At 66.8% G+C, this 56421-nt stretch carries 57 protein-coding genes (2 of these 57 cut by a window edge); 16 read left to right on the top strand and 41 right to left on the bottom strand.

Going from position 1 to position 56421, the window contains the following annotated elements:
* Both P8192_RS01285 and P8192_RS01280 read right to left on the bottom strand, forming a co-directional pair.
* Positions 1-1662, bottom strand: partial view of an Ig-like domain-containing protein gene (locus P8192_RS01285; RefSeq protein WP_278157880.1) — the 5' end (the start) only. It extends 4545 nt beyond the left edge of the window; only the first 1662 of its 6207 coding nucleotides appear in the window; the start codon lies at positions 1660-1662; its stop codon lies off the left edge, out of view.
* Positions 1663-1719: 57 nt separating this feature from the next.
* The gene (locus P8192_RS01280) at positions 1720-2685 is read right to left on the bottom strand and encodes a helix-turn-helix domain-containing protein (protein WP_278157879.1); all 966 of its coding nucleotides are present in this window, start codon (positions 2683-2685) and stop codon (positions 1720-1722) included.
* A gap of 182 nt (positions 2686-2867) precedes the next feature.
* Between P8192_RS01280 and P8192_RS01275 the strand changes: the two genes are divergently transcribed.
* From P8192_RS01275 to P8192_RS01250, 6 genes are read left to right on the top strand one after another with little or no spacing between them, the layout of a single operon-like run.
* Complete coding sequence (locus P8192_RS01275) at positions 2868-3311, top strand: carboxymuconolactone decarboxylase family protein (RefSeq protein WP_278157878.1); 444 nt, start codon at positions 2868-2870, stop codon at positions 3309-3311.
* Entirely contained in the window at positions 3308-4183 is an 876-nt protein-coding gene (locus tag P8192_RS01270) for an NAD(P)-dependent oxidoreductase (RefSeq protein ID WP_278157876.1), read from the top strand. Before P8192_RS01275 ends, P8192_RS01270 begins: the two co-directional genes overlap by 4 nt.
* A 24-nt stretch (positions 4184-4207) precedes the next feature.
* A complete protein-coding gene (locus tag P8192_RS01265; protein WP_278157875.1) occupies positions 4208-4711 on the top strand; it encodes a TRAP transporter small permease in 504 nt (167 codons plus the stop codon).
* Entirely contained in the window at positions 4708-5649 is a 942-nt protein-coding gene (locus tag P8192_RS01260; protein ID WP_278157874.1) for a TRAP transporter large permease subunit, read from the top strand. The genes P8192_RS01265 and P8192_RS01260 overlap by 4 nt, the downstream gene beginning before the upstream one ends.
* Complete coding sequence (locus P8192_RS01255) at positions 5559-6191, top strand: TRAP transporter large permease subunit (RefSeq protein ID WP_278157873.1); 633 nt, start codon at positions 5559-5561, stop codon at positions 6189-6191. The genes P8192_RS01260 and P8192_RS01255 overlap by 91 nt, the downstream gene beginning before the upstream one ends.
* A gap of 44 nt (positions 6192-6235) precedes the next feature.
* Complete coding sequence (locus P8192_RS01250) at positions 6236-7378, top strand: TRAP transporter substrate-binding protein (RefSeq protein WP_278157872.1); 1143 nt, start codon at positions 6236-6238, stop codon at positions 7376-7378.
* Here the strand turns inward: P8192_RS01250 and P8192_RS01245 are convergent.
* On the bottom strand, positions 7375-8037 hold the full coding sequence (locus P8192_RS01245; RefSeq protein ID WP_278157871.1) for a hypothetical protein: 663 nt from the start codon (positions 8035-8037) through the stop codon (positions 7375-7377). The two genes, P8192_RS01250 and P8192_RS01245, sit on opposite strands and share 4 nt — an antisense overlap.
* Before the next feature lie 27 nt (positions 8038-8064).
* Between P8192_RS01245 and P8192_RS01240 the strand changes: the two genes are divergently transcribed.
* Positions 8065-8973 carry an A/G-specific adenine glycosylase gene (locus P8192_RS01240; RefSeq protein ID WP_278157870.1) on the top strand — a complete coding sequence of 303 codons (909 nt, stop codon included), beginning with the start codon at positions 8065-8067 and terminating at the stop codon, positions 8971-8973.
* 60 nt (positions 8974-9033) lie between these two features.
* Here P8192_RS01240 and P8192_RS01235 read toward each other — a convergent pair whose 3' ends face one another.
* From P8192_RS01235 to dacB, 25 genes are all read right to left on the bottom strand, one after another.
* Positions 9034-9255: a CsbD family protein gene (locus P8192_RS01235; RefSeq protein WP_270106623.1), complete on the bottom strand. Its 222-nt coding sequence runs from the start codon at positions 9253-9255 to the stop codon at positions 9034-9036.
* 66 nt (positions 9256-9321) lie between these two features.
* Positions 9322-9876 carry an amino-acid N-acetyltransferase gene (locus P8192_RS01230; protein WP_278157869.1) on the bottom strand — a complete coding sequence of 185 codons (555 nt, stop codon included), beginning with the start codon at positions 9874-9876 and terminating at the stop codon, positions 9322-9324.
* Between the two features lie 92 nt (positions 9877-9968).
* Positions 9969-10148 carry an Rv0909 family putative TA system antitoxin gene (locus tag P8192_RS01225; protein ID WP_278157868.1) on the bottom strand — a complete coding sequence of 60 codons (180 nt, stop codon included), beginning with the start codon at positions 10146-10148 and terminating at the stop codon, positions 9969-9971.
* Positions 10149-10265: 117 nt separating this feature from the next.
* A complete protein-coding gene (locus P8192_RS01220) occupies positions 10266-12830 on the bottom strand; it encodes an ATP-dependent Clp protease ATP-binding subunit (protein ID WP_278157867.1) in 2565 nt (854 codons plus the stop codon).
* Between the two features lie 83 nt (positions 12831-12913).
* Entirely contained in the window at positions 12914-13216 is a 303-nt protein-coding gene (locus P8192_RS01215) for a histone-like nucleoid-structuring protein Lsr2 (protein ID WP_278157866.1), read from the bottom strand.
* A gap of 104 nt (positions 13217-13320) precedes the next feature.
* The gene (locus P8192_RS01210) at positions 13321-13509 is read right to left on the bottom strand and encodes a hypothetical protein (protein ID WP_278157865.1); all 189 of its coding nucleotides are present in this window, start codon (positions 13507-13509) and stop codon (positions 13321-13323) included.
* A gap of 11 nt (positions 13510-13520) precedes the next feature.
* A complete protein-coding gene (gene lysS / locus P8192_RS01205; protein WP_278157864.1) occupies positions 13521-15023 on the bottom strand; it encodes a lysine--tRNA ligase in 1503 nt (500 codons plus the stop codon).
* Positions 15024-15074: 51 nt separating this feature from the next.
* Positions 15075-17066 (bottom strand): M13 family metallopeptidase, encoded by a 1992-nt coding sequence (locus P8192_RS01200; RefSeq protein ID WP_278157863.1) that lies wholly within the window; start codon positions 17064-17066, stop codon positions 15075-15077.
* Positions 17067-17301: 235 nt separating this feature from the next.
* A complete protein-coding gene (locus P8192_RS01195) occupies positions 17302-17781 on the bottom strand; it encodes an SRPBCC family protein (protein WP_278157862.1) in 480 nt (159 codons plus the stop codon).
* A gap of 77 nt (positions 17782-17858) precedes the next feature.
* The gene (gene panC, locus P8192_RS01190) at positions 17859-18770 is read right to left on the bottom strand and encodes a pantoate--beta-alanine ligase (protein ID WP_270106632.1); all 912 of its coding nucleotides are present in this window, start codon (positions 18768-18770) and stop codon (positions 17859-17861) included.
* Positions 18771-18847: 77 nt separating this feature from the next.
* On the bottom strand, positions 18848-19534 hold the full coding sequence (locus tag P8192_RS01185; RefSeq protein WP_270106633.1) for a fasciclin domain-containing protein: 687 nt from the start codon (positions 19532-19534) through the stop codon (positions 18848-18850).
* A gap of 129 nt (positions 19535-19663) precedes the next feature.
* Positions 19664-21265, bottom strand: a complete 1602-nt coding sequence (locus P8192_RS01180) for a molybdopterin-dependent oxidoreductase (RefSeq protein WP_278157861.1) — start codon at positions 21263-21265, stop codon at positions 19664-19666.
* 46 nt (positions 21266-21311) lie between these two features.
* Positions 21312-22259, bottom strand: a complete 948-nt coding sequence (locus P8192_RS01175) for a Rossmann-like and DUF2520 domain-containing protein (RefSeq protein ID WP_278157860.1) — start codon at positions 22257-22259, stop codon at positions 21312-21314.
* Complete coding sequence (locus P8192_RS01170) at positions 22256-23833, bottom strand: PH domain-containing protein (RefSeq protein WP_278157859.1); 1578 nt, start codon at positions 23831-23833, stop codon at positions 22256-22258. Before P8192_RS01170 ends, P8192_RS01175 begins: the two co-directional genes overlap by 4 nt.
* Positions 23830-24435, bottom strand: a complete 606-nt coding sequence (locus tag P8192_RS01165; protein ID WP_347403418.1) for a PH domain-containing protein — start codon at positions 24433-24435, stop codon at positions 23830-23832. The genes P8192_RS01170 and P8192_RS01165 overlap by 4 nt, the downstream gene beginning before the upstream one ends.
* An 18-nt stretch (positions 24436-24453) precedes the next feature.
* Positions 24454-24975: a DUF3180 family protein gene (locus P8192_RS01160; RefSeq protein WP_278157858.1), complete on the bottom strand. Its 522-nt coding sequence runs from the start codon at positions 24973-24975 to the stop codon at positions 24454-24456.
* Positions 24972-25523, bottom strand: coding sequence for a 2-amino-4-hydroxy-6-hydroxymethyldihydropteridine diphosphokinase (folK, locus tag P8192_RS01155; protein WP_278157857.1), 552 nt, complete (start codon positions 25521-25523; stop codon positions 24972-24974). Before folK ends, P8192_RS01160 begins: the two co-directional genes overlap by 4 nt.
* A complete protein-coding gene (gene folB / locus P8192_RS01150; protein ID WP_278157856.1) occupies positions 25520-25885 on the bottom strand; it encodes a dihydroneopterin aldolase in 366 nt (121 codons plus the stop codon). The genes folK and folB overlap by 4 nt, the downstream gene beginning before the upstream one ends.
* Positions 25882-26811 (bottom strand): dihydropteroate synthase, encoded by a 930-nt coding sequence (gene folP, locus P8192_RS01145; RefSeq protein ID WP_278157855.1) that lies wholly within the window; start codon positions 26809-26811, stop codon positions 25882-25884. Before folP ends, folB begins: the two co-directional genes overlap by 4 nt.
* A gap of 22 nt (positions 26812-26833) precedes the next feature.
* Positions 26834-27400: a GTP cyclohydrolase I FolE gene (gene folE, locus P8192_RS01140; protein WP_278157854.1), complete on the bottom strand. Its 567-nt coding sequence runs from the start codon at positions 27398-27400 to the stop codon at positions 26834-26836.
* Positions 27400-29466, bottom strand: coding sequence for an ATP-dependent zinc metalloprotease FtsH (gene ftsH, locus P8192_RS01135; protein WP_431521126.1), 2067 nt, complete (start codon positions 29464-29466; stop codon positions 27400-27402). The genes folE and ftsH overlap by 1 nt, the downstream gene beginning before the upstream one ends.
* Positions 29467-29562: 96 nt before the next feature.
* On the bottom strand, positions 29563-30114 hold the full coding sequence (gene hpt / locus P8192_RS01130) for a hypoxanthine phosphoribosyltransferase (RefSeq protein ID WP_270106642.1): 552 nt from the start codon (positions 30112-30114) through the stop codon (positions 29563-29565).
* Positions 30111-31193 carry a tRNA lysidine(34) synthetase TilS gene (tilS, locus tag P8192_RS01125; protein WP_278157853.1) on the bottom strand — a complete coding sequence of 361 codons (1083 nt, stop codon included), beginning with the start codon at positions 31191-31193 and terminating at the stop codon, positions 30111-30113. The genes hpt and tilS overlap by 4 nt, the downstream gene beginning before the upstream one ends.
* Complete coding sequence (locus tag P8192_RS01120) at positions 31183-32301, bottom strand: zinc-dependent metalloprotease (RefSeq protein ID WP_278157852.1); 1119 nt, start codon at positions 32299-32301, stop codon at positions 31183-31185. The genes tilS and P8192_RS01120 overlap by 11 nt, the downstream gene beginning before the upstream one ends.
* 40 nt (positions 32302-32341) lie before the next feature.
* Positions 32342-33889: a D-alanyl-D-alanine carboxypeptidase/D-alanyl-D-alanine endopeptidase gene (gene dacB, locus P8192_RS01115; RefSeq protein ID WP_278157851.1), complete on the bottom strand. Its 1548-nt coding sequence runs from the start codon at positions 33887-33889 to the stop codon at positions 32342-32344.
* Positions 33890-33984: 95 nt separating this feature from the next.
* Between dacB and P8192_RS01110 the strand changes: the two genes are divergently transcribed.
* Positions 33985-34509 carry an inorganic diphosphatase gene (locus P8192_RS01110; protein WP_270106646.1) on the top strand — a complete coding sequence of 175 codons (525 nt, stop codon included), beginning with the start codon at positions 33985-33987 and terminating at the stop codon, positions 34507-34509.
* 29 nt (positions 34510-34538) lie between these two features.
* Here P8192_RS01110 and P8192_RS01105 read toward each other — a convergent pair whose 3' ends face one another.
* From P8192_RS01105 to P8192_RS01085, 5 genes are read right to left on the bottom strand one after another with little or no spacing between them, the layout of a single operon-like run.
* A complete protein-coding gene (locus P8192_RS01105) occupies positions 34539-34997 on the bottom strand; it encodes a hypothetical protein (protein WP_278157850.1) in 459 nt (152 codons plus the stop codon).
* The gene (locus tag P8192_RS01100) at positions 34990-35349 is read right to left on the bottom strand and encodes a hypothetical protein (protein ID WP_278157849.1); all 360 of its coding nucleotides are present in this window, start codon (positions 35347-35349) and stop codon (positions 34990-34992) included. The genes P8192_RS01105 and P8192_RS01100 overlap by 8 nt, the downstream gene beginning before the upstream one ends.
* Positions 35346-36701, bottom strand: coding sequence for a C2 family cysteine protease (locus tag P8192_RS01095; RefSeq protein WP_278157848.1), 1356 nt, complete (start codon positions 36699-36701; stop codon positions 35346-35348). The genes P8192_RS01100 and P8192_RS01095 overlap by 4 nt, the downstream gene beginning before the upstream one ends.
* Before the next feature lie 9 nt (positions 36702-36710).
* Complete coding sequence (locus P8192_RS01090) at positions 36711-37043, bottom strand: hypothetical protein (protein WP_270106650.1); 333 nt, start codon at positions 37041-37043, stop codon at positions 36711-36713.
* A 45-nt stretch (positions 37044-37088) separates the two neighbouring features.
* The gene (locus P8192_RS01085; protein ID WP_278157847.1) at positions 37089-37964 is read right to left on the bottom strand and encodes an HAD family hydrolase; all 876 of its coding nucleotides are present in this window, start codon (positions 37962-37964) and stop codon (positions 37089-37091) included.
* A gap of 221 nt (positions 37965-38185) precedes the next feature.
* On the opposite strand from P8192_RS01085, the gene P8192_RS01080 reads away from it, so the two are divergent.
* Both P8192_RS01080 and P8192_RS01075 read left to right on the top strand, forming a co-directional pair.
* Positions 38186-39274: an isocitrate/isopropylmalate family dehydrogenase gene (locus P8192_RS01080; protein WP_278157846.1), complete on the top strand. Its 1089-nt coding sequence runs from the start codon at positions 38186-38188 to the stop codon at positions 39272-39274.
* Positions 39275-39287: 13 nt separating this feature from the next.
* On the top strand, positions 39288-40370 hold the full coding sequence (locus P8192_RS01075) for an isocitrate/isopropylmalate family dehydrogenase (RefSeq protein ID WP_278159681.1): 1083 nt from the start codon (positions 39288-39290) through the stop codon (positions 40368-40370).
* Between the two features lie 5 nt (positions 40371-40375).
* On the opposite strand, the gene serS is transcribed toward P8192_RS01075, so the two are convergent.
* Both serS and P8192_RS01065 read right to left on the bottom strand, forming a co-directional pair.
* Positions 40376-41662 (bottom strand): serine--tRNA ligase, encoded by a 1287-nt coding sequence (gene serS / locus P8192_RS01070; RefSeq protein ID WP_270106653.1) that lies wholly within the window; start codon positions 41660-41662, stop codon positions 40376-40378.
* Between the two features lie 85 nt (positions 41663-41747).
* On the bottom strand, positions 41748-42029 hold the full coding sequence (locus P8192_RS01065; protein ID WP_270106654.1) for a MerR family transcriptional regulator: 282 nt from the start codon (positions 42027-42029) through the stop codon (positions 41748-41750).
* A 184-nt stretch (positions 42030-42213) separates the two neighbouring features.
* On the opposite strand from P8192_RS01065, the gene P8192_RS01060 reads away from it, so the two are divergent.
* Entirely contained in the window at positions 42214-42648 is a 435-nt protein-coding gene (locus P8192_RS01060) for an Hsp20/alpha crystallin family protein (RefSeq protein WP_278159680.1), read from the top strand.
* A 536-nt stretch (positions 42649-43184) separates the two neighbouring features.
* Entirely contained in the window at positions 43185-44315 is a 1131-nt protein-coding gene (locus tag P8192_RS01055; protein ID WP_278157845.1) for a diacylglycerol/lipid kinase family protein, read from the top strand.
* On the opposite strand, the gene pheA is transcribed toward P8192_RS01055, so the two are convergent.
* The 3 genes from pheA to P8192_RS01040 form a co-directional block, all read right to left on the bottom strand.
* Complete coding sequence (gene pheA / locus P8192_RS01050) at positions 44273-45208, bottom strand: prephenate dehydratase (RefSeq protein WP_278157844.1); 936 nt, start codon at positions 45206-45208, stop codon at positions 44273-44275. The genes P8192_RS01055 and pheA overlap by 43 nt on opposite strands.
* Entirely contained in the window at positions 45205-45534 is a 330-nt protein-coding gene (locus P8192_RS01045; RefSeq protein ID WP_278157843.1) for a rhodanese-like domain-containing protein, read from the bottom strand. The genes pheA and P8192_RS01045 overlap by 4 nt, the downstream gene beginning before the upstream one ends.
* Before the next feature lie 203 nt (positions 45535-45737).
* Entirely contained in the window at positions 45738-46103 is a 366-nt protein-coding gene (locus P8192_RS01040; RefSeq protein WP_278157842.1) for a hypothetical protein, read from the bottom strand.
* Between the two features lie 65 nt (positions 46104-46168).
* On the opposite strand from P8192_RS01040, the gene P8192_RS01035 reads away from it, so the two are divergent.
* Positions 46169-47569 carry an amidase gene (locus P8192_RS01035; RefSeq protein ID WP_278157841.1) on the top strand — a complete coding sequence of 467 codons (1401 nt, stop codon included), beginning with the start codon at positions 46169-46171 and terminating at the stop codon, positions 47567-47569.
* A gap of 32 nt (positions 47570-47601) precedes the next feature.
* Here P8192_RS01035 and P8192_RS01030 read toward each other — a convergent pair whose 3' ends face one another.
* The 3 genes from P8192_RS01030 to P8192_RS01020 form a co-directional block, all read right to left on the bottom strand.
* Complete coding sequence (locus P8192_RS01030) at positions 47602-49734, bottom strand: PIG-L family deacetylase (protein WP_278157840.1); 2133 nt, start codon at positions 49732-49734, stop codon at positions 47602-47604.
* Complete coding sequence (locus P8192_RS01025; protein WP_278157839.1) at positions 49731-50780, bottom strand: acyl-CoA dehydrogenase family protein; 1050 nt, start codon at positions 50778-50780, stop codon at positions 49731-49733. The genes P8192_RS01030 and P8192_RS01025 overlap by 4 nt, the downstream gene beginning before the upstream one ends.
* Before the next feature lie 153 nt (positions 50781-50933).
* Positions 50934-51320 (bottom strand): hypothetical protein, encoded by a 387-nt coding sequence (locus P8192_RS01020; protein WP_278157838.1) that lies wholly within the window; start codon positions 51318-51320, stop codon positions 50934-50936.
* Positions 51321-51355: 35 nt separating this feature from the next.
* Here P8192_RS01020 and pgm point away from each other — a divergent pair, with 35 nt between their 5' ends.
* From pgm to P8192_RS01005, 3 genes are all read left to right on the top strand, one after another.
* Positions 51356-53014 carry a phosphoglucomutase (alpha-D-glucose-1,6-bisphosphate-dependent) gene (pgm, locus tag P8192_RS01015; RefSeq protein ID WP_278157837.1) on the top strand — a complete coding sequence of 553 codons (1659 nt, stop codon included), beginning with the start codon at positions 51356-51358 and terminating at the stop codon, positions 53012-53014.
* A 213-nt stretch (positions 53015-53227) separates the two neighbouring features.
* Positions 53228-53509: a hypothetical protein gene (locus tag P8192_RS01010; RefSeq protein ID WP_278157836.1), complete on the top strand. Its 282-nt coding sequence runs from the start codon at positions 53228-53230 to the stop codon at positions 53507-53509.
* A 649-nt stretch (positions 53510-54158) separates the two neighbouring features.
* A protein-coding gene (locus P8192_RS01005; RefSeq protein WP_278157835.1) for a LamG-like jellyroll fold domain-containing protein crosses the window boundary here: on the top strand, positions 54159-56421 show its 5' portion. 1844 nt of this gene lie beyond the right edge of the window; 2263 of the gene's 4107 nt are visible here — the first part of the coding sequence; its start codon is at positions 54159-54161; its stop codon lies off the right edge, out of view.

The raw sequence follows: 56421 nt of genomic DNA, 5'->3' as shown, positions 1-56421 counted from the left end.
CACCCCTTCGGGCGCCTGCACGTCCTCCAGAAAGAACAGGTCCCCATCGGGGTCTACCCAGTCGGGGAACACGTTGTACTCGGTGCTGGCCCCGGTTTCGACCACCACGGTGGGCACCCGGCGTTGTTCCGGGGCACCGTTGACATCCCAGCCATGTACGTCGATCTGTACCTCGGCGGTGTCTGTGCCGCCGCGCCCGTCCGCGGCCTGATAGGTGAAACTGGAGGAACCGGAGGCACCGTCGGGGGCGTCGTACTGCAGGGCCGCCCCGCCGCGCACCGGGCTGATCGCGGCCGGCCCGTCAATCACGGAGGCGGTAAGCAGGTCCCCGTCCGGGTCGGAGTCGTTCATCAGCACCGGCAGCTGCGTGGACTGCCCCGGACGTACCCCGAACTGGTCAGGTTCGGCGATCGGCGGCTGGTTGTCGCCCTCCCGGTCGGGTTCGGCGATCTCCTGGGACAGCTGGGGGGAGTCTTCCTCTTCCGTCTCGACGTCGAGCTCGGATTCGATCTCGTCCCACTCGGCCACCAGCACCATGTCCTCGTCGGGCAGCCACACGGAACCGTTGCCGGTGTCGTTGAGCACGATGACGTCGCGGTTGACCCGGAACACCGGGGTCTCGGCGTCGGCCAGGGTGTCCACGGTGGTCTCGGTGGAACGGTCCTCGTCCACGCACCAGCGGGAGAACGCCCCGGACCCGGACCAGGCCCCATAGGCGCAGCCGCCCAGCACCGCGGGCGCGGCAGGGGTGCCGGAGGACTGCCCCTCGCCGCCGCGTTCCTGAATGTCTCCCGAGCGCAGGTCCACTTGGTACAATCGCCAGGCGTCGGCCAGCACCACCGAGTCCGCCTCGGGACCGGGCTGCTGTAGCACCACGTCGTCGGCGGGCAGCAGCACCTCGTCGCCGTTCGGCAGGATCAGCATGCCGCGTCCGTGATCGGCGATCACCAGGTTGTCCCCCACCGTGGTGAGGCTGATCTGGGAGGAGAGCTCACCCACCGTCTTGACGTCGACGGTGTAGCCGGTGCCCTCGCGCTGAATGGCGGCGATTTCTTTCGTGCGCGGGGAGACGGCATAGCCCCGCCCCTCGGTGCTCACCACAGCCTGGGCGTCGGGCAGCGTGGGCTCCAGCGCGGTGTCTTCGGTCAGCGAGGTGCGGGTGGCGGTGGCGACGTCGGAGGCCCACACCCGGCCCGCCTCGGCGTCGACCATCAGCGCCTGGTCCCCGCCCTGGACGATCTGCAGATCGGTGTCGGCGGTGGTGGCGGAGGTCAGCGCGGCCATGGCCACATCCACGGTGGCCATCGCCCCGGAGGCGGAGTCGGTGTAGAGAATGTCACGCTCGTGTTGCTGAATGTCGAAGTTCGAGGAGGAGACGCTCAGGGCCGAGTCCAACATCTGGGCCGGATAATTCAGGTGCCCCACGAGCCCCTGCTCGGTGTTGGTCACCCACACTCCGCCCTCGTTGAGGTCCATGCGGGTTTCGGGCACACCGGGGTGCAACACGGCCAGGGTGCCCACGATCAGGGCGACGACGAGGGTGGCAGCGATACCAGCACGACGGCGAATCAGTCGACCGAGCCCTCCGGCGAAGCGTTGGGTTCCACGGCCCACAACGCGCGCGGCATCACGGAACCGGGCACCGCCGGGTCTGCCTGCCATCGGCGCTCCCCTCGATCAGATCTCCTGGGATTATACAGATCCCGGCCGACCTGGGGGTTAATGCTCAAGCGCCGAGCCCTCCACGACCGCGACCTCCTGCCGCATGCTGTGTCGATAGGCACTGGGGCTCATCCCGAAGGCCGACTTGAAGATCCGGCTAAAGTGCGCCGAATCCTGCACTCCCCACCGTGAGGCAATTTGCTGGATCGATAGCTCATGTAGACCAGAGTCCGCGAGATCGAGTCGGCACCGCTCGAGTCGTCTCACCCGAATATACGACGAGACCGTCTCGCCGAATTCTTGGAACGCATACTGCACACTCCGAGTGGAGACGTAGTGCGCACCGGCGATAGTCTCGGAACTGAGCTCGGGGTCATCCAAATGCCGCTCGATGTACAGCTTGTACTCCTCCAGTCGAGCGTACTGCGCCGCGGCCTGATCCGTGTCGGTCTCTTCGATGCCCGTGGTGATCAGGACACCGAGTAGGTTGATGGCGCTGCGCAGGATCCTGCGACCACTGGCACCCTCGAGCTGATCGAGCTCAGCGGCGATGTGCTCCATGAACGGCACCACCAGTCGGCCGATCCCCGTGGTGCCGTCGAGGCGCACCGCCGTCACCCGTCGCAGAATCCGCTGCGGCACATCGATGAACTCATACGGAAACACCATGATCAGCGCCCGCACTGGCTCGGTGAAGGTGAAGGTGTAGGGCCGACTGGTGTCGTAGATGGCCGCGTCCCCGGTCATCAGAGTGGTACTGCGTCCGTCCTGGGCCACCACACCGGATCCGGACAACAGCAGGGAAAGCTTCAGATGGTGCTTGTCTGTGGTGACGATCAGGTTCTCAGTGCGGCTGACTCGGTGGGCTTCAGCCCGAATCTCCGTGAGATTGGCGCCGTCAATCGAGGTGCTGCGGATGCGACCGGTGAAGTGAGGAACGGTGGTGGAGATCGCAATTCTGCCGAACCGGTTGCCCAACAGCTCCTGCCAGGCAGAGAAGGAGTCGGCATTCTTCACTTCCATGACCGCAGTATTCGTGCCGCGAGTCATCGCACCAACCTCCCTTCACTGTGAGCTATTTCATACTAACGTACCGGCCCGCTTGCACCTGTAGACCAAGTTCGTGCGCCTGCGCACAAGAAACCTGCCCCCGCCATCCTCAAGACTGAGGAGACCAACACGCAACGAACGAAATGAGAACCATTGTGATTCGAGACGATCTGTTCGACCGAGGGGTGCAGCAGCGCGAGGCCATGTTCGGTCGAGCCGGTGCCCAGGACCAGGTGGACCACACCACCGAACTAGATGACCGGATGCAGGAGTTCGTCACTCGCACTTGTTTCGGCGACATCTGGCAGCGAGAGGGACTCTCCATCCAGGACCGGAGCAAGATCACGGTCGCGATGATGATCGCCACCGGCAAGGCCCACGAACTACGCATCCACCTCCGCGGTGGGATCAATAACGGGCTGACCGCCCTGGAGCTGCGCGAGATCGCATTGCATTCCATCCTCTACTGCGGGATCCCCGCCGGCGTCGAGGGCATCCGCGCCCTGGAGGAGGTCCTGGCGGAATTCGACAATCACGACCTCAGCGCTCCCGTCGAGTCCCTGACGGACGAACAGAACACAGAAGGGACTATTCGATGACACGCACCGTCGGATTCGTCGGCCTGGGCACCATGGGTGCCCCGATGGCCAGCAACATCATTCGCGACGGCGTCCACGTCCGCCTGCTCGATGCGAACCCGGAGGTGGCACGGGCGCTATCTGCCCAGGTCGGAGGCACCGCCGTCACCGACCTGGAGGGGCTCATCGGATGTGAGGCCATCATTTTCATGCTCCCCACCTCGGCTATCGTCCGCTCAGCCCTGTTCACCGACGACGGCCAGCTACGAGCGCCGCTGACTACCGAGACCCTCCTCATCGACATGAGCTCCTCCGACCCGACCGAAACGCTGGAGACGGGACGGATGCTCCGCGCACACGGGCTGACCCTCGTCGACGCCCCGGTATCTGGTGCCCGCGAGCGCGCCGAGACCGGCACTCTTTCGATCATGCTGGGCGCCCCCGACGACACCACCGCCGAGCGCGCAGAGGTGTTCCTGGCTCCGATGAGCGCCCAGATCTATCGGACCGGGGCGCTGGGCACCGGGCACGCCATGAAGGCACTGAACAACTTCGTTGCTGCGGCCTCCTACACCGCGGCTTCAGAGGCACTCATTGCCGGACAGCGGTTCGGCCTGAATGCGTCCACCATGGTGCAGATCTTCAACGCCTCGACCGGCCAGAGTTTCGTGACCGAACACGTGCTGGAGCCGCACATCGTGCAGGAGCGCTTCGCGACCGGTTTCGCGCTGGGCCTGATGACCAAGGACGTGCGCATCGCCGCGTCGTTGCAGTCAGCCGTGGATCACCACGCCCCGGTCTGCGAGGCGGTCTCCACTTCATTGGGACGGGCGCTGGAGTCCCTGGGCAACGTGGACCACACGAGGGCCTACACCTTCTGGGACGGCGAATAGGGATCGTCGGGAAAGGCGGCAACGATGCAACGCATCATCAATTCTCTCGCCAGCGTCATGGCGATCCTCTCGGCGATGAGCCTCGTGGTTCTTATGATCGCGGTGACCCTGGACGTCACCATCCGATTCACCACGGGCGCCAGCTTGCCGGGCATGGTCGAGGTCGCCGAGTCGAGCCTCGTCGTCGCCGTGTTCTTTGGTATCGCTTGGGCGGGCTTGAACGACGACCACGTCTCGGTAACCCTGGTCACCGACCGCCTCGGACCACGAGCGAACCGCTGGATCACCGTGGCCGTCTGGTCGTTGTCTTCCCTGTTCCTGACCTGGATGACCTACGCGACCAGCCTCCGGGCACTCAACGCCACGGCCAGTCTGGAGGAGCGCTTCGGACTGGTCCGCTGGCCGATGTACCCCTTCCGCTGGGTCGTGGCCGCCGGCGTCGCCGCGTTCCTGCTCGTAGCGGTGCTCAACGTCTGGAAGTCGGTGCGCGACCAGCCGATCGACCCCGCCGAGGGGAGAACCTCATGACACTCACCACCCTCATCATTCTCGTGCTGCTGCTCTTGGCCGTCCTGCTGATCTCCAAGGTGCCGGTGGCGCTCGCCCTGGGCATCAGCGGAACCGTCGGGCTGACCCTGCTCCACGGCTCCGGCCACGCTACCAACGTGCTGGGGGCCGCCCCGTTCAGCCAGGTGTCCAGCTACTCGCTGACCATCATCCCGATGTTCATCCTGATGGGCATGTTCGCCGTGCGGGCCAAGATGGCCGAGCAAGTCTTCGCCATCGCCAACCGGTTCGTCGCCCATCTGCCCGGCGGGCTCGGCGTCGCCACGGTGATGGCCTGCGCCGGATTCTCGGCTGTCTCCGGCTCCTCGATCGGCACGGCCGCCACCATGTCCAAGCTGTCCGTGGCCGAGATGCGCAAACACGGCTATCCGGCGTCGTTCGCCACCGCGCTGGTAGCGGTGGCCGGCACCCTGGGGGCGATGATCCCGCCGAGCACGTTCCTCATCCTCTATGCGGTGCTCGCCCAGGTCTCGATCGCCCGGATGCTCGCCGCCGGGATCATCCCCGGCGTCATCTCCGCCGCTGCTTATATTGCCTACATCATGATCTGGGGGCGCCGAAAGATCGGCTACTCCACCGACAAGGATGATCTGCAGACCGCCCTCGCCCAGGCCTCCGGCGGTGGCGTGGGAGGCGGAGAAGCCCCTCCCGCGGCCACCGTCGGGGGGGGGGGGGGGGGGGGGGGGGGGCCCCCCCCCCCCCCCCCCCCCCCCCCCCCCCCCCCCCCCCCCCCCCCCCCACCCCGCCGTCTCCCACCGCGGACGCAGACCCCTCCCGACTCCCCTGGCGCGGGCTGTTCCGCATTGCCGTGCTGTTCCTCATCGTGTTGGGCGGGATGTACTCGGGGCTGTTCACCTCCACCGAGTCCGCCGCGATCGGCGCCTTGGCCGCCCTGCTGATGCTGGTCGCGGAGAACCGTCGCGAGGGATTCCGCACGCTGATGACGAATTTCCGCCAGGCGCTCTACGACACCAGCACCACCACCGCCATGGTGTTCATGATCATCGTCGGCTCCGCCCTGCTCTCGGCGTTCTTCATCGCGGCGAAGGTGCCGGAGTCAATCACCGAGGGCGTCTCCGGCATCGGGTTGCCGCCCACCCTCACCATGGCGCTGCTACTGCTCTGCCTCATCCCGCTGGGGATGGTCCTGGAGTCGCTGTCCATCCTGGTGATCAGCGTTCCGATCCTGCTGCCGATCGCCCTGGAATTCGGTTTCGACCCGATCTGGCTGGGCATCGTCATCGTGAAGCTGATCGAGATCGGCATGGTCACCCCGCCGGTGGGCATCAACTGCTTCGTCGTCGCCGGGATCTCGAATGTCCGCTCCGAGACGGTGTTCAAGGGGATCCTGCCCTTCTTCTTCATCGACGTCGCGATCACCGCACTGCTCTTCGCGGTGCCCGCCGTCGTGCTCTTCCTTCCGTCCCTGGTCCAAACCTGACGACCTGTCCCTGTTCACCCCTTGATCACCTTTTGGAGGCTCCCATGACCACCCCCACCACCACCGAGAACACCACAGACACCCGGCGCGGCCTGCGCGTCACCGGCGTGCTGGCCGCCAGCGCCCTGGCCCTCACCGCCTGCAGCGGCGTCGTCGACGACGCCGGTGACGGCGAGGCCGTGACCCTGACGCTGGCCACCGCCGCCACGGCCGGAACCCCCAACGCCGCTGTCCAGGACCTCTTCCTGGACCGACTCGAGGAAGCCAGTGACGGCCGCATCGAGATCGATCGCACCGCACCAGAATCGCTGTGCGAGGCGACCGAGATCGTGGAATGCCTGCGCGATGGCCGCGCGGATATTGGCGTCACCGTTCCCGACTACACGCCGCAGTACTTCCCCACCCTGAGCGTCTCCGGCATCCCCTTCCAGGGGCAGAACTCTCAGGCCATCACCCAGACCCTCTATGACATCCACCGCGACTATGAGCCAGCCGTGGCCCGAATGGACGACCAGGGGCTGCACTACGTCTCCGCCTGGCCGGTGGGTCGGCTGCTCTTCGGCGCCCAGGAGCCCATCGAGAGCGCCGAGGACCTGAACGAGCTGCGGATTCGTGCCTCCGGCCCGACCATCCAGCGCATCCTGCAGGATTCCGGGGCGAACATCACCGCCCTTTCGGCCAGTGAGACCTACGAAGCCGTCGAGCGCGGCATCGTCGACTCCGTCGGCGCGGCCGTCGACTTCGCCGTGAACTACCGGCTCATGGAGCTGCTCCCCTACTGGACCGACCCGGGCGTGGGGCAGTACTCGACCTTCGGGATGTGGCTGTCCAAAGACGCCTACGACACGCTCGACCCCGAGCTCCAGACCATCGTGGATGAGGTCGCCCAGGATTTGAATGAAGGCTCCGCGGTGGACGCATTCAACGAAGCCGCTAGCGGGCAGTGCGACGAGCTTGCGGGAGAGTCACGCGTCGAGATGCTCGATGAATGGGACGAGGCCGACCGTGAGGCGTGGGCGGCCGAAGTGGAGGAATCCGGACGCGATGCGTGGATCGCCACCGCGAATGAGCACGGCATGGATGATCCGGAAGCTCTCCTCGAGGAGTACGAGGCGGGGCTGGAGCAGTACCAGGACGCCGACTACGAGGATGCCACGCTGACTTGCGTGCGTAACTTTGCGAACTAGTCGGTCAGGGAGAAGGAGACCGGCTCGGAGCTGATCGCCCCCATAGCCACCGTGATCCGATAGGTTCCCGCGCCCAGCTCGTTCTCGGAGCGTTCGCAGCCGGGCTGGGTGCGGACCTTGTCCCATTCAAAGCGGGAGGTCTCGGTCTGTCCCGGTTCCAGGGTCATCATCTGGTCGGTGCCGTCCACCTGGCAGTCGGTGGTGGCGAAAATCCGGTCCGAGCCGGAGGTCACCGTGAACACCTGCTGGTTGGTGCCGACGTTCGTATCGCACGCCTCGTCGCCGTCGTTGGTGATACTCAGCTCGAAGATGGGGTTTTCGTCGGGACCGTACTCTCGAGCGTCAGCCGAGGCCACTACCGTGAGCTGGTCTTCGGTGCAGGTGCCCTCCAGGTCTCCCGCCTCCGCGCTGCTGGAGTCCGAGGGCGCGGCGGAGGCGCTACCAGCGTCACCTGTCTCCGATGGTGCGGCGCTCTCGGCGCTGGCACTTGGTGAGGCGGTGGGCTCCGGTTCCTCACTGGCGTTACCGGCTCCACGCACCAGCGCCACCACCCAGAACACCAGGGCCACCACGAGGGCGAGCAGCACCAGCGCGGCCACACCCACCACCAGTCGACGGCGGCGGTACACCTCGGGCGGAAGCGGTCTGTGTGTGCTCATGCCTCTAGCTTAACTACAGTGGAGTCCATGCCGCAGACCCCCACCCCCACCGCCGTGGCGGATGCCCACACCCGCATCATCGGCTGGTTCGACGCGCACGCCCGAGACCTGCCGTGGCGCCGCGATGAGTGCACGCCCTGGGGAGTGATGGTCTCCGAGTTCATGCTGCAGCAGACTCCGGTGGCCCGGGTGTTGCCGGTGTGGACCGAGTGGATGCGGCGCTGGCCCACCCCGGCTGACCTCGCCGCGGAACCGTCCCCGGAGATTCTGCGCGCCTGGGGCCGGTTGGGCTATCCGCGCCGGGCCCTGCGCCTGCATGCCGCCGCCCAGACCATCATGGACGAGCACGACGGCGAGGTGCCGAACACTGCCGCCGAGCTGAAAGCGCTGCCCGGGGTGGGCGAGTACACCTCCGCTGCTATCGCTTGCTTTGCGTTCGACCAGCCCGAGGTCGTCGTCGATACGAATATTCGGCGGGTGCACGCCCGCGCGTTTTCTGGTCGGGCGCTGCCGGAAAAATCGCTCACGCGCGCCGAAATGTCTCTGGCTACCGAGCTGATGCCGGCCGATCCGGAGCAGGCGTGCCGGTGGAATGCGGCCACCATGGAGCTCGGCGCCCTGGTCTGCACCGCGCGGTCTCCGCAGTGTCGGGTCTGCCCGGTGTCTGCCTCCTGTGCCTGGCTCGTTGCGGGGTCTCCGGAAGCGCACTATCAGCCGAAGGGCCAGTCGTGGGCGGGCACCGACCGTCAGCTGCGCGGGGCGATCATGGCGCTGCTGCGCTCCCACGACGGCGGCACCGCGCTCACGGCGATCCGTCAGCGCGTCGAGGAATCGTTGAGTCCGGACGACGCGCAGTTCGACCGCTGTGTCAGCTCACTGGTGGCTGACGGGCTCGCCGAGCGCACCGGCGACGAGCTCTCGCTGCCGCGCAGTTAACGACCACGCTGCCCCGGCCAACGTCCGGGGCAGCGTGCAAGGGAGAGGATCCCGTAGAAACTAGTCCTTCTTGAAGGCGTCGTTGACCTTGCCCAGTGCCTCGTTCGCCTTGTCCTGAACGTTGTCTTTGAGGTCCTCGAAGGTGTTCTTCAGGCTGCCCTTGGCCTCGTCGGCCTTGCCCTCGTTCTTCAGGCTGTCGTTGTCGGTGGCTTCGCCGAAGGCCTGCTTGGCCTTGCCTTTGGCTTCTTCGGCAGAGTTGGAGAAACGGTCTCCGGTGCTCATGTGCAGTCCTCTCGGTATCACGGTTAGTGGGTGTCTCCCACGCTAGCGGTCGCCCCGAGACGCACCCTAGAGTTGAGACGCGGCGGACTCTTGACCTTTCGCCGCACGCCGGGCGGCCAGGTCAATAATCATCCGAGTGTTGCCCAGCGTATTGGGTTTCACCCGGGCCAGGTCGAGGAATTCGGCCACACCCTCATCAGCGGAGCGCAGCAGCTCGGAGTACACCTCGGGGTCGACGGCGTCTTGGTTGGCCATCACCGAGAACCCGTGACGGGTGAAGAATGCGGTTTCGAACGTCAGGCAGAACACCCGGGTCACTCCGAGGCGCTCGGCCCGGTCCAGCAGTTCCTCGAGCAGCAGCGAGCCCACCCCGCGCCCGCGGTGCGAGTCCGCTGTGGCCAGGGTGCGCACCTCGGCGATGTCTTCCCACATCACGTGCAGGGCACCGAACCCGGCGGTTTCCCCGGTGTCGGTGTCTTCGGCGATCAGGAATTCCTGGATCGACTCGTAGTAGGCCACCGCTTCCTTCTGGAGCAGTACGCGCTCTTGCGCCAGAGGGGCGACGACGTCGCGTATGTCGGCAACATCTTGGGTGCGTGCGGGGCGCAACTGAACGGGCACGGTGGCTTCTTTCTTGTCGTTAACGAGAAGCCCGCCGGAGTCTCCCCCGGCGGGCTTCGGTGTGTCAGCTCCGAGTCAGGCTCGGAGGGTGATCACTTGTTGTCGTTGTCGCCGCCCAGGAACTTCTCCTGAGCGCCGTCCACGGCGTTGTTGACCTTGTCGGCGTTGCCGCCCAGCTTATCGGAGTGCTGCTCCTGCGCGTTGTCGACAGCGTCGTTGACCTTGTCGCCGTGCTCGTTCTTCAGATCGTTCAGCTTATCTCCCAGGCCCATAGCGGCCTCCTTTCGGTCGGTTACAGCTTCCTCCGTCATAGTAAGACGACACGAGGCGAGGCTGTCCACCGGTGATCGTCGGTCGCCGCGGCTTCGAAGAAAACCGTCAGATTCCGTTCAGCTGGCGTTGGAGCCGGCAGCGGTTTCACTGTCGGTGGCGGCTTCGATCGCTTCGCGTTCCGGGGCGGCTTCGAGCAGGTCGCGCGACTGCGTCACGGTGAACGTCAGCTTCGCGTCCGCACCCTCGCCCTCCGTGGAGACGGCGATGTGGGAACCGGCCGGAATCTCTCCGAACAGGATCTTCTCCGAGAGCTGATCCTCCACCAGCTGCTGCACGGTCCGGCGCAGCGGGCGGGCGCCCATGGCCGGGTCGTAGCCGCGGTCGGCCAGCAGGTTCTTGGCGGCCTGATCGAGGTCGATCTTCAGGTCTTGCTCAGTCAGGCGCACCTGCAACCGGGCGATGAACAGGTCGACGATCGAGATGATCTCGTCCTTCGACAGCTGCGGGAAGACGATGACGTCGTCCACACGGTTGAGGAACTCGGGCCGGAAGTGCTGGCGCAGTTCCTGCTGGACCTTGCCCTTCATCCGGTCGTAGCCGGTCTCGGTGTCGGAAGCGGACTGGAAGCCGGTCATCACGGACTTGGAGATCTCGGAGGTGCCGAGGTTCGTCGTCATGATGATCACGGTGTTCTTGAAGTCCACCACGCGGCCCTGCGAGTCGGTCAGGCGCCCGTCTTCCAGGATCTGCAGCAGCGAGTTGAACAGGTCGGCGTGCGCCTTCTCGACCTCGTCGAAGAGCACGACGGAGAACGGCTTGCGACGGACCTTCTCGGTCAGCTGGCCGCCCTCTTCGTAGCCGACGTAGCCGGGAGGGGCACCGAAGAGCCGGGAGACGGTGTGCTTCTCCTGGAACTCGGACATATCGAGGGTGATCAGCGAGTCTTCATCACCGAACAGGAACTCGGCCAGCGCCTTGGCCAGCTCGGTCTTGCCCACACCGGTGGGGCCGGCGAAGATGAACGAGCCCGAGGGACGGTTCGGATCCTTCAGCCCGGCGCGGGTCCGGCGGATGGCCCGCGACAGCGACTTGATGGCCTCGTCCTGGCCGATCACGCGGCGGTGGAGCTCGGCCTCCATGTTGCGCAGGCGGTCGGTCTCCTCCTCGGTGAGCTTGAACACCGGGATGCCGGTGGACTTGGAGAGCACCTCGGCGATCAGGTCCTCGGTCACCTCGGCAATGCCCTCGGTGGCCTCCTTGCGCCAGGATGCCTCGCGCTCGTTACGCTCCTCGGTGAGCTTCTGCTCCTGGTCGCGCAGTGTGGCGGCACCTTCGAAGTCCTGATTGTCGATGGCGGCTTCCTTCTGGGAGCGCACCTCGGCGATCTTGGACTCGTACTCCTTGATTTCCGGCGGCGTGGACATTCGCTGGATGCGCAGCCGGGCGCCGGCCTCGTCGATGAGGTCCACCGCCTTGTCCGGCAGGAACCGGTCGGAGACGTAACGATCGGCTAGCGTGGCGGCGGCTTTGAGCGCCTCATCGGTGATGGACACCCGGTGGTGCGCTTCGTAGCGGTCACGCAGTCCGCGCAGGATCTCGGTGGTGTCTTCCACGGAGGGCTCGTTTACCTGGATCGGCTGGAAGCGGCGCTCCAGGGCGGCGTCCTTCTCGATGTGCTTGCGGTACTCGTCCAGCGTGGTCGCGCCGATGGTCTGCAGCTCTCCCCGAGCCAGCATGGGCTTCAAGATCGAGGCGGCATCGATCGCGCCCTCAGCGGCACCGGCCCCCACCAGGGTGTGGATCTCGTCGATGAACAGGATGATGTCACCGCGGGTGCGGATCTCCTTGAGTACCTTCTTCAGGCGTTCCTCGAAGTCACCGCGGTAGCGGGAACCGGCCACCAGGGAACCAAGGTCCAAGGTGTAGAGCTGCTTGTCCTTCAGCGTTTCCGGCACGTCCCCGCGCACGATGGACTGGGCAAGACCCTCGACGACGGCGGTTTTACCGACGCCGGGCTCACCGATGAGCACCGGGTTGTTCTTGGTGCGCCGCGAAAGCACCTGCATCACGCGCTCCATCTCGTGCTCGCGCCCGATCACCGGGTCGAGCTTGGATTCGCGGGCAGCGGCGGTCAGGTTGCGACCGAACTGGTCCAGCACGACCGAACCCGAGGGCGCACCCTCGGTCTGGCCACCTGAGGCCACCCCGGCGCCGGCGGTTTCCTTGCCGGAGCCGGATCCGCCCTGGTAGCCGGAGAGTAGCTGGATGACGGTCTGCCGCACGCGGTTCAGGTCGGCGTCGAGCTTGACTAGCACCTGTGCGGCCACGCCCTCGCCCTCACGGATGAGGCCAAGCAGGATGTGCTCGGTGCCAATGTAGTTGTGGCCGAGCTGCAACGCCTCGCGCAGGGACAGCTCCAGCACTTTCTTGGCGCGCGGGGTGAAGGGGATGTGACCGGAGGGGGTCTGCTGCCCCTGGCCGATAATCTCCTGGACCTGCTCGCGCACGGTTCCCAGGGAGATCCCCAGGGACTCCAGCGCCTTGGCGGCCACGCCGTCGCCTTCGTGAATCAGGCCGAGCAGGATGTGCTCGGTCCCGATGTAGCTGTGATTGAGCATGCGCGCCTCTTCTTGGGCGAGCACGACCACCCGCCGGGCACGGTCGGTGAATCTCTCAAACATGGGCACACTCCTTGATGAACGTCGACTTCGATCGTAACGAGAAATCGCGTGCTATCGAGGACTGTTCGCCAGCGGGAGAACGCCTACTTCTTGTGGGCGTTGCGATACGCTTCTTCGATGTCGCGATGCAGGCGACCCCGGCGCGAGACGGTGTAACCATTCTTGACGGCCCACTCGCGGATCTTCGCAGCCTCATTGGTGGGCGCCGGGGCCGGCACGGATTCGGCCTTCTTGATGTAGGGCTTCAGCAGAGCACGCAGCTCACGAGCATTGTCCGAGGACAAATCGATCTGGTAATGCCGACCGTCAAAGGAGAAGGCAATCGTCTCGTCGGCGGTCGATCCATCCAGATCATCAACGAGGATAATCTCGGTTCTACGTGCCATGGTTTTCCCTCCAGGGAATAGAAACGGGCTTTAAACCCATTCTAATCGCATGACGACCATCATAGTCAAAGACTATTCTGTTGAGCCTGAATTTCGTCGCGTATTCAGCTGTCTCCAATATCTTCGCGACGGCGAGACGCCGCCCACAGCTGCGCTTCCTGCTCTTCGGCGCGGGCGCGAGCGGAACGCTCTCCGGCGTCACCACGAAACAGTGACCGCATGGCGAACCAGAAGATCAGCCCCACCCCGATGGAGGGGGCTAACACGGAAAAGTACTCCCAGAAAAGATCCATGGAGTCTCCTTTCAGGCTTCCGGCTTCAGCAGCGGGAAAAGAATAGTTTCACGAATTCCGGCCCCGGTGAAGAGCATGACCAGCCGGTCGATACCCAGGCCGATGCCACCCATCGGCGGGGCGCCGTATTCCAGCGCCCGCAGGAAATCTTCGTCCAGCTGCATGGCTTCGTCGTCGCCGGCCGCAGCGTGGCGGGACTGCTCGGTGAGCCGCTCGCGCTGGATGACAGGGTCGATCAGCTCGGTGAATGCGGTACCGCGTTCCATGCCGCCGATGATGAGATCCCAGGCCTCGATGACGCCGGGACGATCGCGGTGCGGACGGGCCAACGGCTGAGCAGCGGGCGGATAGTTGTAGACGAAGGTGGGGTTCAGCAGGGTGGGCTCGACGATCTCGCCGAACAACTCGATCACCAGCTTCTCGGCACCCCAGTTCTCGTCCACGGAGACGCCGTGCTCGGCGGCGACCGCGCGCAAGGTCTCGACGTCGGTGTCCGGGGTGATCTGCCGCCCCACGGCCTCGGAGAGACCGGGGTAGACCTCCACCCAGGCCCATTCGCCGTCCAGATCGATGGTGCCGGCCTCGGTCTCGATCTGGTGCGGGGCGCCGATAGCGTCGGCGGCGTTGAGGATCATCTCCTGCATGCGCTCCGCCATCACGTACATGTCCGCCCACGCCTCATAGGACTCCAGGGTGGTGAACTCCGGGGAGTGGGTGGAGTCCACGCCCTCATTGCGGAAGACGCGGCCGATCTCGAAGACCCGGTCGATCCCGCCCACCACACAGCGCTTCAGGTACAGCTCGGTGGCGATACGCAGGGTCATCGGCTGGTCGAAAGCGTTCAGGTGGGTTTCGAAGGGCCGGGCCTGAGCGCCGCCGTGGATGAGCTGCAGCATCGGGGTCTCGACCTCGACGTAGTCGTGCGAGTCCAGGGTGGCGCGGATGGAGCGGATGATCGCAGCCCGGGTGTGCACCATCTGCCGGGCCTCGGGGCGCACGATCAGATCGGCGTAGCGCTGGCGGACCCGGGTCTCCTCGTTGAGGTCGGCGTGCAGCACGGGCAGCGGGCGCAGCGCTTTGGAAGCCATCTGCCAGGAGTGGGCCATGATGGACAGCTCGCCGCGGCGCGAGGAGATGACCTCACCGGTGACGGCGATGTGATCGCCCAGGTCAACCAGGTGCTTGAAGGAGGCCAGGGATTCCTCGCCCACGTTCGCCAGGGAGAGCATGATCTGCAGGCGCACCCCGGCGCCATCGTGACCACCCTCTTGCAGGGTGGCGAAGCAGAGTTTGCCGGTGTTGCGCTGGAACACCACGCGCCCGGTGACGGAGACGGTGTCACCAGTTTCCGCACCCGGTTCGAGGTCCGGGTAGGCGTCGCGGACCTGCTGCAGAGAGTGGGTGCGAGCCACCTGCGCGGGGTAGGCTTCGCCGCCCTCGATCAGTTCGGCGCGCTTGGCCTGGCGGACCAGTCGCTGGTCGCGGGAGTTCGGTTCAGAAGTCTGGGTGCTCACAGCGCACCAGTCTACCGATTCTTACCGTCGGCCACCCCCGCGCGTCGGGGACTACCAGATGGTGACGCGGTCCTCGGCGTCGAGCCACATGGCGTCGCCCGGTTCGGTGCCGAACGCCGCGTGGAACGCATCGAGGTTCTTGACCACTTGGTTGCAGCGGAACTCGTTGGGTGAGTGTGGGTCGGAGGCGATGCGGGTAATCATGGTTTCGCGCCGGGTGAGCTGGCGCCAGACGGTGGCCCAGGAGGCGAAGAACTCGCGGTCGACGTCGGAATCCTGCTGCTGGTGTTCCTCCAGGTAGATGGCCAGTGCCTGGTGGGCGATGCCGAGGCCGCCCAGGTCGCCGATGTTTTCACCCAGGGTGAGCTCGCCGTTGACCGGGTGCTCGGGCGCGACATCGGGAGCCAGTGCAGAGTACTGTTCGACCAGCTTGGCGGTCCGGGTAGAAAAGGCTTCGCGGTCTTCGGCGGTCCACCAGTCACGCAGGGAACCGTCGCCGGCGTACTGGGAGCCCTGGTCGTCAAAACCGTGGCCGATCTCGTGACCGATGACCGCACCGATGCCGCCAAAGTTCTGGGCAGGCGAGGCGTCCGGGTCAAAGAACGGGGGCTGCAGGATCGCGGCGGGGAACACGATGGCGTTCTCCAGCGGTGAGTAGTAGGCGTTCACCGTCTGCGGGGACATGTGCCATTCTTCCGGGTCGGGCCCGGTTTCGATCTTGGACAGGTCGCGCTCGAAGGCGAACTCGGAGGCGGCAAACACCGAACCCATCAGGTCCTTCGGGTCCACCTCGAGGCTGAAGTAGTCGATCCACTTCACCGGGTAGCCGACCATCGGGTTGAACAGGGAGAGCTTCTCCAGGGCGCGCTGCCGGGTCTCCTCCCCCATCCACTCCAGCGAGGAGATGGACCGTCGATACGCCTCGAGCAGCGTGGAGACCAGCTCGTCCATGGATGCCTTGTGTTCCTCCGGGAAGTGACGAGCCACGTAGAGCCGGCCGACGTCTTCGCCCACCGCACCGTTGACGAAGCTGACCGCCCGCTTCCAGCGCGGACGCACTTCCTCGGTGCCGGCGATTTTCCGCCCGTAGAACTCGAAGTTCTCGGTGACGAACGCCTCGGTGAGGTACGGGGCTGCGGAGCGGAGCAGCTGCAGCTGCAGCCACCGCTTCCAGGTGGCCAGCGGGGCCTCGGTGAGCAGGCGCTGGATGCCGGAGAGGAAGTCGGGCTGCCAGACGACCACCTCGGCGGACCGGTTCTCGGCGTCGCCAATAATTCCCGACAACCACGAGGTGACCAGGGGGAACAGCTCCACCAGCTCGTCCCGGGTGAGCAGGTTGTAGCGCTTGACGGCGTCGCGGCAGGTCACCACGTCCCAGTGCACGCCGGCGATCTGGGTTTCCAAGTCGACGACGTCGTCCGCGTCGCGCCGGGTCTGCTGGGGGTCGCCGCCGATGCCGGCCAGACCAAACAGATTGGCCACGTGCTGGCGGTAATCGGCGAGGATCTCGGCGAAGGATTCTTCGCGGTAGTAGGACTCGTCGGGCAGGCCGAGGCCGTCCTGAAGCAGGTGGAGCAGCATGCGCTCGGGGTTGCCAGCGTCGTTGAGCGCACCGGTGGCGATGAGCCCGGAGACGCCGGAGCGCTGCAGGGTGGCGGAGAGTTCGAGTAGCTCATCCACGCTGGATACGCCCTCGATCTGGGAGAGCTCGGCGATGATGGGTTCCAGGCCGTGACGCTCGATGCGCTCGGTGTCCATGAACGCGGTGTAAAGGGCGCCGATGCGGGCGGTGGCGCCGTCGTCGTCGTGTCCTGCCGTGAACGCGGAACCATTCTCGGCGAGCTGGCCGCTGACGGTTCCCTCGCTGAGGGCGTCCGCGGCGTCGGAGGCAATGGAGTGGACCGCTTCTTCGGCGGCGTCGCGCAACTCCATGAACGCACCGTAGGCGCCCTGGTCGGCCGGGATCTCGTGTGAATCGAGCCACTCCCCGTTGATGTGACGGTAGAGGTCGTCGCGGGGCGAGGGCTGAGTGGATGCGGACACACGGACTCCTGGGGCGTCGGGGTGGGCGCGGTCGCACGGAAGGCGGGCCCAGTTGCGTAAGGTGTGCTCTCCAACCTACCCGAAGTTCCGGCCCGCCGGCAGGAGGGTGTTGGTGTGGCAACGGGCTCGGGTCCCGGACCCGAAACCACAGATTCATCGCTTTCAGACAAGAACCGGCGTTTTTCCGGCCATTCTGTCTGTAAAGCGATGAATCTGCGTCGTGGGTGGGGGCGCCTTAGCCCAGCAACGCGGCGAGGCGAGCGAGCGAGCCTTCCAGTTGCTCCTCGTCGAAGAGCGGGAACAGATTCTTGGCCAACAGGTCCGGGTCGGTGACGTCACTCCAGTCGTAGGTGAGGCTGACGCGCGTGGAGTTCTGGTCGAGCGGCTCCAGCGTGTAGACCCACTGCCAACCGGGAGGCTGGGTGCCGGCAGGAGCGGTCTTCCAGCCCACCAGCTTGTTCTCGTCATAGGCGACGACGTGGTTGTCGGTCTGGTAGTCGCCACCCATGTGGTCGCCGTTCATATTCATCCGGAAAACGTCGCCCACCTGCTGGATGCGGTCGGTGTGGTCTTCGGAGACGACGGTGCCGGAACCGTCGATTTTCGCGTGGTTGTCCGGCAGAGTCAGGACCTCGAAGATGTCCTTCGCCGGAGCGTCGATGGTGCGGGTTACGGTGATTTTGGTGTCGCCTTGTGCGGTTTGATTTGTGCTCATGGTTCACACGCTAGGGGCAACCCCGGGGGTCGACGCAAGGGGTGATGCCCGGAGAAGTGCGCGGCGGGGCAGCGGGGTCAACCGGCGGGGAGGACCATGTTGTCGATGAGGCGGACCGGCGGCACGACGGCGGCCACCAGGGCGAGCGCGTCGCGACTCAGGGGTGCGCGAAGTTCGGCGGCCGACAGCGGCACGAGCGTGGCCGGGTCCACCACCTCCAGATAGTCCAGCGTGACGGTGGCGTCGTCGTCAATCATTTTGCGCGCCGTGTGCACATCGATCGGCTCCCCGGACACCGCCTGCTCGCGCAGGGTGGACAGCGCGGCGGAGAGGATCAGCGCCTTGTCCATGCCGTGGTCGTCGAGGCGGCGGTTGCGCGAAGACAGGGCGAGGCCGGAGGGGGCGCGAACGAGGTCGACGGGGCGGATCTCGACCGGGATGTTCAGGTCGGCGGCCGTGCGGGTGAGGATGGCCAGCTGCTGGGCGTCCTTGCGGCCGAAATAGCTACGGAGCGTGGCCGGGGCCGGCGGCATCAAGGTGTTCCAGAGTTTGGTGACCACGGTGCAGACGCCATCGAAGTGGCCGGGCCGGGAGGCGCCCTCGAATACGGTGCCCATGGAGCCGGAGGAGACGGTGATCTGCGGGACGTCGCCGAACGCGCGGTAGCCGGGGTACATTTCGGCGGTGTCGGGAGCGAACACGATGACCGGGCGGTCGGGCACGTGCTCGGCGATGAGCGCCACGTCTTCGTTGAGGGTGCGCGGATAGTGGGCGAAATCGTCCGGATCCTCGAACTGCAACGGGTTGACGAACACGGACACGACGACGACGTCGTTCTCCTCGCGCGCCTGGGCCAGCAGGGCGCCGTGGCCGGCATGCAGTGCGCCCATGGTGGGCACCAGGCCGACGCGGGGTGCCAAGTGGGTGAGGTCAGCGGTGGCGGCGGTGATGGCGGCGCGGGCCTCGGCCACGGTACGAGTCAGGATCATGCCAGACAGTCTAAAACGGGGACGCCCCGACCGTGATGGTGACGGTCGGGGCGTCCCCGCTTCGAGCTCGGGCCCGGTCACATTCCGGGCATGAGCACGCCGTCGACCATGTAGACGGTGGCGTTGGCGGTGGTCACGCCGCCGCACACCAGGCCGGCGTCGTCGAACATCATCTCCTCGCCCTCGCCGGTGATGGTGACGGTCTCGCCCTGGACGGTCTCGTGCTCGCCGACGATCTCGTCCGGGCTTAGCTGACCGGGGATCACGTGGTAGGTCAGCACTTCGGTGAGCATGTCGGCGTCCTCGACCACGGCGTTGAGGTCCGCTTCGGGGATGGCCTCGAAGGCGTCATCGATCGGGGCGATCACCGTGAACTCGTCGCCGTTGAGGGTGTCAACCAGGTCGACGTCGGGGTTGAGCTCACCGGAAACGGCGGCGGTCAGGGTGGTTAGCATCGGGTTGTTCGAGGCGGCCACGGCCACCGGATCCTGGGCCATGCCCTCCACGGAGCCGTCACCATCGGGCACCTGCTCCGCGTAGGCCGAACAGCCGGAGCCCACGAGGTTGGCGCCGGCGTCGGCGGACTCCTCGGATTCCTCCATCGAGCCCTCGGTTTCCTCGGCCGACGGGTCCATGGTGGCTTCCATGGTGGTCTCCGGCGACTCCGTCTCCTCCGGGGAGTCGCTGCAGGCGCTCAGGCCGAGCAGGCCGATCGTGGCGATGCCGAGTGCTGCGGAGGCTTTCATTCCGAAACGTGCGTTCATGATCGTTCTCCTTGTTCGGCGGGTCGGCAATGCACCGTGTGGTGAGGGCCGTTTCGCGCTCTGCGATATCCCGCTGTGTACTGATGGTTCGGAGCCGGGGGTGAGCTGGATGACACTTTTTCGGATTTTTTACTCGGCCCGGAATTCGACGCGATGGTGACCGGTGGCGGAGTTGGGAATAGGATCCCGACGCTCGGCGGTCTGGACGGTGCCGTCGCGTCCGATGGCGCGGACAGTGAGCGCGTGTCGACCCGCTTCCACGGGCACGGCGAGGCGCCACTGCCGCCACGTGTCCACGTTGACCTCGGCGCCCAGTTCGGCATCGGTCCAGTCGCCGTCGTCGAGACGCACCTGCACGGAGGCGATGCCCACGCCCTGGGACCAGGCGGAGCCGGCGACGATGATGTCTCCGGCGTCGACGACGTCGAGTCCGCCCGGCACATCGATCCGCGAGGACACCAGGATCGGCGCCCGGGCGTCCCAGCCGCGGCGGGTCCAGTACGCCTCGGCCCGGTCAAAGCGGGTGACCTCGATGCGGGTGACCCATTTGGTGGCGGAGACGAAACCGTAGAGCCCGGGGACGATGAGGCGCACCGGGTAGCCGTGCTCGGCGGTCAGTGGCTCACCGTTCATGCCGATGGCGACCAGGGAGGCACGGTCATCGGTCATCGCCTCGAGCGGGGTGGACGCGGTGAACCCGTCGACGGAGTGCGAGAGCACCATGTCGGCCTCCGGGTGGGGGCGGGCGCGGGCCAGCAGGGTGCGCACCGGTAGCCCGGTCCAGACGCCGGTGCCCAGCAGGTCCCCGCCCACCGGGTTGGACACGCAGGTCAGGGTGATGCGGTGTTCCTCCAGCGGCTCCTCGAGCAGTTCGGCGAAGCTCAGCGTGAAGGGCTCTTCGACCAGTCCGTCCACGCGCAGTTCCCAGGTCTCGGAGTCGACGGCGGGCGGGACCAGGGCGGTGTCGATGCGGTACAGATCGGCCTGGGCGGTGGTGAAGGGCGCGACACCATCGACGCCGACCTCGGCGGCGGCGGGCACGGCAGCTGCGGTGACCACCGGGGTGGGGAGCACGAAGCGGCGGGCGGCATCCACCGCGCCCCGGCCGACGGTGGCCACGGTCTGGCCAACGGCGAGGCCGGCGGTGCCGATCAGGGCGGAGGCGCCGGCGAGGATCAGTACGGTGCGGCGCCGGAGTCCGGGCTCGGGTGGTTCTGTGGGATCTGCGGGTGCGGGCTCAGCGGGTTCGAGGCCGGCGTCGCGGGACTTCCGGGGCTTTCGGGGGATCCCGAGCGCGAGCACAGCGGCGCCGAGGAACACGCCGAGTACCGCGGCGATGAGGTCGCGGGGGCCGGATTCCGGGCGCAGTGCGACGAGTGCCACCAGCCCGGCCCCGATGAGGGCGAAGACGGTCACGGCGGTGCGCCGTCGTCGATGCAGCAGCCCACCAAGCACCCCGCCCAACACCAGCCCGCCCGCGCCCACCGAAAGAATCAGCACGATCTTGTCTGCCTCGCCGAAGAGGTCGATCGCGAGCTTGACCAGGTCGGAGGGCAACAAGCGGATCAGGAGCAGGCCCACCGCGGTCAGCGGCGATGTCGTGCCGCCCAGCACCCGGGTGAGAGCGTCGGCGGCGCCGAAGAGCAGGAGCACGGCGGCCATACCGAGGAGCACTCCGCGGGTGCGGGGCCCGAATCCGACGGTGAATCTGCGTTGCTGGTGCTGTCCCATACTCCTGGTTCGGAGCGGATGGGTCAGCGGATGGGTTAACGGGCGGTCAGCTCAGCAGTTCGCGCAGGCTCCGGTAGGCGGGCTCGGGCAGGACGCCGCGGGCGTGGGCGCGTTCTGCGGTGGCGAGGCTGAGCGCACGGTAGGTGTCCAGCAGGTCCGCGGCGTCCGGGTCGTCGTCGACGAGGGTGGTGAGCACCGCCAGGTGGCGGGCAACGGTGCCGACGTCGCCGCGGGCCACGGGGCCGGTGAGGGCGGCGTCGCCGTCGATAAGCGAATTCTCCAGGGCGGCGTGCATCAGGTTCGACAGCATGCGCTCGGGGGCGGTGACGCCGATGTGCTCGAGCAACTGGCGGGACTGGGCGGTGAGGGTGACCAGGTGGTTCGAGGCGTGTGCCAGGGCCGCATGGTAGGTGGGTCGGTCGGCCTCGGCGATCGGCACGGGTTCCCCGCCCATCTCGACGACGAGCGCCTGGGCGATGGGTAGCACCACCGGGTCGGCGGTGACCCCGAAAGCGCAGTCCTGCAGCCGGGCGAGGTCGAGGCTGAGCCCGGTAAAAGTCATGGCCGGGTGCAGGGCGAGCGGGATGGCGCCGTGGGCGCGGACCGGGTTCATCACGGCGGTGCCGAAGCGCCCGGAGGTGTGCACGAGCAGGTGGCCGGTGACGATGTGCCCGGCGTCGGCGAGCCCGGTGATCAGTTCGGGCAGCACGTCGTCGGGCACCGCGAAGAGCACCATCTCGGAGCGGCGGAGGATCTCGGGGATTTCCAGCACCGGCACCTCGGGCAGCAGGGCCTCGGCGCGCGTGCGGGAGGCCTCGGAGACGGCGTGCACCCCGGTGAGGGCGTGGCCGGCGTTGCGCAGGGCGGCCCCGAGCACCGCGCCCACCCGTCCGGCGCCGATCACCCCGATGCCGAGGCGGCCGGGGCGGGAGTCTGCGTTGGACAGCCGGGGCACAGCGCCCACGTCGCCGGTGGCCGGTTCGTCCACACTCATGCGGACTCCAGGGCGCGGCGGGCTTCTTCGGTGCGCCGATCGAACTGCTGGAGCTCCTCGGGCATCATCCACTGGTTGCGGTCGGCGATGCGACGCGACACCGCGGCAATGTCCGCTTCGTGGAAGAACAGCTGGCTGGCCACGGCGGCGTCCACGTGGTTCAGCCGCATGGTCGCCGGGCCGGCGGGGGTGTGCAGGTGCACATTGACCACGCCGAGACGCCGCTCGATGGGTCCCTGGCTGACCTGGGCGGACTGGATGCGCTCGTGCGACATCAGGCACAGGTACCGGGTGAGCCGGCCGGTGCGGAACAGGACGAGGGTGGGGGTGACGGCGAAGCCCTGACGGCGCCAGGTCAGCGGGTCGAGCACGCGCATCCGCCGCGGGGTGGTCACGAAACCGTGGGCCGAGCCGGTGCCGGTGAGACCGGCCTGAATGAGTTCGCGGGCGTTTGCGGTGCCGGGGTCGGGTGCGATCACGGTGAGCACGCGGAGCACGTCGTCGAAGGTCCCGACTGGCAGCACCACGTCTTTGCCATCAGTGGTCATGCCGTAGCCGGCCACGGTGACGCGCACTCGGTACCAACCGAACGGGCGCCACAGCAGCGACTGGCTGATCAGGATGGACTGCACGCGGCCCGGGGGCACGGTTTGTTGCCGGGTTTCAAGCAACCCGGAGCGCAGGCGCAACCCGTTCGGGGAGGTGGACACCGTGAAGTTGTAGTTGCGCGAGAACGGGGACCAGACCCCGGCCACCGCGGCGACCACGATCGGAATGGCGGCGGCGAACGAGGGCAGCCCGGTGATGACCTCTTCGCCCAGGGAGCGGGCCACGAGGATCCCGGCCACGAGAATGACCACCAGCACCACGATCGTGATGAAGGCCGTGAGCAGGATCGACCAGACCAGGCGGCCGGTGGGCACGGTGAGCATGGTCTGTTCGGGGGCGGGTTCCTCGTGCGCGCCACTGAGCCCGGTCTCGTCGTTCGGTGATGCGATATGGCTCGTCAGGTCCTCGCTGACGGGCCATATCGCATCACTGAACTCGGACCCCGCCGGTTTCTGCACACCGGCGGCGCGCTGCAGAATGTCCACGCGCAACTGTTCGGCCTCGGCCCCGCGAATGAACGCCAGAGTCATCGCGGCAGACCCGCCACCGTCGGCCGCCTCAAAGCTCAGCTCGGCGAGCCCGAAAATCCGGGCGAGCAGGGGACGTTTGATGTCGATGGCCTGCACCCGGTCCAGCCGCACGTGGCGTTGCTGGCGGAAAATCCATCCGGAGTGCACCTGCACCATCTCCTCGGTGATCCGGTACCGGTAGAACCGCCAGGACAGGTAGAACCCGCCCACCATGAGCAGCAGCACCGCCACCACCGCACCCGCGGTGATCAGCAGGGCGGCGGACTGCAGGTCAAGCCCGTCCTCCACCACCACGGAGTAGAACTCGTCGGTGAACTGGGTGCCAATGACGGCGATGATCGCCACCAGGGTGAGCCAGGAGCGCACCACCGGAGAGATGGGGTGCACCCGGTGCCAGTCGCCGTCCGCATGGTTCAGCGTGGTCGCGGGGCTCACAGTCCGGCCAATCGTGCCTGGCCGCGCGCGGTGAGCTGTTCGCGCAGGCGCTCGGCCTCGTCCTGGGGCACGCCGGTGAGCTCGCCGGAGGTGTCGGAGGCGGCGGTGCTGATTTTCAGGGTGCGTAAGCCGAAGCCGCGCTGGAGCGGGCCGTCGGAGACGTCGAGGTACTGCAGCCGCCCGTACGGGATCGCCACCACCTCGCGGAAGAGGATGCCGCGTTTGATAAGGAAGTCGTCTTCGCGTTCGGCGTAGCCCATGGCGCGGACCTGCCGCGGAACGATGCACAGCTCGACGATCCCGAACAGCAGGGAGGCGGCGGGCAGGCCCCAGGCGGTCCAGCCCCAGAGCCCAGGCCAGACGCCGGCGAGCTTGAGGATCAGCGGAATGGCCAGAATCGCGGTCCATACGAGGGTGGAGATCCCGCCGGTAATCAGGCGCAGCGGCACCAGTTTCGGGGAGACCGGCCGCCAATCCACGCGGCTGTCGTCGAGGCCGCGGGCCGTGCCGGCATCGGGGTCGGACCATGCTGGCGGTTCGACGGCCTGCGGCGTGGGCGGAGTCTCCGGGGTGGGAGGAGCCTCGGGGGCCGGCTGATCCATCGTTCTCCTTCGTTGAGGTCAGGCCCGGTGGCGCCCCACCTGCGGGATGCCATCGGGACCGGTGACGGGCCCCGTTCCGGAGCCGCCCTCACCGTCGCCGTCGTCGGCGATCCGGCACCATTGTTCCACAACGCACCCGACCACCAGCAAGGCCAGACCAGTGGCGATCATGGTGACAGCCTCACCCACGGAACCCCAGCCGGTCAGCGGAACCCGGTGCACCACCACGCCCACGTGCCAGCCCATAATCACCGCGGCAGCGTAGGCTCCGGCCTGGGCGAGCACCACGGTTTGGGCGGCCACCAGCGGGTTCATCCGGGCGGCCACGGGGCGGGAACGGTCGCGCCGCACGCGCACCCCCAGCACGAGGAGCATGACGACGACGGCGGCAATCGTGATCACCGAGGTCAGCCCGAGCACCGGGGTAACCCAGCCGCGCTCGGCGGCAACGTAGGAGGCGAGCCAGCCCAGCGCCGCGGTGAGCACCAGAATCAGGGCCAGCAGACCCGGGCGCAGCGTGGGCAGGGCGGGGCGGCTCATGCGCGCGGCTCTTCTGGCTCGTCAACGAGGTGCACGCCGTCGCGATCCGCCGCCCGGTCGGCCAGCTCGGCCACTGAGTCACCGTTGAGGGTGGCGTCTGGATCCAGCCATGCCCAGGGCGCCAGCACGAACGCACGCTCGTGGGCGCGGGGATGCGGCACGGTGAGCCGGTCAGTATCGAGCACCGTGTCGGGCCCGAGCTGTCCTGCCGCGTCTCGGCTCCGGTAGGAGATCAGGTCGACGTCGAGGGTCCGCGGGCCCCACCGCACCTCGCGGGTGCGCGCGGCGTCGGCTTCCAGCGCCTGGGCTACCTCCAGCAATTGCAGCGGGCTCATCTCGGTATCCACGGTGACGATCTGGTTCAAGAAGTCCGGCTGGTCCTCCGGCCCGATCTCGCCTACCACGGGGGCCGTGCGCGCCCGCGGCGATATACCGGTCACCCGAGTTTTCGCGGCGAGGCCGAGCAACGCAGCATCCAGCAGCGCCGCGGAGTCCCCCAGGTTCGACCCCAGGGCCAGCACGGCCAGAGCGCTCGTCCCCACCGTCATCCCCGTTCCCGGTTCACTACGACGGCGACGTCGGCGAAGTCCGCCGGAATGGGCGCCTCGGGTTTGTGCAGCGTCACCTGTACGCGCGATACCCGCGGCTGGGTGGCCAGCACGGCGTCGGCGATGCGCACCGCCACCGTCTCGATCAGCCGTGCGGGCTCCCCGGTGAGGATGCCCAGCGCGATGTCGGCGACCTCGGCGTAGTTCACGGTCTCGGCCACGTCATCGGTGCGGGCTGCCGTGTCCAGCACCGCCTCGGCGAGCTCCAGCTCCAGGTCCACCAGGAACGTCTGTCCCTCGGCCTGTTCCCGCTCGAGCACGCCGTGATAGCCGCGGGCGCGCAGTCCGGTGAGCCGGATCATGAGTGCTGCGGCGCGGTGTTCGGTCCACCCCAGGCGGCAGCCACCTTCACGGCGTCCACGGAGGCGGCGACGTCGTGCACGCGCACCGCCCACACCCCGTGCGCGGCGGCCAGCGCGGACACCGCGGCGGTGGCATGATCACGCTCCACGGGTGCCGGGGCGTGACCGCGGGAATCGGCCAGCAGGGTGCCCAGGAATCGTTTGCGAGAGGCGCCCACCAGCACCGGGAAGCCCAGCGCCACCAGGCGTTCCACCCCGCGCAGCAGCTCCCAGTTCTGTTCGCCGGACTTGGCGAAGCCCAGCCCCGGGTCGAGGATCAGCTGTTCGGGCTGGGCTCCGGCGGCGATGAACTGATCCTTCACCTCAGACAGCTCGTGGATCACCTCGGTGACGACGTCGTCGTAGTCGGCGAGCTCATCCATGGTGTGGGCGTCGCCCCGGTTGTGGGTGATGATGTAATGCGCGCCCGACTCGGCCACCAGCTCGGCCATCTCCGGCTCGAAATTCAGCCCGGACACGTCGTTGATGATCACCTCGCCGTGGTCCAGGGCCGCGCGGGCGGTGGCGGCATGGCGGGTGTCCACGGAGACGACGGCGCCGGCGCGCACCAGGGCCTCGATCACCGGCAAGACCCGGCGCTGCTCTTCGTCCGGGTCCACGGCGTCGCGGCCCGGTGCGGTGGATTCCCCTCCCACGTCGATCAGGTCAGCCCCAGCGTAGTGCAGCTTCAGCCCGTGCTGGATGGCCGCTTCGGCGTCGAAGTGGTTGCCGCCGTCGGAGAACGAATTGTCGGTCACGTTGACCACGCCCATCACCAGGGTGCGGTCGGTGGGCAGGTCGGCGAAGCGGCGTCGGGCGACCTTGCGCACGACGCCGACGGGGCCGGTGGAGGGTCCGGTTCCGGGGATGGCGGCCATGGATGACATGAAGGTCCTTCTTGTAAGTGGTCTAGGTGCGTTCCAGGATCAGACTCATGGCCTCGGCCCGGGTGGTGGCGTCGCGCAATTGCCCGCGGACGGCGGAGGTGACGGTTTTGGTGCCGGGTTTGCGCACCCCGCGCATCGACATGCACAGGTGCTCTGCCTGCACGACGACGATAGCTCCGCGCGGGTGCAGGTGCTCCATCAGGGCCTCGACGATCTGGGTGGTGAGCCGCTCTTGCACCTGGGGGCGCCGGGCGAAGACCTCCACCAGCCGAGCCAGCTTGCTCAGCCCGGTGATCCCGCCCTCGGGCGAGGGGATGTAGCCGATGTGGGCGTGACCGTGGAACGGAACCAGGTGGTGCTCGCAAGTGGAGTAGAACGGGATGTCCTTGACCAACACCAGCTCGTCATGGGAGATGTCGAAGGTGGTGCCCAGCACCTCGTCGGGGGTCTGGTTCAGCCCGGCGAAGGTCTCGGCGTAGGCACGCGCCACCCGGGCGGGGGTTTCCTGCAGGCCGTCGCGCTCCGGGTCTTCCCCGATGGCGGCGAGGATCTCCTTGACGGCGGCTTCGATGCGCGGCTGGTCCACCATCAGCGGTCTCCTTCGTTCGTCTCGCCGGTATGGCCCGGCAGTTCGGTGCCCGGGTTCGGGTCGACCAGCGGCTCCAGGGAGTCGGAGTGTTCTTCCGGGGCTGCTTCGGGTTCAGTCTCCGGGTCAGCACCTGAACCAGACTCCTGCGCGCGCTTTTCGGCGGGCGAGAGCACCGGCGGGGTGTCGGACACGGGGCGGGACTCGTCGAAGAGCCAGACGTCGCGGGGTTCACGCTTGCGGACGTCGGCGAAAATCTCCGCGATCTCTTTCTGGTTCAGGGTCTCCCGTTCCAGCAGTTCGTAGGCCAGCCGGTCCAGGATGTCCCGGTTCTCCTGCAGAATCCAGTACGCCTCCGCGTGCGCGCCGTCGAGCAGGGCCCGGACCTCGGCGTCCACCGCCGCGGCCACGGACTCGGAGTAGTCGCGCCCGGAGCCCATCTCCTTGCCCAGGAACGGTTCGGAGTTGCCGGAGCCCAGCTTCACGGTGCCGATGCGGGCGGACATGCCGTAGTCGGTGACCATTTTCCGGGCGGTGTCGGTGGCCTTCTGAATGTCGTTAGAGGCACCCGTGGAGGGATCGTGGAACACCAGCTCCTCGGCCACGCGCCCGCCCATGGCGTAGGCCAGCTGATCCAGCAGCTCGTTGCGGGTGACGGAGTATTTGTCGTCTTCGGGCACCACCATGGTGTACCCCAGGGCGCGGCCGCGGGGCAGGATGGTGATCTTGGTGACGGGCGCGGAATTGCGCAGCCCGGCCGCCACCAGGGCGTGACCGCCCTCGTGGTAAGCGGTGACCTTGCGCTCGTGTTCCTTCATCAACCGGGTGCGCTTCTGCGGCCCGGCCATCACCCGGTCCACCGCCTCGTCGAGGGCGCGATCGTCGATCAGCTGCGCGTTCGAGCGTGCGGTGAGCAGGGCGGCCTCGTTGAGCACGTTGGCCAGGTCGGCGCCGGTGAAGCCGGGGGTGTTCTTCGCCAGGGCGCGCAGATCGACACCCTCTACCAGGGGCTTGCCCTGGGCGTGGACCTGCAGGATCTTATGCCGTCCCTCCAGATCGGGGGCCTCCACTGGGATCTGGCGGTCAAAACGTCCCGGGCGCAGCAGCGCCGGGTCCAGCACGTCGGGCCGGTTGGTGGCGGCGATCAGAATGACGTTGGTGGTGGCGTCGAATCCGTCCATCTCCACCAGCAGCTGGTTCAGGGTCTGCTCGCGCTCGTCGTTGCCCCCACCCACGCCGGCGCCACGATGACGGCCGACGGCGTCGATCTCGTCCACGAAGATGATGGCCGGCGAGTTGGTCTTGGCCTGCTCGAACAGATCGCGCACGCGGGAGGCACCCACGCCCACGAACATCTCGACAAAGTCGGAGCCGGAAATGGAGTAGAAGGGCACCCCGGCCTCCCCCGCCACAGCCTTCGCCAGCAGGGTTTTGCCGGTGCCGGGCGGACCGTACAGCAGCACACCCTTCGGGATCTTCGCGCCCACGGCCTGGAATTTCGCGGGTTCGGAGAGGAATTCCTTGATTTCGTGGAGCTCTTCGACGGCTTCGTCCGCGCCGGCCACATCGACGAAAGTGACCTGTGGCATGTCCTTGGTGATCAGCTTCGCCTTGGACTTGCCAAACTGCATGACCTTGCCGCCGCCACCCTGCATGCGGGAGAGCAGGAACCAGAACAGCAGCGCAATAATCAGGAACGGGATGAGGAAACCGAGCATGCTCAGCAACCAGTTCGACTGCACCGGCTCATCGGTGTAATCGTCCAGGTCAGACCCCTCGACGGCGGAGATCACGTTCTCGGCGCGGGCCTCGGAGAAGAAGAAGTGGACCTGAGTGCCCAGCTCCCGGTCATCCAGGGTGAGATCCTCGCGCAGGGTGAGATCGACCCGGTTTTCGCCGTCGTCCACCAACGCTTGGGTCGCGGCGTCGTCAGCCAGCAGCTCCATGCCCACGGAGGTGTCCACGCGCTGGCTCGAGCTCTGGGTGAGCACCGGCACGACCAGGAGCAGCATCAGCACCGCAAGCACGATCCAGATGATCGGCCCCTTGAAGATCTTCTTGATGTTCACTCAGTCTCCTGTTCGCCAGCGCACACCCCTCATACGGTACCGGGTCGGTCAAGCTCGCGGCGCACCATCACGCCAGCGTTCGCAGAAAGAGGACAGTCAGGAGTACACGTGCGGGGCGAGGGTGCCCACGAACTCCAGGTTGCGGTACTGCTCGGCGAAGTCTAGGCCGTAGCCCACCACGAACTCGTTGGGGATGTCGCGGCCCACGTACTTCACGTCGATCTCGGTCTTCATGGCCTCCGGCTTCCGCAGCAGCGCGCAGATCTCCACGGAGGCCGGGCCGCGGGACTCGAGGTTGGTCTTGAGCCAGGACAGGGTGAGTCCGGAGTCGATGATGTCTTCCACGATGAGCACATGGCGGCCCATCAGGTCGGTTTCGAGGTCCTTGAGGATCCGCACCACGCCCGAGGACTTGGTGCCGGAACCGTAGGAGGACACCGCCATAAAGTCCATGGTGATGTGCGAACGGATGGCGCGGGAAAGGTCGGCCATCACCATGACCGCCCCCTTCAGCACGCCGACCAGCAGCACGTCTTTGTCGGCGTAGTCGCGGTCGATTTGCGCGGCGAGATCAGCAACGGTCTGCTGGATCTCCTCCTTCGACATGAGTACGTGCAGCAGGTCTTCGCGGACGTCGTCTTCGATCATCGTGGGGCTCTCCTGAGGCGTCGGAACATCAACAGTGTCGCATATTCGGAGCCGCGCTCGCGCGTGACGTGGAGACCGGGTAGCTCGATGGGCCCGGCAGAGCTCCCGGGGCGCCGGTCCATGAGCGCATCGACGGCGTGCAGGCGTTCGGCGGTGGGGGTGGAGCCCAGCTCGACGGCGGCGAGGGCGAGCACGCGACGGCGAATGGCTGTCGGCAGCGGGGCGAGGTGGTCCAGGCGGAGCGCAACAGTGGCAGGGGTGGCTGGGTCGGCTGGGATGTCTGCGCGCGCGCCCGCGTAGACACGGTGCGCCCAGTCTTCCAGGGCCTCGGCGTCGTCGGCCACGAGGTTTGCCGTGCGGATGAGCCCGGCGCGGACCCCGGGGCCCAGGCCGGTACCGGGGTCTTCCAGGGCGGGCAGCAGCCGGTGGCGGACCCGGGCCCGCGCGCCGTCGCCGTTCATCGGGTCTTCCCACCAGCTCACCCCCGCCCAGCGACAGATCGTCTCGGTGTCGGCGCGGGTGAGGTGCAACAGGGGGCGGACCACAGTGAGCGGGCCATGCGTGCGGGTGCGGCGGATGCCGGCCAGCGAACGCAGCCCGGAGCCGCGGGCCAGCCCAAGGAGCACCTGTTCGGCCTGGTCATCGGCGGTGTGGGCCGTCGCGACGATGGTGGCGCCGGTGAGCTCGGCGACGTCGCGGAAGGCCTCGTAGCGGGCGTCACGGGCGGCAGCTTCGAGCCCGGCCCCGGAGTCGACCGTGACGGCGCGGACGTGGGTGGTGATGCCGAGTCGTTCCAGTACGGCGGCGGTGCGCTGGGCGACGTCGGCAGATCCGGGCTGAAGCTGATGGTCGACGACGACGGCGGTGACCTGTCGATCGGAGTGATCTGTCCGGTCTGCCACGGCGGCGGCGATGGCCAGGGCGAGGGAGTCGGCCCCGCCGGAGACGCCGAGCAGGGTGTGTGCGGGGAGCTGTTTCAGCTGCGGCAACGCGGCGTTCAGGGGTGCGGGCCAGCGCGTCGTCGGTGGCCAAACGTCGGGCCCGGTGGGAGTCGGCGCGTCTGGTGACTCAGCTGGCACGGATCCGCCTCGCCCAGGCATCGGCGTCGTGGAGCTCCTCCTCGGTGGGCAGCAGCTCGGGCGCGGTCCACACCTGATTGAACCCGTCGGTGCCGAGCAGGCCGATGGCGCGGTCGACGAAGCGCTGCCCGTCGCGGTACTGGCGTGCCTTGGCTTCCATGCCGATCAGGCGGCGGATCAGTTTGCTCAGCGCCGAGCCCTGTTGCCCTCGCTCGGTGAAGCGGCGGCGGATGGTTTTGACGGTGGGGATTACGCTGCGGTCCACCGCGTCCATCACCACGTTGGCGTGGCCCTCGAGCAGCGACATCACCGCGGTGATGCGGGAGAGCCGTTCGCGGTCTTCGTCACTGGTGACGGCGTCGAGTAGGGATCCGGTTGGCCCCGTATCGGTTCCCTCGCTTGTCTTGGAGATCGCACCTTTGGCGCGGTCGAGCATGTCGGGCCACTGGCTCGTGGAGGTGTACAGCGAGGCGAGCATGCCGGTGATCTGCTCCTGCAGCCAGTGGCGCAGCCAGGGCGCGGCGGCGAACTGCACGCGGTGGGTTTGCTCGTGCAGGCACACCCAGAGCCGGAAATCGTCGGGGCGGACGTTGAGCTGCTGGCGGACCTGCATCACGTTCGGGGCGACCAACATCAGCCTGCCGCCGGCCGGGCCAAGCGGTTGTCCGGTGTGGTCGGGCAGGGCGATGAACGGGTCGTACTGGCCGAGCACGCGGGTGCCGAGCAGGCTGAGCAGTCCCCCGGCCTGGAGGCCGGTGATGGTGGATCCGAGTCCGCGGGTGGCCGTAGCGAACTGGTCCGGGGCCTGTTCCCGCACCCGTTCCAGACCCGGAGCCAGCAGCACGGAGAGCGACTGCAGGTTGGCGTGCGCCCAGCGCACCCGGTCCACCACCAGCACCTCGGAGTCGCGCAGGTCGCGGGCGGCGTCGAGGCCGGTGATCCGGTGCACGTGATCGACCGACACCTCGGCGGCGCGACGCAGAGCACGGGTCTCGTCCCGGGCCTGCCGCAGGTTGGTTTTCGGCCCGCCCAGGCTGAGTCGACTGGCGGTATCGGCGGCGAGCTCCCAGTTGATGAGCTGGTCGGTATGGGGTACGTGAGGGGACATAGTTTCATCCCACCACACCCGCGGCGACGGCGACCACCTGTCAGCAGCCGCAGTCCGCGAGCACCGTGGCGGCCCGGTCTTGAACCTCCCGCGCCTCGGTCACGCTCTCCGAGTCGGTCCCGGTGTTGATGAACGAGAACCAGAGCTGGCGCCCGTCTACGGTGACCACGGTGCCGGTCAGCGAGGAGTGCCGGTCCAGGGTGCCGGTTTTGGCGCGCACCGTACCGGCCGCCGCGGTGCCGGCCATCCGCTCGCTGAGGGTGCCTTCGAGCCCCGCGGTGGGCAGCCCCCACACGGTCTCGGCGAGCCAGGGGCGCTGTTGGACGGCGTCCATGATGGCGACCAGTTGTGTAGTACTGATGCGGTTTTTCGCGGAGAGCCCGGACCCGTCGGCAATGGTGATCCCGTGCGCGTCGACGCCCAGGGCGTCGGCGGCGGCGGTGAGCAGTCCGGCCACCCCCTCGAAGCTGCCGGAGCGGCCCGAGGCGAGCGCGGCGTTGCGGGCGGTGACCTCGGCGACCTGATTGTCGGAGTACGTGAGCAGGTATTCCACCTGTTCCGCCACGGTGGCGGATTCGATGGCGCCCAGCTCCGTACCGTCCCGCTCCCCCAGCCCGGAGGTGGCGTCCCGCTCGACGCCGGAGGCCACGGTGAGGTCGAGTCCGGCTTCTTCGGCGGCGCGGACCACCTGGGCGCGAAACACCGCGGCGGCGTGGGCACCTGGATCGTCCACGCGGTCGGTCCCCGTGCCAGAATCAGCCCGCGCCCCGTGCACGGCGATCGGCTGGACGGCGGAGATGTTCCCGGAGGACACCATCGAGTCGTTCCAGGTCAGCTGCGGACCGGAGTAGCCGCCGTCGTCGAGCACAATCCGCAGGGCCGGTGCGCCGGCGTCGTCTGAGGGTTCGTCAGACTCCCCGTCTAACCGGTCCGCGAGCGCGTCCACGGTCTGTTGGGCGAGACTGCCCAGCCCGGCCCGGCCATCCACCGACGTCGCACCCGCTCCGGTACCCAGCAGCGCGTCCCCACCGGCCACCAGGGCCACCACCAGGTCGTCCGTTCCGTCGTCGAGCACCGCCCGGGTGGTGTACCGGTGGTCCGGGCCCATCTCGTGCAGGGCGGCCGCGGCGGTGAGGATCTTCAGCGACGAGGCCGGTACCCGTGCGGCGTCGGCATCGCGGGAGTACAGCACCTCGCCGGTCATGGTGTCGGTGACCAGGGCCGCGGTGGTGAAGTCCGTGCCGGCGAACACGGTGTTCAGCCGGCGCTGCAGGGTCTCGGCGGAGGGCACGGGCGCTTCCTCAGAGAGGGCGAGTACCTCCGACGGCGGTTCGGTGGCCACGTCCAGCACGTTGGCGAGTTCTTCCTGGGCGCCGGTCAGCCAGTGGCGCGCCCCGCCCAGGCTGGTGGCGGGGATCGACACCTGGGTGAGGGCGGCGCGTTCGGCCGCGGCGGCTTTCAGCTCGGCGGCACGGTCCTCGGGTGCGGGCAGCACGGTGCACCCGGTGAGCACGAGTGCGGCGATCAGCGTCCCCGCCAGTCCTCGGGCACGCGTCGCGCGCGCGGAGGTGGCGGAGCGAGCAAGCACACCTGAGAGCGTACCAGCGCGGACGTGACGCGCCCGCCCCTGCCGAGGATATACCCTGGTTCTGACACGTTTCCCTGATGCTAGGAGCCTGCCCCATGAGCCACGACGTCACCATCGAAATCCCCGCCGGATCGCGCGTCAAGTACGAGTTCGACCACGAGACCGGTCGTCTGCGTCTGGATCGCGTCCTGTTCACCCCCATGCAGTACCCCACTCACTACGGGTTCTTCGAGGACACCCTGGGCGAGGACGGCGACCCGCTGGACGCCATGGTGTACCTGCCCGGCTTCGATCTGGTGCCCGGTGTGATCGTCGAGGCGCGCCCGATCGGCGTGTTCAACATGACCGACGACGGCGGCGGCGACGCCAAGCTGCTGTGCGTTCCGGCCGACAAGCGCTTCGACCATATCCAGGAGCTCTCCGATGTTGAGGAGTGGCTGCTGCAGGAGATCGAGCACTTCTTCACCCGGTACAAGGATCTGGAGCCCGGTAAGTGGGTCAAGGCCGAGGGGTGGGCTGATCGCGCCGCCGCCGAGGCGGAGCTGGCAGCGTCCATCGAGCGGTTCGCCGCGCTCGGCGAGGAGACGGCCGACGACGAGCCCCAGGGCCGCGACGTCTGATCAGCCCCGTTCTGCCAATCCGGCAGGTCTTAGAACCCGTCGGCGAGCTCGAAATCCGGGTGCGGGTCGAGGCACAGGGTGGCGGCGGGTGAGCCCTCGCCGCCGTCCGCCGGCGTCGCGTCGAGCAGGGTGAACACTCCGGCCACGGGATCTTCCACGGTCTCACCGCGGCGTAGCTCGACCCGGCCGAATCCGCCGTCGCCTTCATCCACTCCCGTGATGCCGGCAACCACGCCGTCGTCGTCATCCCACACCCCAGACAGCGTATAGGCGGGGAACAGCTCGACGCCGGGGCGTAGCACCGTGTTGGCCTCCAACCCCAGGGTGACGCCGTCGCAGGCGATCGGGATGGGCTCCGGCTCGGTGTCGGGCTCCGCGGCGGCGCAGCCTGCGAGCGCGCCGAGTGCCATACCAGCCCCGAGCGCGCCGAGTGCGATCAGTGCTCCGCGCGATACCCCGGGCACGACGGCGCCCGCCCGGTCAGTCAACGTCCCACCCTGGTGCCAGTGCGAACCCGGGGGCGGGCTGAAACTCGATCGCCGTGGCGAAGGGGCGCGTCCCGGGGGCCAGTCCACCCACCTGCGGGCTCACGTGCAGCAGTGTGAACGTTCCGGCGCGGGCGTCACTCACGCTCTGCCCCGCAGTGAGTCGGGTGGGCGGAATTCCGCCGTCGGGGTGGGGGTCGACGCCGCGCAGCACCGCGATCATCACGCCGTCCTCAATCCGTGCGTCCGACACCGTGTACGCGGGAAACATCTCCGCGCCCGGGCGGAATACTTCGGTGCCCCGGAAGGTGAAGCGGATCGGTCCGGGGGCCTGGTCGGGTGATGCGTCGGTCATGATGAGTATCCCCCTCCGATGGAAACGTCGCTGCTGTAGTCTTCAAAGTCCTCCCACGAGATGGTGAACGTCGCGCCCATGGGTGTGGTGCCGCTGCCGGGGTTGTTGTATCCCCACGGGTTGCGCAGGGTCACCCCGTTCTCATCGGAGGACACCACCTCATAGGCGTGGGTGCCCACCATTTCGATCTGCTGTTCCTCACCCTCGATGGTGACGGTCACGATGCCGACGCCTTCTTTGCGTTCCTCATCCGAAATCCCTGCCGTGGCCGCCACCACGGGTCGGCCTTCCTCGGTGGCCGCGGTGATCTGCTCGCGCTGCCCATCGTCATATCCGGCGCCCCACCCGAACACTCCCCGCTTGCGATGCACCACCTCGGAGTCGGTGTCGGTGAGCTCTTCGAGTGAGTCGTCCGGGCGGCCTCCGGTGAGCCCATTTCCCTCAGAGTTCTCGGGCAGCGTGCCGGCCGGATACACCTGCCCGTAGGCCGCCTCGATCACCGAGAACACATTCGCGTCGGCGCTCGTGCCGGTACTGCCGTGCACGTAGGTTTCATCCACAAAGACGGTGCGCCCTTCTCCGGAATGTGGGTCATTGGGGTCCCGCGGCAGCGTCACCATGAATCCGGTGAGCTCGCCGTTCTCATAGTGGGGCTTGACCATGCCGGAAATGTGCTCGCGCCCCTCAGAAGTGCGCGCCATGCTCGACAACGCGGCCAGCAGGTAACAGTCGCCGATACCGCGCTGGTTGATGTCGTCGGGATAGATCCGCCCGTTCTCGAGATCAGAGGCAATCTTTTCCATCTGATCTTGCCGCAGGTCCGTGCGGGCGCCGAGGTCCTGCCCCTGATCGTTGTAGTTGTAGACCTCGACGTGTGCGCCCTCAGCCAGCAGCGCCGCACAGGTGACGGCCGCCTGCCGGACCGTGGCCACCGATTCCACGTACGCTTGCTGGTGTTCCGCGACCTCGGGCATCACCTGCAGATGGGCCCGCATCATCTCCACCAGCCCGGTGGCGGTTTCCACCACGGCGTCGAGTTCCAGCATCCGATCCCGGATCCCGTCGCAGCGCTGCTGTTCCGTGCGCACCACCCAGCCGTAGTCCTCCAGCGCCCCCGAGGCTCGGCTGACACCTTCCTTGAGGTCAGAAATCTGCACCGACTGATCATAAATGACCGTGTTGTAGGCTTCCGCCGCCTCGCCCTCCCAGATATCGGGGAGTTCCTTCGCTGCCCAGGCGTCGTCATAGTCGGTCTGCAGTGCATCAGCGAGATCGCGGACCTTGGTCGCGGATGCCAGAATGCCCTCGGGCTGGCCGGGGACGTCACCAATGAGGTTTGCGTCAATTCCCATGCCTATCAGTCATCCCCCGAAGACTCGGCGTACGGTGGATACCAGGTCCATGTGGTCGTATCTCCGGTCAAGGGCGGCGCCCCATTCCTCATCGGTGGCTTGGCTGTGCTGGGAGAACTCGCCCACCTCGTATGCCAGGTAGGAGAACCGGTTGCCGAAACGCCGATGGTGGGTTCCGGCGTTGGCGACGAACGTCGTCATGGCGGCGTCCACTCCGGGGTCGCCGAGCACGTTCATTCCGGGATTCTCCGGCAGGGTGCGGTCCAGGAACGACGACGACGAATCCTCGAGCGCCGTCTGCAGTCGGTTCATCTCCTCGGGATCGACCTGAAACCCGGTCATGCTGCGCCCCTGTTCTCCGTGCGGCGGTTGATACAGCTCCTCAAACTACCGCAGCAAGGAGCGCAGCACCAGGGCGGCCCCGTCGTCGTAGACATCCTCCGTCACCTCATCGGCAATGCGCTTGACGTCGTCCGGCGCCTGGCCCATGGCCACCCCGCGGCCTGCCCAGGCCAGCATTTCGACGTCGTTGTAACCATCCCCGATGGCGACCGTGTCGTCCAGGGACACCCCCAGCCGGGCGCGCAGCGCCTCCAGCCCGGAGGCTTTCGTGACCCCGGCGGCGGCCACGTCCAGCCAGGCGCTCCATCCCACCGAGTAGGTCACGCCCTGCAGCCCGATCGCCTCCACCGCTTCGGAGAACGACTCGGTGGAGGCATCCGTAGAGAAGACGACCAGGCGCACCGCGGTGGTATTGAGCAGCTCATCGAAGGACACTCCGCGCGCCTGCACCCCGAAGCTCATGTCCTGGAAGCGCTCGGTGGAGAGGAAGTTTCCGGCGTCGTCCTCAATCGCGTACTTCGCGCTGGGCAGCCGGTGTCGTAGCTGTTCCAGCACCGGGGCAGGATCGAAGGTGCGACGGTCGATCACCTCGTACCCCTCCTCGAGCTGATCGGTCAGCTGAATAGTGACGCCGCCGTTGCAGCACACCGAGAAGCCGTTGCGCAGCCGGATGGTCTCAATGATGGGCAGCGTTGCCTGCAGCGAGCGCCCAGTCGCGATCATCACGTGGTGGCCTGCGGCGACGACGTCGCGTGCCGCCGAGCGCACGGCCTCAGACATGTGCCCATCGTGGTCCACCAGAGTGCCATCGACGTCCAGACAGACCATCTTCCGCTGTTCGCCGGAGGGCAATACAGTCGAGGGGGACGGCGCGCTCGCGCGGCCGGGAGTGGACGGCGTTTTCTGCGGGTCGTTCAGCATGGTCCCAGTCAACCACGTTCGACAAACCGGACGTGAAGTCGCGATGAACAGCGCGTCCCTCTTGAACTTCACCCTCCTGTTAACCCTCAGCGGACATGAGGAAGCAGAGCTTATCTCGTCTAACACTATTACGCTATGCGCTATCGCTCCTGCGAGGGAAATGGCGAGCACAGTAGGACAAGGGCACCGCACAGAACAGGGGTTGACCAGCAGTGGCACAGATGAGACTCGCCCTCTTCGAAGGCGACGGTATCGGGCAGGAAGTATCTCAGGCTGCCCGGCGCCTGGCCGAGGAGATGTTCAGGTTCATGGGCATCACCCATGAGATCGTCACGGTGCCGGTAGGGTGGTCTGCCTTGTGCGAGACCGGCAGTACTTTCCCTTCCGAAGCGTTGGCCGCGGCACGTGAAGCCGACGGCATCATTCTCGGACCGCTGGATCTGGCCCATTACCCTGCTCCAGGGTTAGGAGGACTCGACCCGGAGCGCGAGCTGATCCGCGAGCTGCGCTTGCACTCTCGTTTTCTCCCGGCGCGCACTTACGCAGGGGTGACTTCACCGTTCCGTCCCTCGGTCGATCTGCTCGTGGTGCGGGACAACACCGATGGGATGTTCGCTGATCGCGGCGCACCGGAGGGTCCCTTCGAGATGATGCCGACCCCCGATCTGGCGTTGTCCACGCGCAAGGTGACCCGTGAGGGCATCGAGAATCTCGCTCGCAGCGCCTTCGAGACGGCCCGGTTCCGGCGCCAGCACGTCACCGCCGCGCATCAGGCGGATGCGATGCCGGTCTCCGAAGGACTGTTTCTGCAGACGATGCGTGATGTGGCTGCTGATTATCCGGAGGTGGAATACCACGAGGAGTCCGTCGATCGGATGGCGGCGTGGCTTGAACGCGACCCGGCCCGGTTCGACGTCATTGTGACCACCAGCCTGTTTGGCCGGATTCTCTCGCAGCAGGCCGCGCAGGTCACCGGGTCACACAGAATTTCCGCCTCATTGAGCGCCGGATACTCCCACGTGATGGCACGAGCACACCACGGCCCGGCTCTCTCACTGGCCGGACAGAACGTGGCCAATCCGACATCGATGCTGTCCTCAACCGGTTTCATGATGGCCTACCTGGGGCATCAGGCCGCGTGCGACCGACTGATCCGCGTGGCCAGCACGGTACAGCAGACGCTGACCGAGGTATTGGCGCGCCCGGAGTGGCGCACCGCCGATCTGCACGGCCCGCTGAGCACGCACGAATACACCGACCTGGTGATCGAGCTGGCATTGGCCCGGCTCGGCGCCGCCCCGGTGGCATAGAGCGGTGTCTGACATGAAATTCGGTGTCTTCGAAGGCGACGGCATCGGCCCGGAGGTCACCTCCTCCTCACGCCAACTCCTCACATCCGTCCTCACCCATGTCGGCGCAGACCATCACATCGAGTCCATGCCCCTGGGGTTTAGTTCCATCAACTTCGGTGACCGCTCGCCTGATCCCGACATGATTGCTCTCGCTCAGAGTTGTGACGGACTCATTCTCGGTCCGGTGGATTTCGGCAACTATCCGCCCAGCGAATTGGGTGCGTTGACTCCGGGTGCCATGCTGCAACGCAGTTTGGATCTCTACGCCACCGTGTACCCGGTCCGCACGTTGAGCGGTATCACTCCACCGCAGATCGCGCCTTTCGACGTAGCGATCGTCCATCTGAACGAGCCAGGCTACGTGATGAATGAAGGCCAAGGCACCGTCAACGAAATGATGCCGACCTCTGAAGTAGCGATGGCCGTCCGCAAGATCACGCGCGAGGGATCAACTCGTATAGCCCAAACGGCTTTTGAGGCGGCAGAACGACGCCGGCAATCCCTGACCGTGGTGCACCAGACTGATCTCCTTCCCCTGACGGAGGGGATTTTTATGGAAAGTGTCCAAGAGTTAGCGCCGGATTATCCGACCGTCAGGGTCAATGAACTGCGGGTAGAGGACACCATCGGCGTCTTGATCAATGCTCCGCAGGACCTTGATGTGGTGGTCACCAGTAACGCGATCGGCCGCATCCTGACTGATCTGGCCACGAGTCTGTCTGGTACGTCTGGTGTCATCGGCAAATTGTTGCAAGGGTCCTCACGGGTCATGGTCCAAACCCACCATGGCTCCGCGCCGACCATTGCTGGTCAAGGCCAGGCGAATCCCAGCGCGGTGCTGTTCTCCTGCGCGCACATGCTGTCTGCTCTCGGACATCGACACCGCAGGCAGCCCCTGGTGAGCGCCGCCACGGCGATTCTGGATTCACTGAGCGGTTGTCTCGCACAGCCCGCCCAGCGTACCTCCGAGCTGGGCGGACCATTGAGCACCCATGAATTCACCGAGCTGGTGATTGCAGGGACGCTGGATCGTCTGCCGGAGCCACGAGGCTAAGTGCCTCAGACGAGAGGGAGCACCTCGAGGCCACCCAGGTAGGGGCGCAGCGCTTCGGGCACGGTCACGGTGCCATCGGCGTTCTGGTGGTTCTCGAGAATCGCGACGATCCAGCGGGTGGTGGCCAGCGTGCCGTTGAGGGTGGCCACCGCGCGGGTGCCGCCCTTGGAGCCGTCGTCGTTGGTCACGCGTTCGCGGATCTGCAGGCGACGTGCCTGGAAGGTGGTGCAGTTCGATGTCGAGGTCAGCTCACGGTACGCACCCTGCGTGGGCACCCACGCCTCGCAGTCGAATTTGCGGGCCGCGGACATGCCCAGATCGCCAGCCGCCGTGTCGATCACTCGGTAGGGCACCTCGATCTTGGCCAGCATTTCCTCTTCCCAGGCGAGCAGTCGGGCGTGCTCCGCCTCGGCCTCCTCCACCGTGGTGTACACGAACATCTCCAACTTGTTGAATTGGTGCACGCGGATGATGCCACGGGTGTCCTTGCCCGCGGCACCGGCTTCGCGACGGTAGCAACTCGAGTAGCCGGCGTAGCGGGTCGGGCCGCCGCTCAGGTCCAGGATCTCGTCGGCGTGCAGCCCAGCCAGCGCCACCTCGGAGGTGCCTACCAGGTACAGGTCGTCGCGCTCGAGGCGGTAGATCTCGTCGTCGTGCTCGACGTCGAACCCGGTGCCCTGCATGGTCTCGGGTCGTACCAGGGTGGGCGTGATCATCGGGGTGAAGCCGTTCTTCAGTGCCAGGTCCATGCCCATCTGGATCAGGGCCATCTCCAGGCGCGCACCCACGCCGCGCAGGAAGTAGAACCGCGATCCGGAGACCTTCGCCCCGCGCTCCATGTCGATCGCGCCGAGCAGCTCGCCCAACTCCAGGTGGTCCTTCGGTTCGAACCCGTCGGCGGTGAAATCGCGCGGAGTGCCCACCTGCTTGAGCACGCTGAAGTCGTCCTCGCCGCCGGCCGGGATGCCCTCGATGATGAGGTTCGGGAAGACGCGCTGCAGCGCATCCAGCTCCGCTTCCTTCTCGTTGGCCTCGGCCTCGGCGGCCTTCACCTGAGCGGCCAGCTCCTTGACCTCGGCCAGCAGCTGTTGCTTCTCCTCGCCCTGGGCCTGTGCCACCTTCTTGCCGAAGGACTTCTGCTCGGCACGCAGAGATTCAAACCGAGACAGCGCGGAGCGACGCTCGGCGTCGGCCTCGATAATGCGCTGCACCAGCGCCTCATCCGCTCCGCGGGCGCGCTGCGAGGCTCGGTACTGATCAGGGTTCTCGGTGAGGTGCTTGACGTCAATCACAGCACCAGCCTACCGAAGTCACCACATGTCATGTCAGTACGCCACAAGGCTACTGCGCCTGGAGGGTGTGGATCCGGCAGCACGGTCAGTTCTGGGCAACACCGTCCCCGTCAGCGTTTGAACTCTGACGTTTCAGATTCGCCAGCTCGCGGCGAAGTGTCACGTTCTCATCCTGCAGCATCATGATGACTTCAACGCTCGCCAGATTCATCCCCTCTTCCATCAGGTCCCGCACGCGTCGCAACCTGACTATGTCTTCACGACCGTAGCGACGCGTTCCACCCTTCGTTCGGACCGGCGATACGAGGCCGCGTGCCTCATAGAGCCGCACGGACCGTATCCCTACACCTGACAGCTCTGCTGCCATCGAAATCGAGAAGGTCCTTCCAGGCTCTGACATCGGCTTTCCGTTCCTACTGCCACTAAAATCAACTCTGCTGTTGACTTGTGATACTTATATCTGCTATGTAATATGTACATCAGGTGATGCACATCGTATCACCGAACCGTATTGTTCGATGAAATGATGAAATGAGGAGGCTATAGCCATGATCATGTTGCGCACGGACCCATTTCGGGAGTTCGATCGACTGACGAGGGAGGCCTTTGGAGCCAGTCATGGCACCTCGGCACGGCCAGTCATCATGCCCATGGATGCCTGGCGTGATGGAGACACCTTTCACATTGAACTCGACATCCCCGGCGTCACACCCGAAAACATTGATCTCGATGTCGAGAACAATGTGGTGACCGTCAAAGCCGAGCGTCCCACCGCCGACCACGGCGAGTCGTCCCTGGCCGCGGAACGTCCTCGGGGAACATTCAGTCGTCAGCTTGTTCTAGGCGACAATCTCGATACGGGTAAAATCACCGCGAGCTACGACGCCGGGGTTCTGCGGCTCAGCATTCCGGTGGCCGAGTCCGCCAAACCTCGGAAGATCGAGATTACGTCGAGAGGCAGCGAGCCCACGGCCATTAACCCCTAAGTCACACCAACGGAGTGTGCCATGCCATGCGCCCATAGTGACACCGATCAGACCAGATCATCTTCCGCGTTCTGGTTGCTGGTCTTGGCCGATGATGAGTTGTGGGAGCTCGAGACTCGGGGCGACGGGCAGTGCCCTCCACGCGGAACTATCCGCGTGCACTGTGAAGCACTGAGGCCGCCTTCTTCACTACTCGACACAACCCGTCGGGAGAGTGAGTGGGCCGGAATCGCGTCGCACCGATTCGAGGCACGTCAACGATCACCTCCGTCAGGATGAGCAAGGTGGGCCGGTGAGGTGGATCTTGAGTAGAGCGCCGTTTCGTCGAACTGCTTCATTCCGGCGCCCTCGATCCGCTCCTTCGCCTTCGGCTCCGGCGGTACGTTGCACGTGCGTACCGCAGGGGAGCCGTTCGGCGAAAATCTCCGGTCCCCGTCTCGGGTGGCCTCGACGTCGTTCGGGGCCACCCAAACGCGTTAAACCACACCGGCCGGTGAGAGGAGCAGTTCTGACAAAGGCGGACCTACACTAGAGCTATGAGCGCTGAAATGATCCTGGCCGTGGTGGCCCTCTCCCTGATCCTGCTGTTGCTCGTCACGGTCGTCGTGCTCAGCGTCCAGCTTCGGCGTCAGGCCCACCTCGTCCACCGGCTGATGGAGGGGCTCGACTCGGTGAGCCTGCAGGTGCAGACCATTTCCTCCGTGCCTTCGGTGGCGCGGTCGCTCGATCCGGCACAGAAGGTCGCCCTGATCCTGAACCCCGTTAAGCCCCATGCCGCCGATACACGGCGTCAAGTGGAGGTCACCGCGCGGGTGGCGGGGATGCCAGCGGTGATGGTCTACGAAACCACCGAAACCGATCCAGGAACTGCGATGGCGGAACAGGCGCTGGCCGACGGGGCTACCGTGGTGCTAGCCGCCGGCGGCGACGGAACCGTGCGCCGGGTGGCCGAGGTGTTGGCCGGCACGGAGGCCTCACTCGGCATCCTTCCCCTGGGCACCGGGAACCTGCTGGCCCGCAACCTTCACCTACCCATCGCGGATATGGAGCAGTGCATCACCATCGCCCTGCAGGGTCATCACCGCGCCATCGACACGGTCTCGATCCGCCTGGCGAACCAGGACGGTTCCGTGCAGCGCACCGCTTTCACCGTGATTGCCGGGGTCGGTTATGACGCCGAGATCATGGACACCACCAATGACACCCTCAAGCAGCACGCCGGGTGGTTGGCTTACGGCGAGGCCGGCATGCGCCAGCTCGCGGGCAAGCGCAAGGAGATCTCCGTGTCACTCGACGGCGGCCCCCTGCAGCGTTACCAGGTGCGCTCCGTGATGGTGGCGAACTGCGGCCTGCTCACCGGAGGCATCAACTTCGTCCCGCACGCCGTGATCGACGACGGGTTGCTCGATGTTGTTCTGCTTTCGCCGCGCCACGTGGTGGACTGGCTCCGCATCGCCGGCAAGACCCTGCTGAAATCGCGCCGGAAGCTGCCGGTGCTGGAGTCGCACCAGGCCACCCAGTGCAAGATCGTGTTGCATGAGCCGATGACCTCCCAGCTCGACGGCGACGCCTCCGGTCAAGTCCGCGAGATCTCCGCGCGGGTGCAGCCGGAGTCGCTACGGGTTCAGGTTCCGGAGCGGCCCAGCAGTTCGGTGACCCAGGCCTGACCGGAGTGGTAAGCGGCATCGGTGGTGTGCTCGGGCACCTGGTACCGTCGCTGATCTGCCCGCGGATAGGACCCCAGGAACCGCACGCCCGGGATGAGTCGGTACAGCGCGGCCAGCGCTGCGGAGACCCGTTCCTCTGCGAGGTGGCCCTCGAGGTCGATGGAGAAGAAGTAGCTTCCCAGTCCAGCCCCAGTCGGCCGCGATTCAATGCGCGAGAGGTTGATCCCGCGGGTGGAGAACTGGTCGAGGATCTCCATCAGCGCGCCCGGCCGGTCTTCCGGAAGCGGCACCACCACGGTGGTCTTGTCGGAGCCGGTGGGCTCGCCGATCGGCCCCGGCTGAGAGACGACGACGAAGCGGGTGACCGCCCCGGCGGTGTCCTCGATGGCCTGGGCCAGCACCGGCAGTCCCACCTGTTCGGCGACCAGCGGCGAACACACCGCCGCCTGGTAGTGGGTCTCCGGGTCGAGCAGTCCGCGCGCCCCGGCTGCTGTCGAGGAGGCCGGGATGAACTCCGCGTTCGGCAGGTGTTTCGCGGCCCAGTTCCGCACCTGCGCCCAGCCGTGGGAATGGGTGGAGACGCTGGTGATCTCCTCCAGGTCCATCTCGGTGCGCCCCACCAGCACGAAGCTGATCGGCACCAGCACCTCGCGCACGATCTGCAGGCCCTCGTCACCGGCAATGTCGTCCAGGGTGGCGGTCACCCCACCCTCGACCGAGTTCTCGATGGGCACGACGGCGAACTGCGCCTCCCCGGCCCGAACCTGGGCCAGCGCGGTGATCACAGATCCCACGGGCCGGTAATCGCCGTCGTCGGGCGAGACCACCTGGCGCAACGCGGCCTCGGTGAAGGTGCCTTCCGGTCCGAGGAAGGCGTAGACCGGTCGACTCATTTCACGATCGGCTCGGCGCCGCCGTCGGCCTCCATCGGTTTGCCGGCCTCCAGCCAGGCGCCGGAGCCACCGGCAATGTTGAACGCGGAGAATCCGCGCGCCTGCAGAAATTCGGCGGCGCGCGCGGAGCGGCCCCCGGTCCGACAGATCACGTAGTAGTCGGTGTCCGGGTCCAGTTCGGCGTCGAAGCGCTCGGGCAGCTGATCCAGCGGCAGGTGCTGGGCGCCGGCTGCGCGGCCTGCCTCGAATTCGTAGTCCTCGCGGACGTCGAGGATGGCGGCGCCCTCGGGGACGTCGTTCACGGTGACAGTCTCGTACATGCTCATTCCCACAGCCTACCGATCTCGTTGCGCGTTCTGGCTACTTTTCGATGCATTCCACATGACGGGGGATGGAAGCACACTCTCCGCGATGGTCTCGCTATTCGCGTGACTCAGCCTCAGCGAGTGAGAATGGTTGATTCTCCACAAGCTTCCTGATCCAGCCCTCTTTCTTGGCCGGGAATTCTGCCAGCACCATGCCTTTCTCATCACTCCACGCTTTGCCAATTACTCCTTGAGGTGCCGGATACTTGCTCCGCCCCGGCGTCTGCAGTGGAGGATTCTTTGAGTGCCGAGCGACGTTGATGACATGCCCCTCCGAAGAGAAGTAGATCGAGATTCTGTCGTTCGAGTTGACCATAGGTCGGACGAGGGAAGAACAACGCCAGAATCAACGGCAACATGGTTGTGGCAAACAGACCCCATCCGAGCACACTGCTGACCATGTTGTCCGCTCCCAGCGCATCGTCAGTCACGCGTTCCCCTGTGCGGTCGCGGGCCGTCTCCATATCTGAGAGTGTCGATTTCTTCCATGCGCGCTCGTTCTTCCAGCCCGAGAGCAGATCGGCCAGCACGCGTGAGGGTACTCTCGTGCCGTCGAAGTCACGTTCCGTCCAGCGGCGGCCGATACAGTGGGGTCATGAGCGACTCCCCGAGAGCAGCAAGCTACCCCTCCGCCGTCGCGCTGCGTGATGATCTGGCCGCGGGCCGGCGCACCGCCGTCGACGTGACTGAACATTTCCTGCGGGTGATCGACGAGAAGAATCCCCAGTTGGGCGCGTTCATGACCGTCACCCAGCACCTGGCCCTGGAGCGGGCACGTCAGCTCGACGCCGAGCACGCCTCCGACCCGCGGCGCTCTGGTCCGCTGCACGGGCTGCCGCTGGGATTCAAGGACCTCACCGCGGTGCAAGGGGTGCCGACCACGTTCGCCTCCCGGGTGTTCCAGGATGCCCCGCCCGCCGCGCAGGACGACCCGCTGCCGGCGGCGCTGCGCCTGGCCGGGGCGGTGTTTTTGGGCACCACCACCACGCCGGAGTTCGGGCTGCCGCCGCATTCGGAGAACCGGGTGTCCCCACCGGCGCGGAACCCATTGGATCCAACGCGTACGGCGGGTGGGTCCTCGGGCGGTGCTGCGGCAGCGGTGGCCTCGGGCATGCTGCCAGTGGCTCCCGGATCCGACGGCGGCGGCTCGATCCGCATTCCGGCCGCGGCCTGCGGCATTGTGGGGCTGAAGCCCGGCCGCGGTACCCTGCCCACCGATGATCAGCGCGACACGGTGCGCAACCTCGGCGTCAACGGCCCCCTGGGCCGCACCACCGAAGACACCGCGCTGCTCTTCGACGCGATGACGGACCCCACCGCCACCACCGGCTACTACCTCGACACCGTCCGCCGCGCGGCCCGTCAGGGCATCGCGCCCACGAACATCGGCTGGACGACGGCGTCGCCGTTCCACCCGGATCTGGAGATCACCCTGGCGCGCGGAGCGGTGGAGGCACTCACCCGTGCGGTCACCCTGCTCGCCGGCGATGGCCACACCGTGTCCGAACTGGACCTGGACTACCAGCCCGGCTACCACGAGGACTTCCGCACCGTGTGGACCTCCGGGCTCGCCGAAGCGCCGCTGCCCGAAGGCGCCGAGGACAAGATGGAGCCGCTGGCCGCGCACTTCCTGAACCTCGCCCGCGGTTACACCCCCGAGGTGCTGGCCGAGGCCGAATCCCGGCTCACCGACTGGGCGGCCGATACCCGCCGTCAGCTGGCAGCAGCGTCCATCGTGCTGACCCCGGTGCTGGCGTTCGCACCGCCCGCGATCGGTGCGTTCACCGAGCGCGAGCCCGCCGACGACTACGCGTATCAGTGCCAGTTCACCCCCTACACCTCCATGGTGAACGTGATGGGGCTACCCGCCATCTCCATCCCGGTGCTCACCGATGAGGACGGGATGAACTGGTCGGTGCAGGCCATCGGCCGCCCAGGCACCGAAGCCCAGTTGCTGGCCCTCTCCGCCCGAATGGAGCGCATGCTGGCTCAGTAGTCGAACGCCACCCGCACGGGGCACCTGCTCGATCAGGATCCTTCTGCGGCCCCCTCGCCGATGAGCTTGCGCAAGTCCGTTGCAAAACCGCGAGGCGCGCGCCCCTCATACCGATCCGAGGTGATCACAGGGATCCGCGTGCTACTGCGCACCCGAGCGCTGGAACGACGCAGCCGTTCGACGAGCTGCACGTCTTCATCACAGTCCACCTCGGAAAATCCCCCCACACGCTGATACGCCGCCCAGCTCACGCCGAGGTTGGCACCGTGGATGTGATGATGTTCCTCCACATCTCGGAGACCTCCCGAAATGATTTTCTTTCGGTACTCGTCCTCCCATCGCTGCCGCCAGGACTGTTCCTCTGAGTCGAGATCCAGCGCAACCGTTCCCAAGACGGCATCGGCTCCCTCGGCGAGCACGACATGGCTCGCCAGCCACTCTGGCGCCACACGACTGTCAGCATCGGTGCAGACAACCCAGAGCCGAGCGTCAGCGTCGAACCAGGTCGCCGCGGTGTCGATGCCCCGAGCCCGCGCACGACCCACACCCCCGGCGGCACCGGGGTCAAGGCTCACCACATGGAAGCGCGCGTCTGCCTCGGCCCGATCCCGGGCGATCTGCAGTGTGCGATCGGCACTGCCGTCCACCGTCACCACGGCCCGGGCTGACCCCTGAGCGTGGAGCGCTTCGAACCGGTCCAGCGCCAAGGTCAGTGCATCGAGACAGCCCGGGAGCAGCGCCTGTTCGTCGCGTGCCGGAACGACCACGAGCGCCTGCTCCGCTCCCACCGCGCGTGCGAACACGTCGATCACGACGTCGTCGTCCCGGTATTCATTGATCACTCGAAACCGGGGGTCCGAGCGCAATCTGGCGTGCACGGCATCCCCGTCCAGCGGCCAACCCGAGACGGGGTGGCGCCAATGACACAGCAGGATCTGTCCTGACAATGTCAGGGCGGAGTCCAGTCGAGCCACGAGCCGGTCCAATTCAGCGGCACTGAGGAAGTAGCCCACCTCGGAGACGACCGCTAAGTCCACGGCGTCCGGCCCGTTCAAGCGTGCCGGCCATTCGTCGGGCACGATTGCCTGTTCGACCCTGACTCCGGACAACCCGCGCACCCGGTGTCGGGCACGTTCCACGGCCACCCCCGAGGCATCCAGCCCCGTAACGTCATCTGCTCGGAGCGCCAGCTCGGCGGTGAGAACGCCGATGGAGCATCCGACTTCCACCACACGGCGGTAGCGCGGCCAGGGTAGCTGCGCTAAAGTGAGCGCCCGCTTGCGCGCCTCGTAGTCAGAGTCCAAGTATCGCCATGGGTCGTCCGCGGAGGTGTGTACGCGATCGAAAATCCACCGAGCGCGCTGGGATCCGGGGTTCTCCGAGCCAGTCACCAAGTACGTCTCGAAGGGACGGTCGCAATGCTCAACGATGGCCCCGGTCACCACCGCTTCGTCCCCGGGGTTGTCCGACAGTGGAGTGACCTGGCTCCGGTACGCCTGCAATGCTGCGCGCCGGGCACGCTGGTCATCCGACGAGACGGGAAACCGTGCGAAACCCCGCCAGGCGTCGTTCACTCCGAGCCCCTGGGGGTCCGCCCAGTGCCAATACCAGAGGGGAAATTCATACACCGGTAGCGCCCGCTCGGCCGCGACCCGCAGCACGGCAGAGGCCACGGCCTCGTGATCCCCATGACCGTCACGATGGAAATGCGTCACCACCAGCAGTTCACCTTCGTCGGTCTGCGCCTCCGCCACGGCCTCTGCCACGGCAGCCTGCACCTCCTCGGGGACAGCGGGAAGCCCGCCGTCGGGCAGACTCAGCATGGTTGACGACAGTCGACCGGATAACCCTTCGCCGAGTACTTCCACGGCGTCGCACAGCTCCTGGCGGCGTAACCGAGCCAAGGCGGCGGGGGTGTGGGTCGGTGATTCCGGGTGCGAGCCTTCTCCCTGCGTACACACCACGAGTCGCACCTCAGACCCCCTTCGAAGAGCGGCCCGGATCAGCCCCGCCGCGCCCAGCGTCTCGTCATCAGGGTGTGCCACGATGACCAGCACAGTGCTGTCCGAGGTGAGCTGCGGCAGGCTCAACGTCGGAAGCTTGGCCACACCCGCGTCAAGCCAGGCTTCCTCGGTGGTTCCGCGATCGCGATGATCAAAACTCACCACGACCACCCCGGACGCTCCGCCAGCAAACGGCCCAGCCGGGCATCATCGCGACCGGCGTGGTGCTGGCGCACGTACAGTTGCAGATCGGCCACCGCTCTAGCGTGCGCAGCGTCGCCAGCTAGCGGGCCCGGCCCGGTGGCTTCGCCCACCACGCGAATGACCTCCGTGCAGGTCTCGGCGATCGTTCCCCGCAGTCGCTCCGCTGCGATCTCGGCCGCGTCACCGTCAAGTGTCCCCTCTTCGAGGTGTCGGGCCGCCTCGGTCATCAATGCCGCCGCAGCAGCGAGCATTCGGTCCACCCGCCCCCTTGCCGCCGCCGCGAAATCGTCGCGCGGCTCCCGCGCCTGGAGCGTCCGCATCAACCGGATGGCGCCGCCGAGCCAACAGGCCGCCACGCTGATCCCACCCCACGCGAATCCAGGACGGGTGAGATACCAACCCGGATCTCCGACGGGAACCGCGTTGACCTCATGGAATTCCAGGGCGGTGGAGGTCACGGCGGACAGCCCCAGCGCCGGCCACCTCTCACCGGAGTCTCGCACGGCACCAGACTGACGCCCCGCTTCCAGATCCACCAGAAACGCTCGCCGCCGCAGCGCGCCCGAAGCCGCGGCGTCCTCATCGCCCACGATGGCCGTCACGACGGCAGCCGAGCACACGGATCCGAGCGAACACCACGGTTTGGTGCCGTTCAGCTTCCACGCGGATCCTGACTGTACTGCGCGCACCGTCTGCCCGCCGGATTCCGACGCGTAAACACCCAGTAATCCTTGTGGTACTGACACGCCGGCTTGCTCCAGAATGGTCGTGGCGTCGAGGTGCGGTTCCAGCACGCGCGCGGCCACTAGGTCCTGTGACGCTACCGTGGCCAGCAACTCCCAATGCCGCCGCGTCTGTCCTTGGCCAACCAGGGGAAGCCGCTCGCCAGCGTGGCGCAGCACCTCCGTCATGGGTTCAATACGACCGTGGCTTGCCGCCGCAGCCTCCACGAGGTCACGCTCGGCGTCGGTGCGCTGAGCATCATGATCTGTTCGTTCGCTCATCCTCTCGAACGAGATCCACTGAATGTGCTCCGTATCCATGAACATCTCCCACCGGTGCCATGCCATAACGCCCCCACGGCGCCATGCGACACCCCGGAACACTAGCAACAGCAAAGGAGCACGGGGTAGACCTCCCGGCCGCAACCGGGGTGGTCACTCCTTGGACTCCTTGGGGTCGTTGGCGATCACCGGGTAGTCCCCGGCGATCGTCTCCTGCGCGGATCCGTCACCCCAGGGGCCAGCCAGCGGCTGATCCGCGAACGGGTTCCCCGCCGGCGCTCCCCCCGACGGCGAGCGCCGCTGCGCTTCTGCTCTCTCGGCTCGTTCTGCCTGCTCTGCCCGTTCTGCGCGTTCGGCTTCGGCCTGGGCACGACGACGACGCAGCCGCTCGAACGGGTCGTACTTGTCGCGCCGCCGCCAGCTCGGCTCCCGTCGCTGCGCTTCCTCACGCTCCCCGTGCGCCTCCGGCGTCTGTTCGGCGCGCGCATCGCTGTCCGGCTCCTCGGAGCTCTGATACCACCCTGGGCGTTCCCGATCCATAGCTTTCACCCTACGCCGGAGCCGATAATATCCGCATGGGAAACACTGCTGCTGACCGCGCCGGAACACGCGCCCTGCCCGAAGACCTCATCGACACCGACGCCCTGCACGCGGCGTACTTCGAAAACCATCCGGACCCATCCAACCCCACCCAGCAGGTCGTCTTCGGCACCTCCGGGCACCGCGGCTCCTCGTTGAAGACCTCATTCAATGACGACCACATCGCTGCCATCACCCAGGCCATCGTCGAATACCGCCACGGCCAGGACATCACCGGGCCGATTCTCATCGGCCGCGACACCCACCTGCTCTCCGGCCCCGCCCAGGACACCGCCGTTCAGGTGCTGCTCGCCAATCACGTGAATACCCTCATCGACTCCCGCGACGGCTTCACCCCCACCCCCGCGGTCTCCCGCGCCATCCTGCACCACAACGCAGCGCACCCCGAGGGCCCCCAAGCGGACGGGCTGGTCATCACCCCCTCCCACAACCCGCCTGCCGACGGCGGCTTCAAGTACAACCCGCCACACGGCGGGCCCGCGGATTCTGATGCCACCGGCTGGATCGCCGACCGCGCCAACGAACTCCTCGCTGCCGGTCTCGACGGCGTTCAGCGCCTCTCCCCCGACGACGTCGCCGACCACCCGCAGCTGGGCCGCTACGACTTCCGCGCCCGCTACGTCGAAGACCTCCCGCAGGTGATCGACCTGACCGCCATCCGCGAGGCCGGGGTCCGCATCGCCGCCGATCCAATGGGTGGGGCCTCCGTGGACTACTGGGGCGAAATCGCCCGCGTCCACGAGCTCGACCTCACCGTCATCAACCCCGAGGTCGACCCGCGCTGGTCGTTCATGACCCTGGACTGGGACGGCAAGATCCGCATGGATTGTTCCTCCCCCTTCGCGATGGCCTCCCTCATTGAGCGGGTGCGCGGCAACAGCGACTTCCACCTGGCCACCGGCAACGACGCCGACGCCGACCGCCATGGCATCGTCACCCCCGACGGCGGGCTGATGAACCCCAACCACTACCTCGCCGTAGCCATCGACTACCTCTACCGCCACCGCGAGCAGTGGCCCGCCGAGGCCTCCGTCGGCAAGACTCTGGTCTCCTCCTCGATGATCGACCGCGTCGCCGCCGGTCTGGGACGAGAACTCACCGAGGTCCCCGTCGGGTTCAAGTGGTTCGTACCCGGGCTGCTCTCCGGCACCGGGGTCTTCGGCGGCGAGGAATCCGCCGGTGCCTCCTTCGTCTGCTTCGACGGCTCCCCCTGGTCCACCGATAAGGACGGGCTGCTGCTGTGCCTGCTCGCCGCCGAGATTCAGGCGGTCACCGGCCGCTCCCCCTCCCAGTACTACGGCGAGCTCACCCAGCGGTACGGCAGCCCGGTTTACGCACGCCTCGACGCGGTGGCCACGCCCGAGCAGAAGGCGAAGCTGAAGAACCTCTCCCCCGCCGATGTCACCGCGGACACCCTGGCCGGCGAGCCCATCAAAGCGAAGCTCACCGAGGCCCCCGGCAACGGCGCAGCTATTGGTGGGCTGAAGGTCGTCACGGAGAACGCCTGGTTCGCCGCCCGCCCCTCCGGCACCGAGGACGTGTACAAGATCTACGCGGAATCCTTCCTGGGTGCCGAGCACCTCACCCTGGTGCAGGACGAGGCCCAGCGCATCGTGGACCGCGTGATCAGCTGACCCTTTTTCTGACCTCCTTCGTTTTGTGATGCGAAATGGCGCGTGAGGTCGACTCTGACGCGCCATGTCGCTTCAACGAAGTTGAGAATCCTGCGAACATCAGCTCACCCACCGGCGGCATGCCCGACCCGAATACGATCACAGACGTCGGAACCAACCAACATGCGTGCCACATTTGTGGCACGTTTCGTGTCACGCTGGCATGCTTGCGATATGACTATCGTTCATGTACTGCCGACCCGGGAAGCTCGTTCGGAGATCCCAAAGGCACTCCGCCGCTTCCGGACGGAGGGGCCAATCTCCGATCCTGTCATCTTCGGATCACATCGTCGGCCCGAGGCGGTAGTGATCCCCTTCGAGCTTTACTCGTCGCTACTACCCGCGATTGAGGAAATTGAGATCGCCCAAATTGTGCGCGAGCGCCAGGGCGAACAAGCTCAACCGCTCAGCGAACTCGCTGCAGAGTTGGGCCTTGACGCAGCCGACTACCAGTAAGTGGCGCGCCGCAAGCTGGCATTGACCAGCCTCCCCGGATTCAAAGACGACGTATACGCGCTACCCGATCTTGCTACCCGAAAAATGGCGCTCGATATGCTCGTTTTCATTCGCGACGGGCGCGTCAGCGGAGAACCCCGCGGCCAGCATGTCAAAACCGGCGACCTATCGGACTGCTACAAGTTCTATTTCGACCCCAACGGAGTTGGGAAACCCAGATACCGCCTCGTCTACCGATACACCCCAGATGAAGTGGAAGCTATTGCCGTGGACGCAATTGCAGTGGGTGAACGCAACGGGCTCCAGGTATACACGGCTGCCGCAGAGCGACTAGGTCGCCCACCCGAGGCTTGAGACTCACACGAATCACGCGACTGCCCATCGGTTGAATTGGTTAGTCGCCTGCCATCCGCAGGCCGGCTTTCAACGCGGCTAGGACACCCAAGGGTGCCGGATTCGCATCACTGAAGCTTGCTCAGCCTAGCCATCGCCCGAGCTCCATTAACGTCCCCTCCACTTCACGGCCAACCAGGCTTTGACTTGCGTTGATACCGTTTTCGCTCTCTTCTGATCGACTGTTCACTGGTCGTTGCGCCTGCACGCAGTTTCGACCTTCTTATGCACTCAGTCGCTCCAGAAGGAGATCACTTTGCCCCGCACCCGCTTGCCCCAGGCCGTCCTGGCCCTGTCCGTCGGTGTCGCCACGCTGTCCACCGCACTGCCCGCTGCCGCCGCTCCCACCGCCCCGGTCGCCGATCTGCTCGAGGTGGACTTCAACCAGGGCTCCGCCGAGGACACCGCCACAGGCCGCGACCTCTCCGTCTCCGGTGAGCCCTCGCTCGCCGTGGACCCGCAGCTCGGCCGCACCGTCGCCAGCTTCGATGGCTCCACCGATGCCTACTCCTACCCCGTCACCGAGGCCGACTACGAGCAGCTGGCCGACGGCTTCGCCGTGGAGTGCAACTTCAAGCTCAGCGCCGACGGCACCACCGGCGAGGACACCCTGTGCGGCAACAAGGAGGCCGGCGGCTTCGCCATGGTGGTCCAGGATTCCCGCGCCGCGTTCATGATCCACGCCGAGGGCGGCTACACCTTCGCTTGGGCCGACATTGATCCGGATCGCTGGTACCACGCCGTCGGCGTCTACGACGGCGAGAACATCCAGCTCTACCTCAACGGCGAGCTGGTCAGCGAGAACACCGCCGGTGGCCCCATGACCGTCCCGGCCGACGCAGACGCCCACAACATCGTGCTCGGCGCCGACAGCGGCAAGGGTGCCCCCGGCCAGCACGCCAACGCCACCCTCGGCAGCGCCCGCGTCTTCAGCGAGCTGGTCACCGCGGAGCACGTCTCCGCCCTGCATCAGGACTTCACCGCCACCCCCGAGGTTCCCGAGCCCGACGTGTTCGACGTCGACTTCTCCGACGGCGAGTTCACCGACCGCGCCGCGAACCGCGAGGTTACCGTCCACGGCGAGCCCACCCCCAACGCCGAGGCGGGCCTGCTGCGCCCGGCCATGACCTTCGACGGCGACGACGCCCTGCTTTACTCGATCGGCGACGCCTATGACGCGCTCGGCGACTCGATGACCCTGGAGTGCACCTTCCGCTACGACGGCGCCCTGCCCGAATCCGGCGAGACCAACATGTGCGCCAACAAGGAGGCCGGCGGGTTCTCCATGACCATGTACGGCAACACCCTCACCTTCGCCGTGAACACCGGCAGCTACCACAACGCCGGCATCGAGATTGAGCCCAACCGCTGGTACCACGCGGTCGGCGTCTACGACGGCCCCTCCCAGACGGTGAAGCTCTACCTCGACGGCCAGCTCGTCGCCGAAACCCCCACCGGAAACTCCACCATCACCTGGCCGCCCAACCCGGCCGCCCACAACATGGTGCTCGGCGCGGACGCCTCCAACGGGTCCTCCCAGTTCCACTCCACCTCCACCATCGCGCACTCGGCCCTGTACTCACAGCCACTCACCCCCGCGCAGATCGCCGCCCGCAGCGCCGAAGCCCTGGGTGAGGATCGCGAACAGTCCTACGCCCTGGCCTCCAGCACGCCCGCCGCCGAGGAGCACATCAGCGAGGAAACTGTCTTTGACGTCGAGTGGGACAACGCGCCGCTGCTCAGCCGCGACCTCACCTACACACTCGACGGCGAAGAGATCACCCCCGGCGACACCTTCGGTCCGGGGCTGGCCGAGGGCAGTCACACCATCGTGGCCGAAGGCACCACCGTGTTCGGCGCCCCGGTCCGCCAGGAGATTCCCTTCACCTCATCCTCCATCCCGGTCGCTGGCGGCACCGACACCGGGCAGGAGTCCGGCTCGGTGACCCTCTCGGCCCGCGCCGAGAACCCCGACGGCGGCGACGTCACCTCCACCTTCTACGAGGGCCACGCCGATGTGGCCGAGACAGGCTTCCAGGGCCTCATCGAGTCCACCCCGGACACTCTGGAGTTCGACTACACCGAGGCCGAGGAGCTCGACGGCGCCGGCCAGTCCCTCTCCGCAGCCCCGGGCAGCATCGCGTTCCAGCGCTTCGACGTCACCGTCGACGCCGACACCCCAGGAAACTCCGTGGACGGCCAGGCCGTGCGCTGGTCCGGCACCGTGGATCCCTCCCGCCAGGTCAACCTGCTGGCCTGGAACCACGCCACCGAGTCCTGGGAGAAGCTCGCCGGCGGCCGCGGCATCGACGGTGACGAGCTCACCCTCACCGCCGAAATCACCGAGGACTACCGCGGCGGCGAGAACAACGACACGGTGCGCGTGCTGGTCACCGGCGAAGACCCCTTCGCCGATGACCTGGACAACGAGGTCCGCGACGGCTTCGAGGACGTGGACGACTACGACTTCTCCCTGGCCCACTTCACCGACTCCCAGTACCTGGCGGAGGGTGCGGTGG

The sequence above is a fragment of the Citricoccus muralis genome (genome assembly GCF_029637705.1).
Taxonomy (GTDB): Bacteria; Actinomycetota; Actinomycetes; order Actinomycetales; family Micrococcaceae; genus CmP2.
Note: the sequence above shows the minus strand (reverse complement) of the source record. Positions and strands in the feature narration are given on the sequence as shown.

Bases quoted from the DNA above. Each gene is read 5' to 3' on its own strand.
- P8192_RS01280 (WP_278157879.1), bottom strand. From the start codon at position 2,685: ATGGAAGTGAAGAATGCCGACTCCTTCTCTGCCTGGCAGGAGCTGTTG.
- P8192_RS01270 (WP_278157876.1), top strand. From the start codon at position 3,308: ATGACACGCACCGTCGGATTCGTCGGCCTGGGCACCATGGGTGCCCCG.
- P8192_RS01265 (WP_278157875.1), top strand. From the start codon at position 4,208: ATGCAACGCATCATCAATTCTCTCGCCAGCGTCATGGCGATCCTCTCG.
- P8192_RS01260 (WP_278157874.1), top strand. From the start codon at position 4,708: ATGACACTCACCACCCTCATCATTCTCGTGCTGCTGCTCTTGGCCGTC.
- P8192_RS01250 (WP_278157872.1), top strand. From the start codon at position 6,236: ATGACCACCCCCACCACCACCGAGAACACCACAGACACCCGGCGCGGC.
- P8192_RS01245 (WP_278157871.1), bottom strand. From the start codon at position 8,037: ATGAGCACACACAGACCGCTTCCGCCCGAGGTGTACCGCCGCCGTCGA.
- P8192_RS01240 (WP_278157870.1), top strand. From the start codon at position 8,065: ATGCCGCAGACCCCCACCCCCACCGCCGTGGCGGATGCCCACACCCGC.
- P8192_RS01235 (WP_270106623.1), bottom strand. From the start codon at position 9,255: ATGAGCACCGGAGACCGTTTCTCCAACTCTGCCGAAGAAGCCAAAGGC.
- P8192_RS01225 (WP_278157868.1), bottom strand. From the start codon at position 10,148: ATGGGCCTGGGAGATAAGCTGAACGATCTGAAGAACGAGCACGGCGAC.
- P8192_RS01220 (WP_278157867.1), bottom strand. From the start codon at position 12,830: ATGTTTGAGAGATTCACCGACCGTGCCCGGCGGGTGGTCGTGCTCGCC.
- P8192_RS01215 (WP_278157866.1), bottom strand. From the start codon at position 13,216: ATGGCACGTAGAACCGAGATTATCCTCGTTGATGATCTGGATGGATCG.
- P8192_RS01210 (WP_278157865.1), bottom strand. From the start codon at position 13,509: ATGGATCTTTTCTGGGAGTACTTTTCCGTGTTAGCCCCCTCCATCGGG.
- P8192_RS01195 (WP_278157862.1), bottom strand. From the start codon at position 17,781: ATGAGCACAAATCAAACCGCACAAGGCGACACCAAAATCACCGTAACC.
- panC (WP_270106632.1), bottom strand. From the start codon at position 18,770: ATGATCCTGACTCGTACCGTGGCCGAGGCCCGCGCCGCCATCACCGCC.
- P8192_RS01185 (WP_270106633.1), bottom strand. From the start codon at position 19,534: ATGAACGCACGTTTCGGAATGAAAGCCTCCGCAGCACTCGGCATCGCC.
- P8192_RS01180 (WP_278157861.1), bottom strand. From the start codon at position 21,265: ATGGGACAGCACCAGCAACGCAGATTCACCGTCGGATTCGGGCCCCGC.
- P8192_RS01175 (WP_278157860.1), bottom strand. From the start codon at position 22,259: ATGAGTGTGGACGAACCGGCCACCGGCGACGTGGGCGCTGTGCCCCGG.
- P8192_RS01165 (WP_347403418.1), bottom strand. From the start codon at position 24,435: ATGGATCAGCCGGCCCCCGAGGCTCCTCCCACCCCGGAGACTCCGCCC.
- P8192_RS01160 (WP_278157858.1), bottom strand. From the start codon at position 24,975: ATGAGCCGCCCCGCCCTGCCCACGCTGCGCCCGGGTCTGCTGGCCCTG.
- folK (WP_278157857.1), bottom strand. From the start codon at position 25,523: ATGACGGTGGGGACGAGCGCTCTGGCCGTGCTGGCCCTGGGGTCGAAC.
- folB (WP_278157856.1), bottom strand. From the start codon at position 25,885: ATGATCCGGCTCACCGGACTGCGCGCCCGCGGCTATCACGGCGTGCTC.
- folP (WP_278157855.1), bottom strand. From the start codon at position 26,811: ATGTCATCCATGGCCGCCATCCCCGGAACCGGACCCTCCACCGGCCCC.
- folE (WP_278157854.1), bottom strand. From the start codon at position 27,400: ATGGTGGACCAGCCGCGCATCGAAGCCGCCGTCAAGGAGATCCTCGCC.
- hpt (WP_270106642.1), bottom strand. From the start codon at position 30,114: ATGATCGAAGACGACGTCCGCGAAGACCTGCTGCACGTACTCATGTCG.
- P8192_RS01120 (WP_278157852.1), bottom strand. From the start codon at position 32,301: ATGTCCCCTCACGTACCCCATACCGACCAGCTCATCAACTGGGAGCTC.
- P8192_RS01110 (WP_270106646.1), top strand. From the start codon at position 33,985: ATGAGCCACGACGTCACCATCGAAATCCCCGCCGGATCGCGCGTCAAG.
- P8192_RS01100 (WP_278157849.1), bottom strand. From the start codon at position 35,349: ATGACCGACGCATCACCCGACCAGGCCCCCGGACCGATCCGCTTCACC.
- P8192_RS01095 (WP_278157848.1), bottom strand. From the start codon at position 36,701: ATGGGAATTGACGCAAACCTCATTGGTGACGTCCCCGGCCAGCCCGAG.
- P8192_RS01090 (WP_270106650.1), bottom strand. From the start codon at position 37,043: ATGACCGGGTTTCAGGTCGATCCCGAGGAGATGAACCGACTGCAGACG.
- P8192_RS01085 (WP_278157847.1), bottom strand. From the start codon at position 37,964: ATGCTGAACGACCCGCAGAAAACGCCGTCCACTCCCGGCCGCGCGAGC.
- P8192_RS01080 (WP_278157846.1), top strand. From the start codon at position 38,186: ATGAGACTCGCCCTCTTCGAAGGCGACGGTATCGGGCAGGAAGTATCT.
- P8192_RS01075 (WP_278159681.1), top strand. From the start codon at position 39,288: ATGAAATTCGGTGTCTTCGAAGGCGACGGCATCGGCCCGGAGGTCACC.
- P8192_RS01065 (WP_270106654.1), bottom strand. From the start codon at position 42,029: ATGGCAGCAGAGCTGTCAGGTGTAGGGATACGGTCCGTGCGGCTCTAT.
- P8192_RS01055 (WP_278157845.1), top strand. From the start codon at position 43,185: ATGAGCGCTGAAATGATCCTGGCCGTGGTGGCCCTCTCCCTGATCCTG.
- pheA (WP_278157844.1), bottom strand. From the start codon at position 45,208: ATGAGTCGACCGGTCTACGCCTTCCTCGGACCGGAAGGCACCTTCACC.
- P8192_RS01045 (WP_278157843.1), bottom strand. From the start codon at position 45,534: ATGAGCATGTACGAGACTGTCACCGTGAACGACGTCCCCGAGGGCGCC.
- P8192_RS01035 (WP_278157841.1), top strand. From the start codon at position 46,169: ATGAGCGACTCCCCGAGAGCAGCAAGCTACCCCTCCGCCGTCGCGCTG.
- P8192_RS01025 (WP_278157839.1), bottom strand. From the start codon at position 50,780: ATGAGCGAACGAACAGATCATGATGCTCAGCGCACCGACGCCGAGCGT.
- P8192_RS01020 (WP_278157838.1), bottom strand. From the start codon at position 51,320: ATGGATCGGGAACGCCCAGGGTGGTATCAGAGCTCCGAGGAGCCGGAC.
- pgm (WP_278157837.1), top strand. From the start codon at position 51,356: ATGGGAAACACTGCTGCTGACCGCGCCGGAACACGCGCCCTGCCCGAA.
- P8192_RS01010 (WP_278157836.1), top strand. From the start codon at position 53,228: ATGACTATCGTTCATGTACTGCCGACCCGGGAAGCTCGTTCGGAGATC.